58 protein-coding genes and 1 riboswitch (2 of these 59 cut by a window edge) are annotated in these 56,415 nt (G+C 56.1%); of the genes, 29 read left to right on the top strand and 29 right to left on the bottom strand.

Translation table 11 applies throughout. The annotated features are described in order from the left end of the window. From HV242_RS10070 to HV242_RS10055, 4 genes are all read right to left on the bottom strand, one after another. On the bottom strand, window positions 1-200 hold the beginning of the coding sequence (locus HV242_RS10070) for an MFS transporter (protein WP_014169890.1). Its footprint begins 1,180 nt before the window's first position; only the first 200 of its 1,380 coding nucleotides appear in the window; the start codon lies at window positions 198-200; its stop codon lies off the left edge, out of view. Window positions 201-273: 73 nt separating this feature from the next. Next, complete coding sequence (locus HV242_RS10065; protein ID WP_050736716.1) at window positions 274-1,293, bottom strand: Zn-dependent oxidoreductase; 1,020 nt, start codon at window positions 1,291-1,293, stop codon at window positions 274-276. Window positions 1,294-1,307: 14 nt separating this feature from the next. Then, window positions 1,308-2,522 (bottom strand): starvation-sensing protein RspA, encoded by a 1,215-nt coding sequence (gene rspA / locus HV242_RS10060; protein ID WP_020884262.1) that lies wholly within the window; start codon window positions 2,520-2,522, stop codon window positions 1,308-1,310. 114 nt (window positions 2,523-2,636) lie between these two features. Continuing rightward, a complete protein-coding gene (locus HV242_RS10055) occupies window positions 2,637-2,963 on the bottom strand; it encodes a YnfA family protein (protein ID WP_025204305.1) in 327 nt (108 codons plus the stop codon). 152 nt (window positions 2,964-3,115) lie between these two features. Here HV242_RS10055 and HV242_RS10050 point away from each other — a divergent pair, with 152 nt between their 5' ends. Further along, window positions 3,116-3,454, top strand: coding sequence for a DUF1283 family protein (locus HV242_RS10050; protein ID WP_020884264.1), 339 nt, complete (start codon window positions 3,116-3,118; stop codon window positions 3,452-3,454). Next, on the top strand, window positions 3,454-4,014 hold the full coding sequence (gene speG, locus HV242_RS10045; protein WP_020884265.1) for a spermidine N1-acetyltransferase: 561 nt from the start codon (window positions 3,454-3,456) through the stop codon (window positions 4,012-4,014). The genes HV242_RS10050 and speG overlap by 1 nt, the downstream gene beginning before the upstream one ends. A gap of 16 nt (window positions 4,015-4,030) precedes the next feature. Here speG and HV242_RS10040 read toward each other — a convergent pair whose 3' ends face one another. Further along, window positions 4,031-4,777, bottom strand: coding sequence for a YnfC family lipoprotein (locus HV242_RS10040; RefSeq protein ID WP_032670404.1), 747 nt, complete (start codon window positions 4,775-4,777; stop codon window positions 4,031-4,033). Between the two features lie 386 nt (window positions 4,778-5,163). Between HV242_RS10040 and catA the strand changes: the two genes are divergently transcribed. The 6 genes from catA to dmsD all read left to right on the top strand — a co-directional run bounded on the left by catA (window position 5,164) and on the right by dmsD (window position 11,048). Next, on the top strand, window positions 5,164-5,862 hold the full coding sequence (catA, locus tag HV242_RS10035; protein ID WP_032681119.1) for a type A chloramphenicol O-acetyltransferase: 699 nt from the start codon (window positions 5,164-5,166) through the stop codon (window positions 5,860-5,862). A 167-nt stretch (window positions 5,863-6,029) separates the two neighbouring features. Beyond that, the gene (locus tag HV242_RS10030; RefSeq protein ID WP_014169881.1) at window positions 6,030-6,323 is read left to right on the top strand and encodes a DUF1161 domain-containing protein; all 294 of its coding nucleotides are present in this window, start codon (window positions 6,030-6,032) and stop codon (window positions 6,321-6,323) included. A gap of 145 nt (window positions 6,324-6,468) precedes the next feature. Beyond that, entirely contained in the window at window positions 6,469-8,907 is a 2,439-nt protein-coding gene (gene ynfE, locus HV242_RS10025; protein WP_160890514.1) for a selenate/tellurate reductase subunit YnfE, read from the top strand. Between the two features lie 10 nt (window positions 8,908-8,917). Next, a complete protein-coding gene (locus HV242_RS10020) occupies window positions 8,918-9,535 on the top strand; it encodes a DMSO/selenate family reductase complex B subunit (RefSeq protein WP_014169373.1) in 618 nt (205 codons plus the stop codon). A 1-nt stretch (window position 9,536) separates the two neighbouring features. Continuing rightward, window positions 9,537-10,391, top strand: a complete 855-nt coding sequence (locus HV242_RS10015) for a dimethyl sulfoxide reductase anchor subunit family protein (RefSeq protein WP_014169878.1) — start codon at window positions 9,537-9,539, stop codon at window positions 10,389-10,391. Window positions 10,392-10,433: 42 nt separating this feature from the next. Beyond that, window positions 10,434-11,048 (top strand): Tat proofreading chaperone DmsD, encoded by a 615-nt coding sequence (gene dmsD / locus HV242_RS10010; protein ID WP_014169877.1) that lies wholly within the window; start codon window positions 10,434-10,436, stop codon window positions 11,046-11,048. An 18-nt stretch (window positions 11,049-11,066) separates the two neighbouring features. On the opposite strand, the gene atzF is transcribed toward dmsD, so the two are convergent. The 8 genes from atzF to HV242_RS09970 form a co-directional block, all read right to left on the bottom strand. Then, window positions 11,067-12,866 carry an allophanate hydrolase gene (atzF, locus tag HV242_RS10005; protein WP_050736714.1) on the bottom strand — a complete coding sequence of 600 codons (1,800 nt, stop codon included), beginning with the start codon at window positions 12,864-12,866 and terminating at the stop codon, window positions 11,067-11,069. Then, window positions 12,863-16,465, bottom strand: coding sequence for an urea carboxylase (uca, locus tag HV242_RS10000; protein WP_050736713.1), 3,603 nt, complete (start codon window positions 16,463-16,465; stop codon window positions 12,863-12,865). Before uca ends, atzF begins: the two co-directional genes overlap by 4 nt. Window positions 16,466-16,617: 152 nt before the next feature. Further along, entirely contained in the window at window positions 16,618-17,250 is a 633-nt protein-coding gene (locus HV242_RS09995) for an urea amidolyase associated protein UAAP2 (RefSeq protein ID WP_050736712.1), read from the bottom strand. A gap of 11 nt (window positions 17,251-17,261) precedes the next feature. Next, window positions 17,262-17,969, bottom strand: a complete 708-nt coding sequence (locus tag HV242_RS09990) for an urea amidolyase associated protein UAAP1 (RefSeq protein ID WP_032682007.1) — start codon at window positions 17,967-17,969, stop codon at window positions 17,262-17,264. Between the two features lie 13 nt (window positions 17,970-17,982). After that, on the bottom strand, window positions 17,983-18,759 hold the full coding sequence (locus HV242_RS09985; RefSeq protein ID WP_032681126.1) for an ABC transporter ATP-binding protein: 777 nt from the start codon (window positions 18,757-18,759) through the stop codon (window positions 17,983-17,985). Continuing rightward, window positions 18,756-19,571: an ABC transporter permease gene (locus HV242_RS09980; RefSeq protein WP_032681128.1), complete on the bottom strand. Its 816-nt coding sequence runs from the start codon at window positions 19,569-19,571 to the stop codon at window positions 18,756-18,758. The genes HV242_RS09985 and HV242_RS09980 overlap by 4 nt, the downstream gene beginning before the upstream one ends. Window positions 19,572-19,588: 17 nt before the next feature. Continuing rightward, a complete protein-coding gene (locus tag HV242_RS09975; protein ID WP_032681129.1) occupies window positions 19,589-20,647 on the bottom strand; it encodes a putative urea ABC transporter substrate-binding protein in 1,059 nt (352 codons plus the stop codon). A 57-nt stretch (window positions 20,648-20,704) separates the two neighbouring features. After that, window positions 20,705-20,803, bottom strand: a riboswitch (guanidine-I (ykkC/yxkD leader). A 216-nt stretch (window positions 20,804-21,019) separates the two neighbouring features. Beyond that, window positions 21,020-21,472, bottom strand: a complete 453-nt coding sequence (locus HV242_RS09970) for a MarR family winged helix-turn-helix transcriptional regulator (RefSeq protein WP_014169866.1) — start codon at window positions 21,470-21,472, stop codon at window positions 21,020-21,022. Between the two features lie 71 nt (window positions 21,473-21,543). Between HV242_RS09970 and HV242_RS09965 the strand changes: the two genes are divergently transcribed. From HV242_RS09965 to clcB, 8 genes are all read left to right on the top strand, one after another. Continuing rightward, on the top strand, window positions 21,544-21,834 hold the full coding sequence (locus HV242_RS09965; protein ID WP_020884278.1) for a DUF1330 domain-containing protein: 291 nt from the start codon (window positions 21,544-21,546) through the stop codon (window positions 21,832-21,834). Between the two features lie 106 nt (window positions 21,835-21,940). Next, window positions 21,941-22,564, top strand: a complete 624-nt coding sequence (locus HV242_RS09960; protein WP_014169864.1) for a glutathione S-transferase family protein — start codon at window positions 21,941-21,943, stop codon at window positions 22,562-22,564. A gap of 155 nt (window positions 22,565-22,719) precedes the next feature. Then, the gene (locus tag HV242_RS09955; protein WP_032681132.1) at window positions 22,720-23,463 is read left to right on the top strand and encodes a YoaK family protein; all 744 of its coding nucleotides are present in this window, start codon (window positions 22,720-22,722) and stop codon (window positions 23,461-23,463) included. Window positions 23,464-23,736: 273 nt separating this feature from the next. Next, entirely contained in the window at window positions 23,737-24,447 is a 711-nt protein-coding gene (osmY, locus tag HV242_RS09950) for an osmoprotectant ABC transporter permease OsmY (protein ID WP_050736711.1), read from the top strand. Between the two features lie 18 nt (window positions 24,448-24,465). Then, window positions 24,466-25,365, top strand: a complete 900-nt coding sequence (gene osmX, locus HV242_RS09945) for an osmoprotectant ABC transporter substrate-binding protein OsmX (protein ID WP_014169861.1) — start codon at window positions 24,466-24,468, stop codon at window positions 25,363-25,365. A gap of 8 nt (window positions 25,366-25,373) precedes the next feature. Continuing rightward, window positions 25,374-26,021, top strand: coding sequence for an osmoprotectant ABC transporter permease OsmW (gene osmW / locus HV242_RS09940; RefSeq protein ID WP_014169860.1), 648 nt, complete (start codon window positions 25,374-25,376; stop codon window positions 26,019-26,021). Further along, window positions 26,021-27,169 (top strand): osmoprotectant ABC transporter ATP-binding protein OsmV, encoded by a 1,149-nt coding sequence (gene osmV, locus HV242_RS09935; RefSeq protein ID WP_050736710.1) that lies wholly within the window; start codon window positions 26,021-26,023, stop codon window positions 27,167-27,169. Before osmW ends, osmV begins: the two co-directional genes overlap by 1 nt. 168 nt (window positions 27,170-27,337) lie before the next feature. Further along, a complete protein-coding gene (gene clcB / locus HV242_RS09930) occupies window positions 27,338-28,648 on the top strand; it encodes a voltage-gated ClC-type chloride channel ClcB (protein ID WP_050736709.1) in 1,311 nt (436 codons plus the stop codon). On the opposite strand, the gene bioD is transcribed toward clcB, so the two are convergent. The 3 genes from bioD to HV242_RS09915 all read right to left on the bottom strand — a co-directional run bounded on the left by bioD (window position 28,583) and on the right by HV242_RS09915 (window position 31,656). Beyond that, the gene (gene bioD, locus HV242_RS09925) at window positions 28,583-29,278 is read right to left on the bottom strand and encodes a dethiobiotin synthase (protein WP_014169857.1); all 696 of its coding nucleotides are present in this window, start codon (window positions 29,276-29,278) and stop codon (window positions 28,583-28,585) included. The two genes, clcB and bioD, sit on opposite strands and share 66 nt — an antisense overlap. 130 nt (window positions 29,279-29,408) lie before the next feature. After that, a complete protein-coding gene (gene mlc, locus HV242_RS09920; RefSeq protein ID WP_020884286.1) occupies window positions 29,409-30,629 on the bottom strand; it encodes a sugar metabolism global transcriptional regulator Mlc in 1,221 nt (406 codons plus the stop codon). Between the two features lie 94 nt (window positions 30,630-30,723). Beyond that, entirely contained in the window at window positions 30,724-31,656 is a 933-nt protein-coding gene (locus tag HV242_RS09915; protein ID WP_014169855.1) for a LysR family transcriptional regulator, read from the bottom strand. Window positions 31,657-31,777: 121 nt separating this feature from the next. On the opposite strand from HV242_RS09915, the gene HV242_RS09910 reads away from it, so the two are divergent. Further along, a complete protein-coding gene (locus HV242_RS09910) occupies window positions 31,778-33,031 on the top strand; it encodes an MFS transporter (RefSeq protein ID WP_050736708.1) in 1,254 nt (417 codons plus the stop codon). A gap of 1 nt (window position 33,032) precedes the next feature. Here HV242_RS09910 and HV242_RS09905 read toward each other — a convergent pair whose 3' ends face one another. Beyond that, entirely contained in the window at window positions 33,033-33,395 is a 363-nt protein-coding gene (locus HV242_RS09905) for a cell envelope integrity protein TolA (protein ID WP_050736707.1), read from the bottom strand. Window positions 33,396-33,550: 155 nt separating this feature from the next. Between HV242_RS09905 and HV242_RS09900 the strand changes: the two genes are divergently transcribed. The 4 genes from HV242_RS09900 to HV242_RS09890 all read left to right on the top strand — a co-directional run bounded on the left by HV242_RS09900 (window position 33,551) and on the right by HV242_RS09890 (window position 36,705). Beyond that, window positions 33,551-35,038 (top strand): carboxypeptidase M32, encoded by a 1,488-nt coding sequence (locus tag HV242_RS09900; RefSeq protein ID WP_181616924.1) that lies wholly within the window; start codon window positions 33,551-33,553, stop codon window positions 35,036-35,038. Between the two features lie 177 nt (window positions 35,039-35,215). After that, entirely contained in the window at window positions 35,216-35,605 is a 390-nt protein-coding gene (gene asr, locus HV242_RS09895) for an acid resistance repetitive basic protein Asr (protein ID WP_032670412.1), read from the top strand. A 92-nt stretch (window positions 35,606-35,697) separates the two neighbouring features. Next, complete coding sequence (gene ydgU, locus HV242_RS24465) at window positions 35,698-35,781, top strand: small membrane protein YdgU (RefSeq protein WP_021241182.1); 84 nt, start codon at window positions 35,698-35,700, stop codon at window positions 35,779-35,781. Between the two features lie 102 nt (window positions 35,782-35,883). Beyond that, window positions 35,884-36,705: a trypsin-like serine peptidase gene (locus tag HV242_RS09890; RefSeq protein ID WP_020884292.1), complete on the top strand. Its 822-nt coding sequence runs from the start codon at window positions 35,884-35,886 to the stop codon at window positions 36,703-36,705. A gap of 1 nt (window position 36,706) precedes the next feature. On the opposite strand, the gene HV242_RS09885 is transcribed toward HV242_RS09890, so the two are convergent. The 4 genes from HV242_RS09885 to HV242_RS24460 form a co-directional block, all read right to left on the bottom strand. Further along, the gene (locus HV242_RS09885; protein ID WP_050736705.1) at window positions 36,707-38,869 is read right to left on the bottom strand and encodes a bifunctional diguanylate cyclase/phosphodiesterase; all 2,163 of its coding nucleotides are present in this window, start codon (window positions 38,867-38,869) and stop codon (window positions 36,707-36,709) included. Window positions 38,870-38,954: 85 nt separating this feature from the next. After that, window positions 38,955-39,284, bottom strand: a complete 330-nt coding sequence (mdtI, locus tag HV242_RS09880; protein WP_014169849.1) for a multidrug/spermidine efflux SMR transporter subunit MdtI — start codon at window positions 39,282-39,284, stop codon at window positions 38,955-38,957. Next, complete coding sequence (gene mdtJ, locus HV242_RS09875) at window positions 39,271-39,633, bottom strand: multidrug/spermidine efflux SMR transporter subunit MdtJ (protein WP_025204323.1); 363 nt, start codon at window positions 39,631-39,633, stop codon at window positions 39,271-39,273. Before mdtJ ends, mdtI begins: the two co-directional genes overlap by 14 nt. Before the next feature lie 117 nt (window positions 39,634-39,750). Beyond that, on the bottom strand, window positions 39,751-39,921 hold the full coding sequence (locus tag HV242_RS24460) for a protein YdgV (RefSeq protein ID WP_086463355.1): 171 nt from the start codon (window positions 39,919-39,921) through the stop codon (window positions 39,751-39,753). Window positions 39,922-40,054: 133 nt separating this feature from the next. On the opposite strand from HV242_RS24460, the gene HV242_RS09870 reads away from it, so the two are divergent. Beyond that, window positions 40,055-41,098 carry an AI-2E family transporter gene (locus tag HV242_RS09870; RefSeq protein ID WP_014169847.1) on the top strand — a complete coding sequence of 348 codons (1,044 nt, stop codon included), beginning with the start codon at window positions 40,055-40,057 and terminating at the stop codon, window positions 41,096-41,098. A 96-nt stretch (window positions 41,099-41,194) separates the two neighbouring features. Here HV242_RS09870 and HV242_RS09865 read toward each other — a convergent pair whose 3' ends face one another. Then, complete coding sequence (locus HV242_RS09865) at window positions 41,195-42,220, bottom strand: LLM class flavin-dependent oxidoreductase (RefSeq protein WP_014169846.1); 1,026 nt, start codon at window positions 42,218-42,220, stop codon at window positions 41,195-41,197. Between the two features lie 178 nt (window positions 42,221-42,398). Between HV242_RS09865 and yajD the strand changes: the two genes are divergently transcribed. Together yajD and HV242_RS09855 are read left to right on the top strand one after the other, a co-directional pair. Next, window positions 42,399-42,746, top strand: coding sequence for an HNH nuclease YajD (gene yajD, locus HV242_RS09860; RefSeq protein WP_014169845.1), 348 nt, complete (start codon window positions 42,399-42,401; stop codon window positions 42,744-42,746). A 56-nt stretch (window positions 42,747-42,802) separates the two neighbouring features. Beyond that, a complete protein-coding gene (locus HV242_RS09855; RefSeq protein ID WP_050736704.1) occupies window positions 42,803-43,072 on the top strand; it encodes a hypothetical protein in 270 nt (89 codons plus the stop codon). A 120-nt stretch (window positions 43,073-43,192) separates the two neighbouring features. Here the strand turns inward: HV242_RS09855 and HV242_RS09850 are convergent, their stop codons facing one another. After that, complete coding sequence (locus tag HV242_RS09850; protein ID WP_050736703.1) at window positions 43,193-43,960, bottom strand: arylamine N-acetyltransferase family protein; 768 nt, start codon at window positions 43,958-43,960, stop codon at window positions 43,193-43,195. A gap of 36 nt (window positions 43,961-43,996) precedes the next feature. Here HV242_RS09850 and HV242_RS09845 point away from each other — a divergent pair, with 36 nt between their 5' ends. Continuing rightward, window positions 43,997-45,505, top strand: a complete 1,509-nt coding sequence (locus HV242_RS09845) for an aminotransferase-like domain-containing protein (protein ID WP_050736702.1) — start codon at window positions 43,997-43,999, stop codon at window positions 45,503-45,505. A gap of 66 nt (window positions 45,506-45,571) precedes the next feature. On the opposite strand, the gene HV242_RS09840 is transcribed toward HV242_RS09845, so the two are convergent. Beyond that, complete coding sequence (locus HV242_RS09840) at window positions 45,572-46,627, bottom strand: SDR family oxidoreductase (protein WP_047744566.1); 1,056 nt, start codon at window positions 46,625-46,627, stop codon at window positions 45,572-45,574. 97 nt (window positions 46,628-46,724) lie between these two features. Between HV242_RS09840 and HV242_RS09835 the strand changes: the two genes are divergently transcribed. Continuing rightward, window positions 46,725-47,606 (top strand): LysR family transcriptional regulator, encoded by an 882-nt coding sequence (locus tag HV242_RS09835; protein ID WP_044858837.1) that lies wholly within the window; start codon window positions 46,725-46,727, stop codon window positions 47,604-47,606. 7 nt (window positions 47,607-47,613) lie between these two features. On the opposite strand, the gene umuC is transcribed toward HV242_RS09835, so the two are convergent. The 3 genes from umuC to HV242_RS09820 form a co-directional block, all read right to left on the bottom strand. Further along, on the bottom strand, window positions 47,614-48,876 hold the full coding sequence (gene umuC, locus HV242_RS09830; protein ID WP_050736701.1) for a translesion error-prone DNA polymerase V subunit UmuC: 1,263 nt from the start codon (window positions 48,874-48,876) through the stop codon (window positions 47,614-47,616). Continuing rightward, window positions 48,860-49,294 carry a translesion error-prone DNA polymerase V autoproteolytic subunit gene (gene umuD / locus HV242_RS09825; protein WP_014169838.1) on the bottom strand — a complete coding sequence of 145 codons (435 nt, stop codon included), beginning with the start codon at window positions 49,292-49,294 and terminating at the stop codon, window positions 48,860-48,862. The genes umuC and umuD overlap by 17 nt, the downstream gene beginning before the upstream one ends. Window positions 49,295-49,527: 233 nt before the next feature. Further along, window positions 49,528-50,394 (bottom strand): aldo/keto reductase family oxidoreductase, encoded by an 867-nt coding sequence (locus tag HV242_RS09820; protein WP_063858580.1) that lies wholly within the window; start codon window positions 50,392-50,394, stop codon window positions 49,528-49,530. 144 nt (window positions 50,395-50,538) lie between these two features. Between HV242_RS09820 and tcp the strand changes: the two genes are divergently transcribed. After that, a complete protein-coding gene (gene tcp / locus HV242_RS09815; protein ID WP_014169836.1) occupies window positions 50,539-52,200 on the top strand; it encodes a methyl-accepting chemotaxis citrate transducer in 1,662 nt (553 codons plus the stop codon). A 37-nt stretch (window positions 52,201-52,237) separates the two neighbouring features. Here tcp and smrA read toward each other — a convergent pair whose 3' ends face one another. Further along, window positions 52,238-52,801, bottom strand: coding sequence for a DNA endonuclease SmrA (gene smrA, locus HV242_RS09810; protein ID WP_050736699.1), 564 nt, complete (start codon window positions 52,799-52,801; stop codon window positions 52,238-52,240). Window positions 52,802-53,155: 354 nt separating this feature from the next. Beyond that, on the bottom strand, window positions 53,156-54,067 hold the full coding sequence (locus HV242_RS09805) for a LysR family transcriptional regulator (RefSeq protein ID WP_014169834.1): 912 nt from the start codon (window positions 54,065-54,067) through the stop codon (window positions 53,156-53,158). A gap of 175 nt (window positions 54,068-54,242) precedes the next feature. On the opposite strand from HV242_RS09805, the gene HV242_RS09800 reads away from it, so the two are divergent. Next, window positions 54,243-55,553 carry a M20 family metallo-hydrolase gene (locus HV242_RS09800; protein ID WP_020884303.1) on the top strand — a complete coding sequence of 437 codons (1,311 nt, stop codon included), beginning with the start codon at window positions 54,243-54,245 and terminating at the stop codon, window positions 55,551-55,553. Beyond that, on the top strand, window positions 55,553-56,415 hold the 5' portion of the coding sequence (locus HV242_RS09795; RefSeq protein WP_041162568.1) for a M20 family metallopeptidase. The gene runs 583 nt beyond the window's last position; the window shows 863 of its 1,446 coding nt (coding positions 1-863); its start codon is at window positions 55,553-55,555; the stop codon falls past the right edge of the window. The genes HV242_RS09800 and HV242_RS09795 overlap by 1 nt, the downstream gene beginning before the upstream one ends.

Here is a 56,415-nt window from a genome sequence, read left to right as displayed (position 1 = left end):
TAGCCTGCGCCGTACGTCCCCATCGCCAGAATCAGCGCCATTGCGGCCGATTGTTCCGGGAAGAAGATCTCATGGAATACCAGTGCGGCCCCCAGCGAATAGAGCTGGAAATCCATAAACTCCAGTGCGGTACCCAGCCAGCCGGAAACGGCGGCTTTCACCAGATCTGAAGTCGTTCTTTGTGGTTGTGTTTGCGTCATAATGGCTATCTCTGCAAGGTAAGATGCGTACCACTCAGAGCCTGTCTGCGCAGGCTCTTAACCGCGTGAATTATTATTGCCCGAACGTGAGTAAGACTTTGCAGCACTGCCGCTGATCTTTTTCAAACCGTTCGATGGCGTCTGTTACGTGGTGATAGTCAAAAGTGTGGGTAATCAGTTTGTCCGGGTCGATCAGCCCCTTTTCCAGCCAGTCGATGACGACGGGGAATTTGTTGGCATTCAGCCGTGATGAGAATATCGCCAGCTCTTTTCCGGTGATCCCCTGCTGAACAATCTGGCTTGGGTCGCTGGAAAACCCCATCAGCACGATGCGTGCCGCCGGAGAGGCAATGGTGATGGCTTCCTGTAAAATTGTCGGATGACAGGCTGCGTCAATAATAAGCGTCGGTTTGATCCCTTTTTCTTCCAGCGCCGCCTGTAACGACAGCTCTGCGTTGTTGAACACCCAGTCCGCGCCGCTGCGTTGCGCCATCGCCAGCCGTTCATCGATCCGATCGACAACGATAACCTGCTTCACCTTATAGACACCTTTCAATGCCTGGAGGGTGACAAGCCCCATGGGGCCTGCGCCGTAGATCAGGGCGATATCCTGCCCGGTGGGTTGTGCGTGGCCCGTCACGTTAGCGGCAATCGTGAACGGCTCGATCATTACCGCGTGTTTATCTGGAATAGCATCCGGAACAACCCAGGCATTTTTTGCCGGTACGACGGCATACTCACTAAAGCCTCCGTCGCGATGAACACCCAGCACCACCAGAGAGGTACAGACATTGGGTTTGCCCACGGAGCACGGATAGCAGTGTCCGCAGCTGATCACCGGGTCAACCGAGACGCGCTCGCCCACGCGGGCCGGGTCAACTCCCTCACCAACGGCATCAATCTCACCAAAAAATTCATGGCCAATCACGCGCGGGTATCGCGCAAACGGATTATGCCCGCGGTAAATATGGCTGTCTGAACCGCAAATACCGGCCAGTTTGACGTTGACGCGCACTTCACCTGCCGCGGGTTCCGGGAGTGGACGATCTTCAATCACCAGTGCATTGGGTTGTTGAATCACTACGCTTTTCATCGTTCGCTCCTCGTTTACCAGTTCCACAACGTGCCATCTTCGAGACGGGCAACCGGAAGGTAGGCAGGATCGTACGGGTATTTCGCCGCCAGTTTTTCGTCAAATTCAATACCCAGCCCGGGTTTGTCGCCCGGATGCATATAGCCATTATCAAAGCGCCAGCTGTGCGGGAAGACCTCCAGCATTTGTTCGGAGTAACCCATATATTCCTGTACACCAAAGTTTGGCACCCACAGGTCAAAATGCAGCGCGGCGGCGTGGCAAACAGGCGACAGATCCGACGGTCCATGTGAGCCGGTACGCACCTGATAAAGCGAGGCGAAGTCCGCGATGCGCCGCATGCCGGTGATGCCGCCCGCGTGGGTAATGGTGGTGCGGATATAGTCGATAAGCTGCTCTTCAATAAGCTGCTTGCAGTCCCAGATGCTGTTAAACACTTCTCCAACCGCAATCGGCGTGACCGTGTGCTGACGGATCAGACGGAAGCAGGCCTGGTTTTCCGCAGGCGTAGGATCTTCCATCCAGAACATACGGAATGCTTCAATGCTCTTACCGAATCGCGCCGCCTCAATCGGGGTCAAACGGTGGTGCATGTCGTGCAAAAGATGCTCATTAAAGCCAAACTTACTGCGCACCGCATCGAACAGCTTCGGTGTGAAATCGAGGTATTTTTCAGTGGACCAGAGCTGCTCTTCCGGCCAGTCACCTTTAGTGGCGGGCTCGTAGGCCAGCCCTTTTCCTTTCGACATGCCATAGGTGGTTTTCATACCCGGCACGCCGCACTGAACGCGGATCGCCTTAAAGCCCATCTCTTTATGCCGGGCGTAATCTTCCAGCACGTCATCAATGGAGTGTCCGGTGGTATGACAATAGACCATCACCCCTTCCCGGGATGCGCCGCCCAGCAGCTGGTAGAGCGGCATATTGGCCGCTTTGGCTTTGATATCCCACAGTGCCATATCCACGGCGGAAATGGCCGACATGGTGACCGGACCACGACGCCAGTAGGCGCCTTTATAGAAGAACTGCCAGATATCCTCAATGCGGTGCGCATCACGGCCGATCAACTGCGGGCAAAGGTGATCTTTCAGATAAGAGGCCACCGAAAGTTCACGTCCGTTGAGGGTGGCATCACCCAGGCCGACGATGCCCTCGTCGGTGGTAATCTTAAGGGTGACAAAGTTACGCCCCGGGCAGGTAACAAAGACTTCAGCCCCGACAATCTTCATAATCCATTTCCTTACATCGCTCATTGTGATGCTGGAAACTTACTCTTCTGCACTACTACCATACAAGTATAATGATCATAAAATCAGCGAACGGTCACAAAAAAAATCGGGCGCTCAGGCGCGCCCCCATCCGGCAACAATAATCAACATGCCGCACAGTGCAACCAGCGCCCCGGCCCAGTCATACGCGCTGAGCTTCACACCATCCACCACGCGTAACCACAGCAGCGCGGTACAGACATAAACCCCGCCATAAGCGGCGTAGACGCGCCCGCTGGCCGCCGGGTGCAGCGTCAACAGCCAGACAAACAGGGCCAGCGCAATGCCCGCCGGGATCAGCAGGAAGACGGTTGCCCCCTTCTTCAGCCAGAGCCACGGAAGGAAGCAGCCGATGATTTCACACAGCGCGGTGGCAAAAAAAAGCAGAGTGGTTTTGAGCATATTTACAGTCATGTGATGATTTATTTAGACATCATACCTGATGATATCGTTTACTTTTCCATACCCGTGTCGCGGGTATGCCGTTATTTCTCTTTGGTGTAGAATCTGAACGGGATAACTTAATTATCTGCGCCCATTTAAAAGGAAACGCTATGACTACATTAAGCAAACGCCTTTGTCTGACAGCCCTGCTGGCGCTGTCATCGTTCGCCTTTGCCGCCTCTGCCACCGCCGAAACCAGCAAACTCATTATTGAGTCTGGCGACAGCGCGCAAAGCCGTCAGAACGCCGCCATGGACAAAGAACAATGGAATGACACCCGTAGCCTTCGTCAGAAGGTGAACAAACGTGTTGAAAAAGAGTGGGACAAAGAAGATGTCGCTTTCGACGCGCGCGATAAGTGTCAGCAAAGTGCCAACGTTAACGCCTACTGGGAGCCAAATACCCTGCGCTGCCTGGATCGTCGAACTGGCCGCACGGTAGCGCCATAATGTCAGTGCAGTGTGACGTTAAGCTCCGCCCGCTGGAGCGTGAAGACCTGCGCTTCGTCCACCAGCTCGACAATAACGCCAGCGTGATGCGCTACTGGTTCGAAGAGCCTTACGAGGCGTTTGTTGAGCTGTCGGATCTCTACGATAAGCACATTCACGATCAAAGCGAACGCCGTTTTGTCGTGGAGTGTGAAGGTGAAAAAGCCGGTCTGGTGGAACTGGTTGAGATCAACCACGTTCATCGTCGGGCAGAATTCCAGATTATCATTTCACCTGAGCATCAGGGGAAAGGTCTTGCCACGCGGGCGGCGAAGCTGGCGATGGATTACGGATTCAACGTCCTGAATCTCTACAAGCTTTATCTCATCGTGGATAAAGAGAACGAGAAAGCGATCCATATCTACCGCAAGCTGGGCTTTATGGTGGAAGGCGAACTGGTTCACGAGTTCTTTATCAACGGTGAATACCGCAACACCATTCGCATGTGCATCTTCCAGCATCAGCACCTGGCCGGACACAAACCGTCAGGCGCCAGCCTGCTGAAACCCACCGCGCAGTAACCTGCGCGGCTTTTTCTCAGTAGTATTCAATACTGTTCTTAATGGTGTACTTGCGCTCAACGGCGGGCTTCACGCTGTTGTCGGTGATCGTCAGATCGCAACTCACCGGATTATTGTGTCGATCGTAATCACAGCTTTGATTGACGTTGCCCAGCGGCTTGTCATTCAGCATGCTCACGGCGGAGTAATCCATTCTTTTGCGAAGGTCTTTAGACGGCGTCGACTGGACGGATAAATGCTGGTCCCCGGAGACGGTGGTTTTCCCCAGCGGATAGCCATCCGCATCATAGCGGTACTTCACTTCCATCTCTTTGCCGTGCGCCGCCACCACAAACCCGTTATCGTCGGTATCCCACGTTACGCCCGCCGACGGCAATTCGGCCAGCTGGCATTTCCCCTGCAGTTTCACTTTTCGCTGCTGGGTTTCCGCATCAAGGTAGTAATTAGCATCCAGTACCAGCGCCACGCCGGTATTGGCCTCGAGGTCGTGCAGTTCGAGGGTATCGAAACACCCTTCCGTCGACATCGTACCGGTTACCCGTTTGGAGACTTCACCTTTGTCGTTGAACAGTGTCTGGGTAAAGTCTTTTACCGGGCCGCGCAGAGGGTCAAAATCAAATTCATTGGAGAAGCTCGCCATCTCGGGCGTAAACGACAGCGGCGCGGAAGGGTTGTCGCACCCCACCAGTGTTGCTGCCAGTAGCGTTATCGCTGCGTAGTTCTTCACATCATTTACCGAATCAGGGAGAGTATTCCCGATCATATTAGCAAATACCGTTGTTCACACGATAGCAAAATGTCAGGCGAAAAGAGACGTACAATCAATGCATTAATCTCTCTTACCCTCTGCAAAACCTCGCCAGAACGAGAAGGCGCTGTGCCCGCCGTTGAACAGGAAACACACCTGCTTTGAGCGCATGACGGATATTCTGTGACATATTAACAACATGAAAACGCCGGCAGATTGCGCCATCTAACTTTATTCTTTGATATATTAAATGTTTAACATCCCCTTTCTTCCTCTATAAGGATGCGCTACCCTCACAAATGCGTTCGCGTCCAAAACCGCCTGGAATCTCTATGCTTTCTTTATTCATGAAAAAACGTAGGCAAAACGCTGATTTTTGATTGCTCATCAAAGGTTAAAAAATGAAAAAAACAATCCCTGAATATACGCCTGTTGACTTATCACGTTGGGCCAGAAAAGAACATTTCGAGGTATTTCAGTCCTTTGCTCAATCTACATTTAATCAAACTGTTCAAATAGACATCACCGCATTGCTCAAGGATATAAAAGAACTGGGCTGGAAATTTTATCCGACGATGATTTCCCTCCTTTCTAAAATCGTCAACAACCATTCGGAATTCCGTATGGCCATGAAGAACAATGAACTTGTCATATGGAATGAAATTCATCCAAGCTATACCATTTTCCATAATGAAACGGAGACCTTTTCTTCTTTATGGAGTCACTTCGATGGCAATATTGATCATTTCCAGAACGTTTATTCGGAAGATGTTGCTCGCTATGGTAATAGCCTTTCTTATTGGCCGAAGGAAGAGTCACGGGAAAATGTATTTTTCGTGTCGGCGATCCCCTGGTCAAGTTTTACCAGTTTTAATATCAACGTAGCCAATATGCAGAACTTTTTTGCCCCCATGTTCACTATGGGGAAATACGTCAATCAGGGTGGAAAAGTATTATTGCCCCTCGCCGTGCAGGTCCATCATTCCGTGTGCGATGGTTTCCATGTGGCAAGATTGTTCAATGAGTTACAGGCGATGTGTGATGACTTACGGCATCACTCCGGCGAACGACAGGTGCAGAGCAAAACGCACCGCGCTTAGCGTCGCGATGCCGGGCGGGTATAACCGCCCGCAGGACGTGTTGATGGAAATTGGGGAAAATGAGCGCAGGAAGCCTGTATAAGATTGTTCAGAAAGTTATCTCCAATAACAAAAGCTTACACGAACCCTGCTAAGCTTAACCGACACACAGAGAAAAGGAGCTACAGATGAAACGGTTACCCTGGATTACCGCCCTGCTGTTAATGAGCGCTTCTACAGCGGCTCTGGCTGCACCGGATTCCTGCGAGCGCGTAAAAAGCGACATTCAGCAGAAAATCATCAATAACGGCGTGCCCGAGTCCGGCTTTACGTTGAATATTGTGCCAAACGATCAGGCTGACCAGCCGGATGCACAGGTTGTCGGTCATTGTGCGAACGATACCTTTAAAATTCTCTATACCCGCACCGGTAGCGGTGCCGCATCAGGGATGCAGGATAATGGTCAGGGCGAACCTCAGTGATTTTAATCACTTTCTCGCGGCCAATTCCCTTTGACTTGATGAGGATTAATATTTAATACCTCCAAATAAGTAACATTCACCCCATCATTAGCCCGGTTGTAATCACGGGCGAAAATAATACGCAATTAAAATGATGGGGTGAGTTATGTCCGATGTCGATAATCACGGCGGGATCAGCCGTCGAACGTTGGTTAAATCCACTGCAATAGGCTCTCTGGCACTTGCCGCCGGGGGGATTTCACTGCCTTTTGGCCTCAAACGCGCCGCTGCCGCGGTACAAAACGCCGTAAAGCCCGCTGAAGACAAAGTGGTCTGGGGTGCCTGCTCGGTCAACTGCGGGAGCCGTTGTGCGCTGCGTCTTCACGTCCGTGATGAAGAAGTTTACTGGGTCGAAACGGATAACACCGGTGAGGATATTTATGGCAATCATCAGGTTCGCGCCTGCCTGCGCGGGCGTTCTATTCGCCGTCGGATCAATCACCCCGATCGTCTGAACTACCCCATGAAGCGCGTAGGGAAACGCGGTGAAGGCAAATTTGAGCGTATCTCATGGGATGAAGCCCTGGACACCCTTACCCGCAGCCTGAAAGATGTCGTCGAAAAATACGGCAACGAAGCGGTCTACATTAACTACTCCTCCGGCATTGTGGGCGGCAATATCACCCGCTCCTCCCCTTATGCTTCGCTGGTCGCGCGTCTGATGAACTGCTACGGCGGCTTTTTAAGCCACTATGGCACCTACAGCACCGCGCAAATAGCCTGTGCAATGCCCTACACCTACGGCAGCAACGACGGCAACAGCACCTCGGATATTGAAAACACGAAGCTGGTGGTGATGTTCGGCAATAACCCGGCAGAGACGCGAATGAGCGGCGGCGGGATAACCTATTATCTCGAGCAGGCCCGCGAGCGCTCTCACGCGCGCATGATCGTCATCGATCCGCGGTATACCGACACCGCCGCCGGGCGCGAAGACGAGTGGATCCCGATTCGCCCGGGGACGGACGCCGCGCTGGTCGCAGGTATCGCCTGGGTACTGATCGACGAAAACCTTGTCGATCAGCCGTTCCTCGACACGTACTGCGTCGGCTATGACGAAAAAACGCTGCCGGAAGGTGCGCCTGCTAACGGGCATTACAAAGCGTATATTCTCGGTCAGGGTGATGATGGCATCGCCAAAACGCCGGAATGGGCCTCGCGCATCACAGGCATACCGGCCGATCGCATCATCAAGCTTGCACGGGAAATTGGCAGTACCAAACCGGCCTACATCTGTCAGGGCTGGGGCCCACAGCGCCAGGCCAACGGCGAGCTGACCTCCCGCGCCATTGCCATGTTGCCGATTTTGACCGGAAACGTCGGTATCAACGGCGGTAACAGCGGCGCACGTGAATCGACCTACACGATCACCATTGAGCGTATGCCACTGCCGGATAACCCGGTGAAAACGCAAATCTCATGCTTTAGCTGGACCGACGCCATCGCGCGCGGACCCGAAATGACCGCCCTGCGCGACGGCGTGCGGGGAAAAGAGAAGCTGGATGTACCGATCAAATTCATCTGGAACTACGCCGGCAACACCATCATCAACCAGCATTCCGACATCAACAAAACCCACGATATTCTGCAGGACGAGAGTAAATGCGAAACCATCGTGGTGATCGACAACTTTATGACCTCGTCGGCGAAATATGCTGACATTCTGCTGCCCGATTTAATGACTGTTGAGCAGGAAGACATTATTCCTAACGATTATGCAGGCAACATAGGCTACCTGATTTTCCTTCAGCCCGTGACCGCACCGAAGTTTGAGCGCAAACCGATCTACTGGATCATGAGTGAAGTGGCGAAACGCCTCGGCCCGGATATTCATCAGCGATTTACCGAAGGACGTACCCAGGCGCAGTGGCTGCAGTATCTGTATGCCAAAATGCTCGACAAAGATCCGCAATTGCCGTCCTATGACGAACTGAAAGAGAGGGGTATTTATAAGCGTAAAGATCCGGCCGGGCACTTCGTGGCCTATAAAAAATTCCGCGATGATCCGCAGGCTCATCCGCTCAACACCCCCTCGGGCAAGATTGAAATTTACTCCAGCAAGCTGGCAGAGATTGCGGCTACCTGGGAGCTCGCCGACGACGAAACCATCAGCCCGCTGCCGGTCTACGCCTCGACCTTCGACGGCTGGGACGCCCCGGAACGTCATAAATTCCCGCTGCAGCTCTTCGGCTTCCACTTCAAAGCCCGCACCCACTCCAGCTACGGCAATGTCGACGTGCTGAAAGCCGCCTGCCGTCAGGAGGTCTGGCTTAACCCCGTGGACGCGGCGCAACGCGGCATCAAAAATGGCGATACGGTGCGCGTGTTTAACGATCGCGGCGAGGTGCGCATCGAAGCGAAAGTCACACCACGCATCATGCCCGGCGTGAGCGCGATGGGCCAGGGAGCCTGGCATGACGCCAATATGAACGGCGATCGTGTCGACCACGGTTCATGCATCAACACCCTGACCACGCACCGCCCGTCACCGCTGGCCAAAGGTAACCCGCAGCACACCAATCTGGTGCAGATCGAGAAGGCGTAAGGAGTAAGTGATGACCACTCAGTATGGATTTTTTATTGATTCCAGCCGCTGCACCGGGTGCAAAACCTGCGAGCTCGCCTGCAAGGATTACAAAGATTTAACCCCGGACGTCAGCTTCCGTCGTATTTACGAATACGCGGGCGGTGACTGGCAGGAAGACAACGGTGTCTGGCACCAGAACGTGTTTGCCTACTACCTGTCGATTGCCTGCAACCACTGCGAAGACCCGGCCTGCACCAAGGTCTGCCCGAGCGGGGCGATGCACAAGCGTGACGACGGGTTCGTGGTAGTGGATGAAGATGTCTGCATCGGCTGTCGCTACTGCCACATGGCCTGTCCGTACGGTGCCCCGCAGTACAACGCCGCCAAAGGGCATATGACCAAGTGCGACGGCTGCCACACCCGCGTGGCAGACGGCAAAAAGCCGATCTGCGTGGAGTCCTGCCCGCTGCGTGCGCTGGACTTCGGTCCTATCGACGAACTGCGTAAAAAACATGGTCAGCTGGCGGCCGTCGCGCCGCTGCCGTCCGCGCACTTCACGAAGCCAAGCATCGTGATTAAACCTAACGCCAACAGCCGCCCGACAGGGGATACCACCGGCTACCTGGCAAACCCGAAAGAGGTGTGAGATGGGAAGTGGATGGCATGAATGGCCGCTGGTGATCTTCACCGTCTTCGGACAGTGCGTCGCCGGGGCATTGATCGTTATGGGGCTCGTCTGGCTTACTGAAAAAGACGACGCGGTGAAAACACGCCTTGTCCGCAGTATGTTCTTTCTGTGGCTGGTGATGGGCATCGGATTTTTGGCGTCCGTGCTGCACCTTGGCTCCCCGCTCCGGGCCTTTAACTCGCTCAACCGCGTGGGTGCTTCGGCGCTCAGTAACGAAATTGCCGCGGGATCCGTTTTCTTTGCCGTGGGCGGTTTCTGGTGGCTGGTATCCGTTATCGGTAAAATGCCCCCGGCACTGGGTAAAATCTGGCTGGTCGTTAGCCAGATCCTGGGCGTTGTCTTTGTCTGGGCGATGACCCGGGTTTATCAAATTGATACCGTACCGACCTGGTACACGGGTTACACCACGCTGGCCTTTTTCCTGACGCTGGTATTGGGAGGGCCGCTGTTTGCAGCCCTGTTGCTGCGCGTGGCAAACACGACATATAAAAGCACATTCGCGGCCTCTGTCAGCGTGCTGGGACTCCTGGCCTGCGTGGCGGTCATCGTGCTGCAGAGCAATGACCTGGCGACAATCCACAGTTCCGTTCAACAGGCGAGTGCCCTGCTGCCTGACTATGGCGCACTGCAAATCTGGCGTATCGTACTGCTTGCCGCCGGACTCGGCTGCTGGTTGTGCCCGCTGATGCGTCGGCAGGAGCCTAAAACCCTCGCTCTTTTTGCAGGCGTGATACTGGTCGTCGTGGGTGAACTGATTGGCCGTGGTCTTTTCTATGGTCTGCACATGACCGCAGGTATGGCGATTGCGGGTTAACACAGTCGCGCGGGCTACTCCGCGCGAGCAAGGAAGGTACTCATGAAAGAAGTCTCACAGCGTGATTCGTTCGCGTTCAGCGCCCGGGTACTGGGCGCGCTGTTTTATTTTGCTCCGGATAGTGAGGAGACTGCGCCGCTGGTGCAGGCGCTCACCGCAGGCGACTGGATTCAGGACTGGCCGCTGGCGCCGGAAACGCTGCAGCCCGTTGCAGATGCGTTCAAAACGCCAGCAGATGAAGCATTGAAAGATGCCTGGCAACGTCTGTTTATTGGCCCTTACGCCCTGCCGTCACCGCCGTGGGGTTCCGTCTGGCTGGATCGGGAATCCGTGCTCTTCGGCGACTCCACCCTCGCGCTGCGCCAGTGGATGCGTGAAAACAACATTGCCTTCGAGATGAAGCAGAACGAACCGGAAGATCACATCGGTACCCTGCTGTTACTGGCCGCGTGGCTGGCAGAAAATGGCCGCGACGCTGAACGCGACCAGCTTCTGGCATGGCACCTGCTGCCGTGGAGTACCCGCTTTCTGTCCGTGTTTGTTGAAAACGCCGGGCACCCGTTCTACACCGCACTGGGCAAACTCGCACAGCTGACGCTCGCGGACTGGCAGGACACGTTAATTATTCCGGTCGCGGAAAAAACGCTGTACCGCTAACGCCAGCACCTGGCTTGCTCACCGTTTCCGGGCAAGCCAGGCTCTCCAGCCACCAAATTCGGTGATATCCCGTGCCCCCTCCAGGCCATACGCCTCGCAGATAAACCCGGTCAACCACCGTCCATCCTGCAGCTCGATTTTTCCCAGCCCCAGAGGTGCGGGGATCCCGGCGAGAAACGACCCCACTTCGCTGTGCGGTAGCTCCCAGACCTCGACCGCAATCCCGGCCCCCTGGTCTGCCACCCGAACCATTCCGGGACGTTTACCGTCCGCCAGCACATACAGACGGTAATGAGGTGCGCTGGTGGTCGCGTCTACAAGGCGTGCTCCGCGCTCACGTAACTGAACATTGAGCGCCAGACCGTCCATATGCGCACCGCAGACCACTATCCGCAGGCGGTCATGGGTTGCGGTGCAGGTCGGCGCGTCGTCCAGCATGGCACGATTGCCCGGTAATGTTAATTTTGTGTGACGTTGTAACGCATCGGCCAGACTGAGCAGATACTGATCGGTAAACGCGCGGCCAAACAGCGTGACGCCGGATGGCAGCCCATTGTTCATTTCACCGACCGGGACCGCTACGGCGGCATAGTCGAGCAGGTTCATAAAGTTGGTATAGATGCCCAGCGCCGAGTTGCTTTTAACCGGTTCATCGGCCAGCTCAGCCAGACTCACCGGGCGGGGATACGTCGGGATTAATACGCAATCCAGGTCGGCCATCATGGCATCGCACTCGGCTTTATACCGCTGGAGTTTGTACTGCGCGTCAAACGCCGCCACCGCAGTGGCTGCAGGCGCGTTTTGCAGGACATCACGGATAACCGGCAACACCGCGTCGGGCTGGCGTTCAATCAGCGCACCCGCGAGGTGATAACGCTCGGCAACCCACGGGCCGTCATAGAGCAGTTTCGCGGCCGCCAGAAACGGTGCAAAGTCGAGAGTCACGGGCACGCCACCCAGCGCGATAAGCCCCGTCTTCGCGCGGTGATACAGCGCCTCGCTTTCTGCACAGCCGAGAAACTCCAGCGTCTCCGGCACGCCAAAGCGAAAGCCCGCAGCAGGGACACCAAAAGCCTGCGGACCGTTCCACGCCGGGTTTGACCGGCTGTATTCGTCACGCGGATCCTGTCGCGCCGTGAGTGCCAGCAGCTGGCTGGCCTCTGCTGCCGTCGCGGTGAAAAACGTGACGCAGTCCAGCGTGCGGCAGGCAGGCACAACCCCTGCCGTGGAGATGAGACCTTTGGTTGCCTTGAGGCCGACCAGATTATTCAGCGAGGCCGGTACGCGCCCGCTGCCGGCCGTGTCCGTTCCCAGCGCGAAGCTCGCCAGACCCAGGGCGACCGCCAGCGACGACCCCGCGCTGGAGCCACCGGACGGGTAATCCGGATGAACGCTGTTACGACATGGGCCATACGGCGAGCGCGTACCGTTTAAGCCGGTTGCGAACTGATCGAGGTTAGTTTTCCCCAGAGGAATCGCCCCCAGCGCAATCAGCCGCGAAACTATCGTTGCATCCTGCTCTGCCCGATACGCAAATGCCGGACAGGCGGCGGTGGTGTCGATACCTGCCAGATCGATATTGTCTTTGATGGCAAAGGGCACGCCGAACAGCGGCAGTGTGTCCGGCGCTACGCCCTCCAGCGCGGCAAGGTACGGCTCCAGCTCTTCAGGGGTGAGCAGATAAATAAAAGCGTTAAATGACGGGTTCAGCGCCAGCGCGCGCTCGCGTAATGCCGTTATCACCTCACGCGGGGCGATCTGGCCTTCACGGTATGCCTCTGCCAGCACAGAGAGACGTAAATCATAAAGAGGCTTCATGCTGTTTTCTCCAGAACGACCACGCACTGGCCTGCCCGCACCGACGACCCCGGCTGGACACGGACCTGACTGACCACGCCGTCCTGAGTGGCAACTAACGGGATCTCCATTTTCATCGACTCCAGCACCACCAGCACATCACCTTCGCGCACGGTGTTGCCGACCTCAACGTTCACCTGCCACAGGTTGCCGGCAACCGGGCTTTCAACACCGGATTCTCCCGACCGTAACGGCGCGTCGTCACCGTCATCCGTCGTTTCGTCGCTGCTGTCAAAATGCGCCTGCCCGCCCGCTATCCAGCGCTCACGCTCGGCATTAAACGCCGCCTGCTGATGCGCACGGAATGCCTCAATCTCAGGTGCTTCGTCAGCCAGAAACTGCTGATACTCCGCCAGTTTCAGCGTGGTGTGTTCAATACGCAGCGGATAACGCCCCAGCGGGAAATCCCGGCGGATGGTTTGCAACTCCCCGGCTGAGACCGGATAAAAACGAATTTGATCGAAGAAACGCAGCAGCCAGGGCTTGCCGCCGAAATCCTCTACCGTGCGATAGCGATTCCACATCTGCAGGGTTCGCCCTACAAACTGATACCCGCCCGGCCCTTCCATACCGTAGATGCAGAGGTATGCCCCACCAATGCCCACCGAGTTCTCCGCCGTCCAGGTACGCGCCGGATTGTATTTGGTGGTCACCAGACGGTGTCGCGGGTCGAGCGGCGTGGCCACCGGCGCGCCGAGGTAGACATCCCCCAGCCCCATCACCAGATAACGGGCGTCGAACACCGTTTTATACACTTCATCAATGTTAGCCAGATCGTTTATGCGACGGATAAACTCCAGGTTGCTCGGGCACCACGGCGCATCGCGGCGCACGGTGGTCATGTATTTGTCGATGGCTTTCTGACACGCCGGATCGTCCCAGGAAAGCGGCAGCCAGACGATGCGCGACGGCACGTCCAGCGAGTCCTGGTCACAAACGCCCTGCCACAGCCCGGCGATCACCTCCAGCAGGCTATCCAGGCGCAGCGTTTCCGGCTGATAATGAATTTGCAGGGAGCGGATCCCCGGCGTGAGATCGATAACGCCTTTCAGCGCCCGGTCCTCCAGCGCCTGCATCAGCGCGTGGCCGCGAAAACGCAGCACCAGACCCAGCTCTGGCTCGCCAATCTCCAGCAGCAGATGGGTATCACCCGACACTCTCGCCACCAGACGTTTATCGTCAGTCCCCTGCGTCAGCACAATCGGTGAGTCCAGACCGGCAGGTTGCCACATGACAGGTTGCGGGGTCAGGCTGGCGATTTGGCGCTCCTGCGCCTGCGCCAGCCGTCGCGCGGTGGCAATATCCACCGGCACAAAGCGAACGTAATCTCCCGCCTTCAGTTGCCCTACCGCGTGCAGATCGGCCTCGATGATGGTGACCGGACAGACAAACCCGCCCAGGCTTGGACCATCCGGGCCGAGGATCACCGGCATATCGCCGGTAAAATCCACCGCGCCGATGGCATACGGATTGTCATGAATGTTCGACGGATGCAGGCCCGCCTCGCCGCCGCTGTCGCGAACCCACTCCGGTTTCGGGCCAATCAGGCGTACCCCCGTCCGGCTGGAGTTGAAATGCACTTCCCATTCGGTGGCGAAAAACGTCGCGATGTAATCCGGCGTGAAATACTCCGGCGCACCGTGCGGGCCGTAAATCACCCGCAGTTCGCGCACCGCGTCCAGCCTCGTGTGCAGCGCCTGCGGCAGCGGCGCATCCGCAACCGGCTCGGTTAACGGAGCCAGGTGCAAAATGTCACCTGTGCGGAGCGCCCGTCCGGCGTGCCCCCCGAACTGCCCCAGCGTGAAGGTACTTTTACTGCCCAGATATTCCGGCACGTTAAACCCGCCGCGCAGGCAAAGATAGCTGCGCACGCCCGCACCGCGGATCTCTCCCATACGCAGCGTCATGCCCGCACGTACGCGAAAAACGTGATTATTGGCCAGCGGTTCACCGTCCAGCGTGAGCGCAATTTCAGCGCCCGTCACCACCAGCTGCGCATCGCAGTTGAATTTCAGCGTCGGGCCGCTGAGGGTGATCTCAAGCGCGGCGGCATCGTCTTTATTGCCCAGCAGACGGTTACCCAGACGCAGCGCCAGGCTGTCCATTGGCCCGGATGGCGGAACGCCAACCGCCCAGTAGCCTGTGCGTCCCGGGTAATCCTGCACCGTGGTCTGCGTACCGGCGCTGAGCACCTCCAGCGTGGACGCCTGGTACATCAGATGCTCAAGACAGCGGGTCCAGGGCTCACCTGCGGCAAACGGCGCGAAGGTCAGGATCTGCTGCAGATAACTGCGGTTGGTTTCAACGCCATAAAGACGGGTCTCCCCCAGCGCGGAATGCAGCACGCGGATGGCGGCTTCGCGTGTCGGCTGCCAGGCGATCATTTTGGCTAACATGGGGTCAAAAAACGGCGGGACTTCGCATCCGGCCTCAACCCAGCTGTCGATGCGCAGCGTAACGCGGTCATCGGGCGGGAAAGCCACGTCGGTGAGCAGTCCCGGTGAAGGCTGGAACTGGCGGCCCGGGTTCTCGGCATAGATCCTGGCCTGAATGGCATGCCCCTTCGGTTTCAGGGTGTCACGCAGTGTCGCCAGTGGCGGCAACGTTCCGGCGGCAAGTTCGATCATCCAGCGCACCAGATCCACGCCCCACACCTGTTCGGTCACGCCGTGCTCCACCTGCAAACGGGTATTCACCTCAAGGAAGTAAAAGCGGGCGGCGTCGCTGTCATAAACGAATTCAACGGTGCCCGCGCTGCGGTAGTTGACCGCTTTACCCAGCGTTATCGCCGCCTCGCACAGTGCCTGCGCCATGCCCGCCGGCAGGTTTGGCGCGGGCGTCTCCTCCAGCACTTTCTGGTTACGCCGCTGCACAGAGCAGTCGCGCACGCCGAGGGCAATCACCTCGCCCTTGCCGTCGCCAAACAGCTGTACTTCCAGATGACGCGCCCGCTCGATGTACTTTTCGATAAATACACCCGCGTCGCTGAAGTTATTTTTCCCCAGACGCACTACCGCATCGAACGCGTCACGCAGCGCTTCTGCGTCATAGCAGACGCGCATACCGATGCCGCCGCCTCCCGCCGTGCTTTTCAGCATCACCGGATATCCCACTTCGGCGGCAGCGTTGACGGCCTGGTTAACATCGGCCAGCAGGTCGGTGCCCTCCAGCATCGGAACCCCGTGCGTTTTCGCCAGCGCGCGAGCGGTATGCTTTAGCCCAAACAGACGCAGCTGTTCCGGCGTGGGGCCCACAAAGGCAATCCCCGCGGCGTCACACGCTTCGGCGAACGCGGCGTTTTCCGAGAGAAAACCGTAGCCCGGATGAATGGCCTGTGCGCCGCTGGCTTTCGCGGCGGCGATGATCTTCGTGCTATCCAGATAGGTGTTCGCCGCCGGGCCATCGCCCAGACTCAGCGCTTCATCGGCCTCGCGAATATGCAGGCTGCTAATATCCGCCTCGGAATAGACTGCCACACCACGGATTTTCATGGTGCGCAGGGTGCGTAAAATGCGGCAGGCTATCGCCCCGCGGTTCGCAATCAGGAGTGTCGTCAACATAGGTCAGACTCAATCGTGGCGGGTCGTCCCGCCGAAAATCGGCTCACCCATGGTCGTCCATGGGGGAAAAAGCGGTTACGGCAGAATGCGTCCGGCACGGACTTCAAACAGGCGGTACAGCGCCTGGCGCAGTCGCTGCCAGCGGGTGGGCGTCAGTTCCATACCAGCACCTCAGCAGGCGTTGGGTTCCAGCCGTTGCAGGGGTTATTCAGCTGTGGACAGTTGGAGATCAAGACAATGACGTTACACTCGGCGCGCAGGTCGACGTATTTCCCCGGCGCGGAGATACCATCTTCAAACGTCAGCCCGCCCTCTGGCGTCACCGGCACGTTCATAAAGAAATTGATGTTGGCCGTGATGTCGCGTTTTTGCAGACGCCCATCGTGCAGACAGGCGCAGAGGAAGTTATCGCGACAGCTGTGCATATGGCGTTTATCGAGGGCGTATCGCACGGTGTTGCTCTCCTGGGCGCAGGCCCCGCCGAGGGTATCGTGACGCCCGCAGTTATCGTCGATAATGGTCAGCAGGGGGTTACCGAGGCTGGAGTACAGGACGCTGCCACGCGTGAGATAGGCGTTGTTCTGACGGCGCAATGTGCGCTGCGCATCGTAACGTTCACGCGGGTTATCGGCATTGTAGAACAGCGTGTCGACCGCCTGGTTACCTTCCAGGTCGAGCAGGCGCAACGTCTGCCCTTGTTTCACCTCGAACAGGTACGGTTCACCTGCCGGGATCACGTGGCGAAATACCGCGTCTTGCACATGCTTTTCAGAGATCATGGTCATTTTACTGCTCCTTACAGGGCGAAAAGCCGGGTATTGGTCATGGCGCGTTCGTTTTCCAGGCGCGTCAGAAGCGCGTTAACGGCCCCCTCTTCATCCTCAGCCTGTCGCCAGCTCAGCGCGACCGGTCGTGGGGCATATTCCCGGGACGGATCCATCGGATGCTGCAGCGCGGTCATCACCACAAGCGTGTCCATGGGCGCGTACAGCTCCACGTAACTGCCCGGCTGCGAATAGCCGCCGTGTAAGGTGAACTGACCGCGGTCATCGACGGTGACTTTGCTGAAGAAGTTGACCACCATCAGCAGATCTTCGAGATTGAGATCCCACTTACCCATCTCCACCAGCAGGTTGTCCGTTCCGTTTCGGTAAAACCCGTTACGCAGTTCCTGATAGCGTCCCTGGCCATACTTTTCAGTCACCTCGGCGGCGTTCAGTACGCCGCCAAACGGGTCATGCCAGCCGCAGGTATCTGCGGTGATGCCTGCCAGCACGCGTCCCATGTCGGAGTAAAAGCAGTGTCCGGCGGTCAGACGCGCGGTGTGCTGGCCTTTCAGGGTGTCGGGCAGGTTCAGACGTTCACTTTTCTCGTGCGGATTCAGCATCAGCAGGCTGACGTTTGCTCCACCTTCAATGTCGGTCATACGCAGGATCTGCCCGCGCTTAAGCACAAACGAGAGGTGACCGCCACCGGGCAGGATCTCTTCGCGTAACATGGTCATGGTATTCACGGTGTTAACCCCTTAATGCATAAACGTTATCGGGAGCCGTTCCACTCAGCGCGGAGAGCCGCGTCTCGTTGAGCGGAATGTCGTAGGTAATACGGGCGCCAAAGGCGTTGGGCGCCTGCGGGTCGAGGCGCACTTTGTCGAACACCAGTAAGCGGGTGCCGAGGTTAAAGCCTTCCGAAAGATCGTGGGTGACCATAAAGACGGTCATGCGGGTCTCCCCCCACAGCTGAAGCAACAAAGCGTGCATATCTTTACGAATACCCGGGTCCAGGGCGCCAAACGGCTCATCCAGCAGCAACACGCGCGGCTGCATAATGAAGGCCTGCGCAATGGCTAAACGTTGCTGCATACCGCCGGAAAGCTGGGCCGGGTATTTGTGCATCGCATGCCCGAGACCGACTTTTTCCAGCATCCCGGTGGCCCGCTCACGCGCCGCGCGTTTCTTTGCCCCAAACAGGCGCCCGAACAGCGGCGCTTGCGGCAGTTCGAGCCCTATGGTGACGTTATCCAGCACGCTGAGATGCGGGAAAACGGAGTAGCGCTGAAACACCACGCCCCGGCTGCTGTCCGGCTCGGCGCGCAACGGTTTACCGTCGAGCGTAATGGCCCCTCGGCTGGGCGCTTCCTGACCGAGCAGCAGGCGCAAAAACGTGGATTTTCCGCAGCCAGAGGCCCCCACCATTGAGCAGAACTCGCCCTCTTTCACCTGCAGATTGAGGCGCTCCAGCACCACGTGGTCGCCGTACTCCTGCCAGATATTGTTGATGGTGATAAAGCTCATGCTTTCCCTCCTTCCGCCCAGGGAAACCAGGTTTTATGTAACTGGCGCAGGGCCAGATCCATCAGCCAGGCCAGCAGCGTGATCCACAGGACGTACGGAATGATCACATCCATCGCCATATAGCGGCGCACGAGGAAAATGCGATAGCCCAGCCCGGCGGTTGAGGAGATGGCCTCTGCCGAAATGAGAAACAACCATGCCGACCCCAGCAGCAGACGCAGCGAGGTCAGCAGCCGCGATAACAGCTGCGGAAGTACCACGCGCAACACCAGCGTCCAGCTATTGGCACCCAGCGTCTGGGCTTTGATCAGAATCTCCGGTGGGATTTCGCACGCGCGATGCTCCAGATCGCGCGCCAGCATCGGCGTGATGCCGATGACAATCAGCATCACTTTCGACAGTTCATCCAGCCCGAAAACGATAAATAGCACCGGCAGGATCGCCAGCGGCGGGATCATCGACAGCACCGTCATCAGCGGCGAGAGCGACGCGCGCCACAGCGGGAAAACACCGGCGGTGACACCAACACAGAGGCCGATGATCGAGGCGATGACCAGCCCCGTCAGCAGACGGGCAAGGCTCACCAGCGTGTCCAACCAGAACAGATAGTCACCACTGCGTTTATCCGGGGTAAACGCCATGCGTGATAGCGCGTCCAGCATCTGCTGCAGGCCAGGCAGCAGCTTGTCCTGCGGGTTAGCCTCCAGCCTGACCGCAGAACCGAAAAAGTATGCGGCCAGCAGCAGGACGAAAGGCAGCATCACGAGCATCAGCCGCATGCCGGGCGTGGGATGGCGATTAATTTGTCGCATGGATGTTCCGTCCGTTATTACAGCGTGCCGGCAGCGGCCATTTTCACGAAGCTGTCGTCAAAGCGCAGCTTCACGTTGCTGGCATCGCCCTGGGTGACATTGCCCGGGAAGCGCATGCCGATGAAATCCGCGCTTTGCGCCCCATCGCCCAGCAGCCCTTTATCGAACGAAAACGTGGCTACGCGCTGCATGGTTTTCGCCAGCTCCGGCGACGTTAAAAAGGCAATATTGTCCTGCGGGGTATAGAACAGGTGGGTTGTTTTCAGCTGCGCCTGATAACCGGCCAGATCGGTACCGGAGGCGGCGGCCATTGCGTTGAGCACGGTGGCATCCTGCGCTTTCATCAGCCCCATCATCTCGTACCATGCGCCGGTTAATGCTTTGCCAAGCGCCGGGTTGTCTTTCAGGGTTTCGCTGTTGACCACCATCATGTCGATAAGCTCACCCGGTACCTGAGAGGAGCTGAACACTTCTGTTGTTTTTGGCGTGCCTTTGATGACCGACAGCTGCGGGTTCCAGGCTACCGCCGCCTGCACATTTGCCGTGCCAAAAGCGGAGACGATGTCCGCGTCAGACGTGTTTACCACGGTGACGTCTTTTTCGGCCAGGCCGGCTTTTTCCAGGCCGCGCACCAGCAGATAGTGGGAAACAGAGAGCTCAGGCAGGTAGACTTTCATCCCTTTCAGGTCGTTGAGCGTTTTGCCCTCGCCCTTCATCACCACGCCGTCGTTGCCTTCTGAATAGCTGCCAAGGATCAGCGCCGTGGTATCAACGCCGCCCGCGGCCGGTATGGTCAGCGCATCCATATTGGTCATGGTGCAGCCGTCAAACTGGCCCGCAGTGTACTGGTTGATGGATTCGATATAGTCGTTGAGCTGAACAACATTGATTTTGATGCCGTATTTATCGGCCCATTTATCGATGATTTTGCTACTGCTGAGGGTGCCCCAGGGCATCCAGCCGGCGTAGATGGTCCAGCAGACGTTGAACTCTTTCTTCACCGCAGCAAAGGTGGGGAGACTGACCAGCATCGCCAGGGAGAGTACCAGGGTGCGGAATAATGGCGTTTTCTTCATGCTTGACCTCTGAGTGGCACAAAATTAGGGGGCAGCGCGACACCTTCAGGTGCTGCTGTCTCCCGGGCTTTTGTCCCGCCGTGTAACCTCTCAGAGGTCGCCAGCTCTTGGACCAGCCATTCACCGCAGTGAACCGGAACCCTAGCCAGCTATTTTTCAAATTGTGGTGTGCTGCCCTTCAGTGTTAAGCGTTGCAAGGGATATGCCAGAATTTTTTATGTTAATTATTAAACTGTTAAGCCTGCCTGTGCAGGCTGTTTCACCGTTTTGGTGAGACACGGCGAGTTGAGTGCACCGTGCTGGTGCTCTTTGGGATGACGCGTGGTGCTGACGGCGTTGCCCACAGTACGTGTCTGCGACAGCAGGAAAGGCTCAAAATGATGTGCTGGTTTTTGCCAGGTCTTTCATCATCGTCGTCGTCAGGCTGAGCTGTTCACTTCCCATTTTACGTGACAATTCCTCTCTTGCGGACTGCCATACGGGGATCACGGATGTCAGAAGCGCCCACCCCTGCGCGGTCAGGCTAAGTTGTTTTCCACGGCGTCCGCGCCCCCCCGTTGATTCAATAACCCCACGGGACTCCATAATCCGTATGTTTCGGCTCAGTGTGGTTGCATCCACCCCGGCCTTTGATGCAAGCCCTGCCACCGTTTCATTTACGCCACCGCCGATCCCCACCAGCAGGCTGAACTGTTCTGCCGTCAATTCATAAGGTCTGAAGCAGGCGTTGTAATAACGCGTAATAGCCCGTGCGGTTGCACGTGCCTGATACGCCGGACAGGTCTCGGGGATGGTTTTTAGTAACGCCAGATCAACAGTGTTCATACTTTACGCTCGACAGATACGGTGAGATAAAATAGTGTATATACACTATTAACGCTATTCAAGGTATCATGATGCCCGCATTTATCCATATCAATTTACGTGTTATCGACCCTGCACGGCAGGCCAATCTTGCCCCTCGCTTCAGACTGGCACTTGAAGAGGCCGGCGGCAAAATTCTGCATTTTGGTCCTGTTGTTGAAGTCCTTGAAGGCGATGAAGAACCGCTACCCTTTGCTGGCATTTTTGAGTTCCCTTCACTGCAGCAGGCGCTGGCGTTTTACCATTCGGAAAAATATGCCCCGATCAAAGCTGAACGCCAGCTGGCACAGCAGGCAAAAATGTTCGTTGTCACCACTGACTAAGCGTTTCGTTTCCTTGCCTGCGATATCGTTTCCAGATTTCTCCACCCGTTCGCCAGAACCGGTGTAGAGTTTTTAAACACTGCATCTCTAAAAGGACACCGGCATCATGTTAAGCATCCTGGGCAAGACAACCTCGATCAACGTACGTAAAGTGCTCTGGACCTGCGAAGAAGCGGGTATCGAGTATCACCAGGAAGACTACGGCAGCGGTTTTGCCTCCACGCAAACCGCTGCCTTCCGCGCTCTGAATCCCAACGCCATGGTTCCCGTGCTGCTCGATGACGAGTTCGTCCTCTGGGAATCTAACGCAATCTGCCGTTATCTGGCACGTAAAGCCGGCCGTGAGGATCTCCTGCCAACGGAACCGCAGGCCTGCGCCAACGTCGAACGCTGGATGGACTGGCAGGCAAGCGAATTCAACAATGCCTGGCGGTATGTCTTTCCGGCACTGGGACGCAATAACCCGGACTATAACGACCCGGAGCGTATTGCCGCCGGAATTAAAGCGTGGAACCACTGCATCGCTATTCTGGAGGAGCAGTTGCAACGCACTGCAGCCTATACGGCGGGCGAGGTGTTTACCCTTGCAGACGTGGTACTTGGTCTTTCGGTGAACCGCTGGAAAATGACGCCATTTGATAAGCCTGATGTGCCGGCAATTAACGCCTGGTTCGAACGACTTAATCAGCGACCGGCATTTTTACGTCACGGGAATAACGGTATGGTGTAAGTTTTCAGCCCACACACATTCAGCAAGGATATTTTATTTAATTACAAAACCCTGAATGCCGTTATCAGGAATAATAATTAAGCAATATCCTGGACAGCCCCTTGCACCGCTTTGCTAGCCTGAATAGTCAGGCAAAGCTCAACCCGGAGGTATTCTTGCTGATTAAACTCAAAAAAGAACGAACGCATCAGGAGGATCGCCTGCTCGCACTCTGGCTGGCGACCTCTGCAGGCTTGCTCAACGCCATCGCCCTCGGGGCATTTGGCTTTTTTCCCTCCCATATGACCGGCAATACCTCCCAATTATCCAGCGAAGTTTCCTCTACCGATCTGAATGATATTTTGTTCTTTGGCACCCTTATTCTGTCTTTTGTTGCCGGCGCAATCATGGCCCGTATCATCGTGTTATGGGGGATTATCCATAATATCAGGCTGGTTTTTTGCCAGATACTGTTGGTCGAGGGATTATTACTGACCGGCGTTTCCTGTTACGAGATGTATTTCCATGCCCTCACGACTAACCGTGAAATTATTATCTTTCTTTGTGGTCTGATGGGGATTCATAATTCAACATCGACCCAGCTTTCCGGCGGCCGGGTAAGATCAACCCATATTACCGGCACGCTGACGGACGCGGGAATATCCCTGGCCTCGGTCCTGGTGGCGATGCTCCGCCGGGATTATTCCAAAGATACGGCAGCGCAAAAAAGTCAGCTCAAAACCCACTTAACCACCATTTTCTCGTTTATTACCGGCGGTATCGCCGGGCTGATCCTGTTCAGGTGGATTGGGTTTAACGCCATGCTGGCGCTTGGGGTGATGCTCGTCGTTGTCGCCGCCTTTTCCATCATCAGCACCTCAGTGCGCGTTCGCCGGGTTCGCGCCGCCTTCAGCCGATAATGAGGGTCGCAGGCGTGAGGATATGCTCACGCCATGTGACACTGTCACATTTTAAATTACGCTTTAGGACAATTCTGTCTGCCCCACAGCCAGCCCTTGCTCCATAAGGCTTAACCTAAGGTTGTCACTAATTTCATAGGGTTACTGATTTTCCCCCTTCGCTGGAACCCATCCCAAACGCTTGCTATAGGTCATCTACCCCTGCCGAAACATGGCATAACAACAGGCAACCCGTGGTTGCTATAACGCATGCGCACAGGGAGACACATCGCAATGCACCCATTACTCAAACGTTCGCTGCTTTTTGTCGGCGCCATTATTGTGGTCGTTGCCCTCCTCACCTGGGGAATTGGGCTGGATACAATTAAGGCGCGTCAGGTTGACCTGATTTACCTCGGGCAACAGCATTTAATCCTGGTATTCTCATCCATGTTCTTTGCCCTGCTGATGGGTATTCCCAGCGGCATTTTGTTGAGCCGCCCGTCAGCACGCGGTATCGCTGAATACGTGATGCAGATCTTTAACGTCGGTAATACCCTGCCGCCGCTGGCCGTTCTGGCGCTGGCAATGGTGGTGATTGGTATCGGTGATACGCCTGCGATTATCGCCCTGTTCCTCGCCTCGCTGCTGCCGATAGTGCGAAACACCTATGCCGGACTGTGCTCGGTTCCGGCGTCGTTACTGGAAGCGGCTAATGGCATTGGGATGGCGAAATGGCAGCGTCTGCGCCAGGTCGAACTTCCCAACGCCTGGCCGGTAATGCTCTCCGGGATCCGCATTGCCACCGCCATCAACGTGGGTACCGCCCCGCTGGCCTTCCTGATTGGTGCCAGCAGCTACGGCGAACTGATTTTTCCCGGTATCTACCTCAACGACTTCCCGACGCTGATCCTCGGCGCGGCGGCCACCGCCCTGTTTGCTCTGATCCTCGACACCCTGCTGGCTGCGCTGGGTCGCGTGATGAGTCCGCATCTCGCTCGATAACAATAACAAGGAGCTTTTATGAGACTGATATCCAGCCTGACGGCGCTGTGTGCCGCGGCACTGTTCACCAGCCAGGCGATAGCGGCCCCGCTGATCCTGGCGACCAAGAGCTTTACCGAGCAGCACATTCTCTCGGCCATGACCGTCCAGTATTTACAAAAGAAGGGGTTTCAGGTCCAGCCACAGACCAATATTGCCACGGTCATTTCCCGCAACGCGATGATCAACAAACAAATTGATATGACCTGGGAGTACACCGGCACGTCGTTAATCATTTTTAACCACATCAACAAGCGCATGTCGCCACAGGAGTCTTACGAGACGGTGAAACGCCTGGACGCGAAGCACGGTCTGGTATGGCTCAACCCCGCCGATATGAACAATACCTACGCCTTCGCCATGCAGCGTAAACGCGCCGAAGCGGAACACATCAACACCATGTCTGAAATGGTCGCAAAGATTGAGCAGATCCGTAAAACCGATCCGGATAAAAACTGGCTGCTCGGTCTGGACCTCGAATTTGCCGGACGCAGCGACGGGATGAAACCGCTGCAGGCGGCATACAACATGGAACTGGATCGCCCGCAGATCCGCCAGATGGACCCGGGCCTGGTCTATAACGCGGTGCGGGACGGTTTCGTCGATGCCGGGCTTATCTATACCACCGACGGGCGGGTAAAAGGCTTCGACCTGAAGGTGCTGGAAGATGATAAAGGCTTCTTCCCGAGCTATGCGGTCACTCCCGTGGTGCGTAAAGACACCCTTGACGCCAATCCGGGTCTGAAAGAGGCGCTGAATACTCTCTCCGCCCAGCTCAATAACGACGTTATCACCGAACTGAATAAGAAGGTGGATATCGACCATCAGTCACCGCAGCAGGTCGCCCGTGATTTCCTGCGTAGCAAACAGTTGCTGTAGGAGGCGCTATGGAGACGATTCACTACATTCTGGATAACTGGGACTATCTGCTAACCCTGACGCTGCAACACCTGTGGCTGGTGGCGCTGGCGGTTGGGCTAGCCATACTCATCGGCGTCCCTCTGGGGATTTTGATTGTCCGCCACAAATGGCTGGCGACGCCGGTGCTGGGGATTGCCACCATCGTGCTGACGATACCGTCCATTGCGCTGTTTGGCCTGATGATCCCGCTCTTTTCGCTGATCGGTCAGGGCATTGGTGCCCTGCCCGCTATCACGGCGGTGTTTCTCTACTCGTTGCTGCCAATTGTGCGTAACACCCATACCGCGCTGGACAGCCTGCCGCCGGGCCTGCGTGAAGCCGGACGCGGTATCGGAATGACCTTCTGGCAGCGTTTACGCTGGGTTGAAATCCCGATGGCATTGCCGGTGATTTTTGGCGGTATCCGCACCGCCGTCGTGATGAACATCGGCGTGATGGCCATTGCCGCAGTGATTGGCGCTGGCGGCCTTGGCCTGCTGCTGCTTAACGGTATCGGCGGTAGCGATATTCGTATGTTAATTGCGGGTGCGCTGATGATCTGTCTTTTAGCGATTGTGCTCGACTGGCTGCTGCATCGTCTGCAGGTCGTTCTGACTCCAAAGGGGATACGATAATGATAAAACTGGAAAACCTCACCAAACAATTTTCACAGAAACACGGCCAGAGCGTTAAGGCCGTCGACAACGTCAACCTCAACGTGCCTGAAGGGGAAATGTGCGTCCTGCTCGGCCCGTCAGGCTGTGGGAAAACCACCACCCTGAAGATGATTAACCGTCTGATCGCACCAAGCAGCGGCACGATCCTGATTAACGGTGAAGACACCAGCGGGATGGATACCGTGACCCTGCGCCGCAATATTGGCTACGTTATTCAGCAGATTGGTCTGTTCCCGAACATGACCATTGAGGAAAACATCACCGTGGTGCCGCGCATGCTGGGCTGGGATAAAGCCCGGTGTAAAACCCGCGCTGAAGAGCTGATGGATATGGTGGCCATGGACCCGCATAAATTTCTCAACCGCTATCCGCGTGAAATGTCCGGCGGTCAGCAGCAGCGTATCGGCGTGATCCGCGCCCTGGCGGCGGATCCTCCGGTACTGCTGATGGATGAACCGTTCGGTGCGGTGGACCCGATAAACCGCGAGGTGATCCAGAACCAGTTCCTGGAGATGCAGCGTAAACTGAAAAAGACCGTGATGCTGGTCAGCCATGACATCGACGAGGCCCTGAAGCTTGGGGATCGTATCGCCGTCTTCCGCCAGGGGCGTATTGTCCAGTGCGCCAGCCCGGACGAACTGCTGGCAAAACCGGCGAACGAGTTCGTCGGCTCGTTTGTCGGCCAGGACCGTACGCTCAAGCGTTTGCTGCTGGTATCGGCAGGTGATGTCACCGACCAGCAACCGACCCTCATCGTGCGGGGCTCTACCCTGCTTTCTGACGCCTTTGCGATCATGGATGACAACGATATTCGCGCCATTACCGTCGTGGACGATCGGGGTAAACCGCTGGGCTTTGTGAAGCGTCGGGAAGCGCGTAATGCCAGCGGCACCTGTGCCGATATCCTGCATCCGTTCCGTATGACCGGCAAAGCGGAGGATAACCTGCGCGTGGTGCTTTCACGGTTGTATGAGAGCAACACCAGCTGGATGCCGATTGTCGACGAAGAGGGCCGCTATAACGGCGAGATCTCACAGGATTATATTGCCGAGTATCTCAGCTCCGGCCGTACGCGCCGGGCGCTGAATATTCACAGCGAGAGTTAAGCGAAAACACTCCGCCGGGCGGGCCAGACGTATGGCGCTGACCTGCCCGGCGGCACGCTCCCCTACAGCGCGTTTGCTCAGGCCGACACGGTTCATCGCACGCATACCTTTTGCTAACCCCGCGATTTCCCCTCACAATATTGTATCTCCCACGTTTAATTGCGGCCCATGCAACGTCTTCACGCTTATCCCGACATCCGCGCGATGTTTCGCAAACTTCTGATTGCCACCCTTACCGGCATACTGGCCGCGCTGGCCGTCGCGGTGTTCCGCCACAGCATGTATCTGCTGGAGTGGCTGTTTCTCAGTAACAACAGCGGCAGTCTGGTGAATGCCGCGGCGGCGTTATCCCCGTGGCGTCGCGCGCTGACGCCCGCGCTGGGAGGGCTGGCGGCGGGGTTATTGTTGTGGGGATGGCAGCGGCTTACGGCGCAACGTCCTCATGCGCCGACCGATTACATGGAAGCGCTGGAGACGGGCGACGGCCAGTTTGATTATGGCTCGAGCCTCGTAAAATCCCTTGCGTCACTGCTGGTTGTCTCCAGCGGGAGCGCCATCGGCCGCGAAGGTGCCATGATCCTGCTTGCGGCGCTGGCCGCCTCCTTTTTCGCCCAACGCTTTACGCCGAAATCCGAATGGAAATTATGGATTGCCTGCGGAGCCGCGGCCGGGATGGCCAGCGCCTATCACGCGCCCCTGGCCGGTAGCCTGTTTATTGCCGAAATTCTGTTTGGCACGCTGATGCTGGCCTCGCTCGGGCCGGTGGTGATTGCGGCGGTGGTAGCCCTGCTTACCACGCGACTCTTAGCGCCCGGTGCCGGTACGCTCTATGACGTCCATCTGAGTGGCCTACTCAGTGCGACAGATTATGGCCTGCTTGTCGCGACAGGCCTGCTGGCGGGCCTGTGCGGACCGCTGCTGATGTGGCTAATGGCGTTCAGCCATTCGTTATTTCTGCGTCTCAGGCTTTCGCCGCCCTGGCAACTGGCGCTCGGCGGAGCGATCGTCGGGCTGCTGTCGCTCCTGACGCCTGACGTGTGGGGGAATGGCTACAGCGTGGTTCAGGCTTTTCTGCTCGCCCCACCGCTGCTGTCAGTGATAGCAGGTGTATTTATCTGTAAATTGCTGGCGGTACTGGCAAGCAGCGGTTCTGGTGCGCCGGGCGGGGTTTTCACACCGACGTTGTTTGTCGGCTTGGCCACAGGAATGCTGTTTGCACAACTCTTCGGGCTGTGGTTTCCGGGATCTGAAACGGTGATTTTGCTGGGGCTGGCAGGCATGGCGACGTTACTCGCCGCGACGACCCATGCGCCCATTATGTCTGCGTTGATGGTCTGTGAAATGACCGGGCAGTATTTTTTGCTGCCCGGTTTGCTGATTGCCTGCGTGATCGCGTCCGTCTTGTCGCGGACGTTACGCCACGACTCGATCTACGGACAACATGCGACCGAGGGAAGAGAGATCGATGTACTGCGCTAATTCACGCTGTTCGGCACGCGGCAGATAAGGCAGCTCGCCCACCAACGGTCCCGGCAGTTTTTTGCTGAGCACGTCGATGATTTCCGCGTAGTGCGCCAGGCCCGGGTTGATACGGTTTGCGACCCAGCCAATCAACGGCAATCCGTCATTGGCAATCGCCTGCGCCGTCAGAAGCGCATGGTTGATGCACCCTTCCTGAATACCGACCACCATGATCACCGGCAGTTGCTCCTGCACCACCCACTCAGAAAGCGGGCGCAGATCGTTCATCAGGCTGCGCCATCCGCCGGTACCTTCCACCACGACATGGTCGGCCATCTCGCTCAGGTTCGCCAGACCGTCGGACAACAGGGTGTAATTAATCAGACCGCTGTGCGCCACGCTGCTTTCATCTTCGCTTAAGGCAATGGGATTGATCGCGTGATATGGCAGTTCCAGTGACGAGACGCTTTGTAACACCAGGGCGTCTTTATTCCGCAATCCTTCGGGCGTCTCTTTACTGCCTTTTGCGACCGGTTTGTACCCTGCAACGCGTTTACCGCTTGCTGCCAGAGCCTGAAGCAACGCGCGGGATACAACGGTCTTGCCGACAGAGGTATCTGTACCCGTAACAAAGAAACGCTTAAGCATGACTCATTCCACCTCTTGGGTATGCTTCGAAAATATAAACCAGAGAAATAATTCAGTGGGGGAAGTCTACGGGATGCGTGCGCTACCCAGCTTGAGATAGCGCAATTTTTCGTACATCTGCGGAAAAGAGTTAACCCTGTAACAGGCGGATCAACAGCGAGCCGTTGTACATGGCGTCCTTGACCAGGGCTGCACCAGCCATGGTGCCCTGATTGGAAAACTGGGTGCTTTCCACGGCAATATTTTTGCTGTAGGCCGGGAGCGCCTGTTGATGAATACAGGCCGAGATAGCCGGGAAGAGAATTTCCGCCGCCTGACTCAGCGGTGAGCCAATCAGGATTTTTTGCGGGTTGAAGAGATTCACCATAATGGCCAGAATGCGGCCAACGTTATTCCCCACTCCGGTAATAATATCCTTTGCCAGCAGATCCCCCTGACGCGCTGCGGCGCACAGTGAATCGACGGTCAACGGTTGTCCGTGTAGCGAAGAGCTCATGGACTGGCTGAGCCTGACCTGCGCCAGCTCCAGCACGCTTTCCACGCTGGCGATGGTTTCCAGACAGCCATGGTTTCCGCAGTAACAGCGCTTGCCGTAGGGATCGACCTGCGTGTGGCCGATTTCGACCAGGCTACTGCTTCCGGCATGCAGAAGGCGTCCGTCGGTGATGACGCCCGCCCCGACGTTATGGTCAATCACCACCTGAATCACGTCCCTTGCGCCGCGGGATGCGCCAAACAGCGCCTCCGCCATCGTCCAGGCGCTGATATCATGCTGAATATAGACCGGCACGCCGGTGTGATTTTTCAGCACCTCGCCCAGCGGCATCTCTTTAACATCGTCGTAGAACGGCATGCGGTGCACGATTCCATTTTCGGTATCAATAATACCCGGCATGGTGATCGCAATGGCCGTTAAGCGTTCAAGGCGTTGCTGATGGCGAATAAAGAAGTGATCGATATGGGTGACAATGGCATCGAGGAGCGATTGTTCAGCCTTGAGCGGCAGCTCCAGCCGGTCTTCTACCACCAGCTTGCTGCTTAAATCGCGCAGGGCAAGGAAGATCTCTCCCCGGCTAATGCGCAGTGACAGGTAGTGCCACGCTTCGGTCTCCACCACCAGGCCGACCGCCGGACGGCCGCGGCTGCCCGGCTCCTGAATTTCCGTCTCCTGGACCAGGTGGGCTTCCAGCATTTCACGAACAATCTTGGTAATACTGGCAGGTGCCAGTTGTGCCAGGCGCGAAAGATCGATACGCGAAACCGGGCCAAGCTGATCAATCAGGCGATAAACCGCGCCAGCGTTGGTCTGCTTAATCTGATCAATGTGCCCTGGCTGACTATCAGCAACCACCTCGTACTCCCTTATTTTCGAGCATCGAAATAAACTGTGGGCTATGGTGAAGCACTTCAATGGCCGTCGTCAAATATTTACTTAGCCATGTGATTTACTGCACATTTTTACCCACTTTTCCCTCTAAATATCGTTCTGCAGAGGCGCTTAACAGCTGTGCTTTAAACCGCTGCGCTGCATGGCTCTGCTCATGATGTTTCGACCATACCAGCCACATTTCCGAAACAGCATCGTCTTCGGCGATAGCAACCCAGCGCATTTCACGCAATTGTACCCGTTTAAACGAGGCCGGAAGAATAGAGACGCCCAGCCCCGCCGCGACCAGCCCAATGATGGTCATCGCTTCCCCGACTTCCTGCGTAATGATCGGGGCAAGATCGTAGCGTCGTAACAGGCCCAGAATATCGTCGTACAGACCGGTACCTACCTGCGGGTCGAAAAAAACAAACGGCTCTTTTGCCAGCTCTGCCAGCGTGACCGCCGAACGCGAGGCGAGCGGATGATCGTGCGGGATCATTGCCATCAACGGTTCGCGCAGAATAACCTGCCACGCCAGCGTATCCGGGAGTTGGGTGTTACGCATCAGACCTAAATCAAGAGAACCTTCATTCAGCGGAGCGATTTGCTCGCGGGTATTAATTTCGCGCGTCTGAATATGCACATCCGGAAAATGCCGGCGAAACGACGACAGGGTCTGCGAAACAGCGCTGATAAACGGTGCAGACGAGGTAAACCCAATCCGCAACTCTCCGGTTTCCCCGAGATAAAGCCGCTCTGCCCGGGCTGCCGCCTCATCCACCATACTGAGAATTTGTCGGCTGTCGGCCAGAAATTGCTTCCCGGCCGCCGTCAGGCTCACGCTGCGGTTGGTCCGTGCCAGAAGGCGCGCCCCAACCTGTTGCTCAAGGATCTGGATCTGCTGGCTTAACGGGGGTTGTGAGATATTCAGTCTTGCCGCCGCGCGGCCAAAATGAAGCTCTTCAGCGACGGCGACAAAGTAGCGCAGATGACGCAGTTCGATATTCATATTTTTAAAGTATCATTTGAGATTATTAATATATTAGACAGAATATTTACATTTTCCTACTCTGATCGTGTGGTCATACCCGTCACCCGAAACCACGGGGATGTTTAAGCAAGGACATTGTGTGAGTCGTACATCTACCATTGATATCGATCCGGCCAGAGATATTGATGATTTACCCGCAGCATCGCAGCCGGTTCAGTTCATTAAACGTGGTACCCCCCAGTTTATGCGCGTCACGCTGGCGCTTTTCTCAGCGGGTCTGGCAACCTTCGCCCTGCTCTATTGCGTTCAGCCGATCCTGCCCGTTCTTTCCCATGAATTTGGCGTATCGCCTGCCAGCAGCAGTATTTCGCTCTCCATCTCTACCGGCATGCTGGCGATTGGTCTGCTTTTCACCGGGCCACTTTCCGACGCCATTGGCCGTAAACCGGTGATGGTTACCGCCCTGATGCTGGCTTCGATTTGTACGTTACTCTCGACGATGATGACCAGCTGGCACGGTATCCTGGTGATGCGGGCGTTAATTGGGTTATCCCTGAGCGGCGTGGCGGCGGTCGGGATGACCTATCTCAGCGAAGAGATCCACCCGAGCTTTGTCGCCTTCTCTATGGGGCTGTACATCAGCGGGAACTCGATTGGCGGAATGAGTGGACGTCTGCTGAGCGGGGTGTTTACGGACTTCTTTAACTGGCGTATTGCGCTGGCGGTGATCGGCTGCTTTGCCCTTGCGTCTGCGCTGATGTTCTGGAGAATCCTTCCGGAATCACGTCATTTTCGTTCCACCTCCCTGCGCCCGAAAACGCTGTTTATCAACTTCCGTCTGCACTGGCGTGACAAAGGGTTGCCGCTGCTGTTCCTGACCGGCTTTCTGCTGATGGGCTCATTCGTTACGTTGTTTAACTATATCGGCTATCGCCTGATGCTCTCCCCGTGGCACCTGAGCCAGGCGGTGGTAGGTCTGCTCTCTGTTGCGTATCTCACCGGTACGTGGAGTTCACCTAAAGCCGGAGCGATGACGGCCCGCTTTGGACGCGGTCCGGTTATGCTGGTCTCTACCGCCGTCATGCTGCTCGGCCTGTTGATGACCCTTTTCGCCTCCCTGTGGCTTATCTTCGCCGGGATGCTGCTTTTCTCTGCCGGTTTCTTCGCCGCTCACTCGGTGGCCAGCAGCTGGATTGGGCCACGCGCTCGCCGGGCCAAAGGCCAGGCGTCATCTTTGTATCTGTTCAGCTATTACCTCGGCTCCAGCTTTGCGGGGACGCTGGGTGGGGTGTTCTGGCATAACTATGGCTGGAACGGCGTGGGCGGTTTTATTGCGCTGATGCTCTGCGGGGCGCTGCTGGTAGGGACCCGTTTACACCAGCGTCTGCACTGATTCAGGGTTTGAAATCGAGCGTGTAGTTTTCCCCGATACGCTCATCAGGTACCACTGGGAGCACATGATCGTCACTGGCAGACTGTAAGGCCGCAATGGCGGCCTTACACAGTTCAGGATCGCTGCCTTTTACCACCTGAATGTGGGTCACATAGGTCGCGCCTTTGGGCTGGTGAATCTTTAACGAGCAGAGCTTCCCTTCATACTGCTCTGTGGTCGTCATCCTTTGTTTCACTGTTTCCACATACGCAAACGCCCATGCGTGCGCAGAGTCTTCTTCGGTGTTGAACGGAATCACCTCATGATGATGTGTCTGGCACCCCGTCAGCAACACTGCAATCCCTACACTCACAACCTTGTTCATTTTCCATCCGGCAGTCGTTTTTTTTAGGGTTATAACACAGCGTTACTGAACGAAATAGCACCAAACTCTAAGGGGTAATGGCTTGGATTCAGGCGGGAATTTTGATACTACTCACTCTTCATGCCTGAAACATCGCCTTGCAAAGAGAAAACGAAATGAGCGAAAACAGCCACTACCAACAACTCACCCGCACCTTCCAGCGCCTCTCCCGTTTCTCCCACCTCTCCGCCATCGCCAGCTGGGATATGTTTACCATGATGCCGCCGGGCGGCAGTGCCGCGCGCGGTGAAGCGCTGGCCGAAATGAGCGTTCTGCAACACCAGATCCTGACCGATAAAAAGGTGGGTGAATGGCTGTCCGCCGCGGCCGGTGAGGACCTGAATGATATTGAACAAGCCAACCTGCGTGAAATGACGCGTCATTACCAGCAGGCGTCGCTGTTGCCGGAAGCGCTGGTGGAAGCCAAATCGCTGGCAGGCAGCAAATGTGAGCACGCCTGGCGTACTCAGCGCCCGGCCAATGACTGGCAGGGGTTTGCCGCCAACCTGAAAGAGGTCGTCAAACTGAGCCGCGAGGAGGCTCGTCTGCGTGCTGAAGCCAAAGGCTGCAGCCCTTACGACGCGCTGCTGGATATTTTCGAGCCGGACATGACCAGCGCGCGTCTGGACGTACTGTTCGCGGATATGAAATCCTGGCTGCCGGATCTGCTGGCAAACGTTGTGGAAAAACAGGCTCAGCAGTCGTTCGTTCCGCCGCAGGGCCCCTTCCCGACGGCAACGCAGCGTGAACTCGGGCTTGAAGCCATGAAGATGCTCGGCTTTGACTTTAACGGCGGTCCCCTGGACGTCAGTGCACACCCGTTCTGCGGTGGCGTGCCGGAAGATGTGCGCATCACCACGCGTTATGATGAGGACGAGCTGCTCAGCGCGCTGTTTGGCGTGATCCACGAAACCGGACACGCGCGCTACGAGCAAAACCTGCCGCGAACGTGGGCCGGTCAACCTGTCGCGCTGGCCCGTTCAACGGCGATCCACGAATCCCAGAGCCTGTTCTTTGAGATGCAGCTGGGGCGCAGCGACGCTTTTCTTAAACATCTCCTCCCTGCGGTTCACGCCCGTTTTGGCAGTCAGGCGGCGTTCAGTGAAGAGAACTTTATTGCCTGGAACCAGCGCGTGAAACCGGGCTATATCCGCGTCGATGCCGACGAAGTCAGCTACCCGGCACATGTGGTGCTGCGCTATGAAATTGAACGTGCGCTGATCAATGGCGATATCGAGGTGGATGACATTCCGGCACTGTGGGATGAGAAAATGCAGGCCTGGCTCGGGTTATCAACCAAAGATAACTACCGCAACGGCTGTATGCAGGACATTCACTGGACCGACGGCGGTTTTGGCTACTTCCCGTCCTACACGCTCGGCGCGATGTACGCTGCGCAATTGTTCCATGCAGCCAAAACGGCGCTGCCGGGTCTGCAGTCCTCCATCGCTGAGGGCGATTTCTCCGCCCTGTTTGACTGGCTGCGTCAGAACATCTGGCAGCACGGTAGCCGCTTCACCACTTCGCAACTGATTACCCAGGCGACGGGTGAAGACCTGAATATCCGTTACTTCCGCGAGCATTTGACGTCCCGTTATCTGTAATCCAGCGGCCGGAGTACGCTCCGGCCGTTTTCCTTTTGCGCACCCTGTACCGCCCTTTGTACATTCCGTTACACGCCGATACCAATCACTCACGGAAACCCCGAATTTACAGGGATATAGTTCTTTCAACGGCCCCGCAGTGGGGTTAAATGAAAAACCAAATTCGAGGGTATGAACATGAAAAAAGTATTAGCTCTGGTTGTTGCCGCTGCTATGGGTCTGTCTTCTGCTGCGTTTGCTGCTGAAACCACTGCTGCACCGGCTGCTGCTGCGCCAGCTGCAACGACGACTGCTGCTCCGGCAAAAACCGTACACCACAAGAAACACCATAAAGCCGCTAAACCTGCTGCAGAGCAAAAAGCCCAGGCTGCTAAAAAACACCACAAAAAAGCCGTTAAACAAGATGCCGCTAAACCGGCTGTAGAGCAGAAAGCGCAGGCCGCTAAAAAGCACCACAAAAAAGCGACCAAACCTGCTGTAGAACAGAAAGCCCAGGCCGCTAAAAAGCATCACAAAAAAGCAGTAAAACACGAAGCTGCTAAACCAGCTGCACAGCCAGCTGCGTAAGAGTACAAGCTTAACCGTGCCTTTCGGGGCACGTTGGTAAACCGGCGCTGAACCGGAAAGGTCCAGCGCCGTTTTTTTTATCCGGAGGGCGTATGCTGCGGCGCTATCGGTTTGAGCTGATTCTTATCCTGCTTATTTTATGCGCGCTCATCGCAAGCCATTTTTATCTTTCCTGATCGTAGCACGCTGATTTTACTCCCACTTTAGCGCTGTCCCGTCTATAGTATTTTCATAGGGTTCACTTTTAATAATCATAATTGCCCCCACCAGAGTGTGATATGCGTAAATCTGTTGTGTTGTTACTGGGAACGTTTGGTCTTTTTTCTGGATTCTCACATGCGGATGATGGCGGTGATGAAACCATTAGCGCGAAAGAGCTTAAAACGCTGTTTTTCGGTCATGACGATCGTACGCGCGTCGCCGATCCTACCCAGGCACCCTGGGACGCTATCGGGCAACTGGAAACCGCCAGCGGTAATTTATGTACCGCTACGCTGATTACCCCGCAACTTGCCCTGACGGCAGGCCACTGCCTGCTGACACCGCCAGACGGCAAGCCAGACAAAGCCGTTGCCCTGCGATTTGTGTCGCAAAAAGGGATGTGGCGTTATGAAATTCACGGTATTGAGGGACGGGTTGATGCTTCCCTCGGCAAACGTCTGAAGCCTGACGGTGACGGCTGGATAGTGCCTCCGTCAGCGGCATCCTGGGATTTTGGCCTGATCATTTTGCGCTACCCGCCCTCTGGCATTACCCCGCTTCCGTTATTTGACGGAGACAAAGCCGCGCTCACTGCCGCACTGAAAGCCGCCGACCGTAAGGTGACGCAATCAGGCTACCCTGTCGATCATCTGGACGCGCTTTACACCCACACGGACTGTATTGTCACAGGATGGGCGCAAAACAGCGTGCTCTCACATCAGTGCGATACGTTACCCGGTGACAGCGGCTCGCCGCTGATGTTAAAAACGGATAACGGCTGGCAGCTGATTGGTGTTCAAAGCTCTGCGCCAGCGGCAAAAGACAGATGGCGTGCAGATAACCGGGCCTTAGCCGTGACAGGTTTTCGTGACAAGCTGGAAGCACTGGCGCAGCAGTAGCTCAGCACTGTCTGACCTGACGTAACGCCCTGATTGATTCAATCGGCATCGGCTGGCTGAACCAGAATCCCTGCAGCTGATCGCAGCCAGCCAGCCGTAACAATTTCATCTGCTTTTCGTTTTCCACCCCTTCAGCGACCACCGCCATGCCCAGGGCATTGGCGATCCTCACCGTGCCGCTCACCAGCGCCGCCGCCTGCTCATCGTTGTCCACCAGCCCGGCCAGTGATTTATCGATCTTAATGGTGTCGAAATTAAAACGCCGCAAATAGCCAATACTCGAATAGCCCGTGCCAAAATCATCCAGCGCCACCGCGGTGCCCAGTGCTTTAAGGTTGGCAATCGCCGTGCGGGCACGCTCGGGGTTTTCCAGCACATAGGTCTCCGTGACTTCGAGCTGGAGTCGCCTGGCCGGGAAACGGGTGCTTTCCAGAACCCAGGCCACTTTTTCTTCGAATTCAGGGTCGCGAAACTGCGCCGGGGAGATATTAACGGAGAGCTTTAATTCGCTGTACGGCTCCAGATCCTGGCAGGCACGCTGCAAAACAAACTGGCCCAGTTTGTAAATCAGCCCACTCGTTTCCGCAATGGAAATGAAGGTATCTGGACCGAGTTCGCCTTCCGGACGACGCGGCCAGCGAACCAGCGCTTCCACACTGCTCATTTTCTGACTGCGGGCGTCAATAATCGGCTGGTACCAGACCTCAAACTCGTCTCGCTCCAGTCCGTTACGGATCTGGTTTTCAATCGCAAGCTTGCGTTCCCGGGCGTTATTCAGCGCCGCGTCATAGTGGGTGACACGCCCTTTCCCGCTAATTTTGGAATGGTACATGGCGATATCGGCGCGGCGAAACAGCTCGGAACTGGTGCATTCAATCAGGGTTCCGCTGGCAATCCCGATGCTGGCGCCGATATGAATGGTGCGCCCCCCCAGACGAATAGGGGTATTGAGAAAATCCAGTACGGATTCAGCAAAGGTGGTCGCCAGCGCTTCTGCCCCTTCACCGCCGATGGTCATGGCAAACTCATCGCCTCCCATGCGCGCCAGCATCCCGCCCGGTGGAACGCATTCATTCAGCGTTTTGGCAATGGTCACAATGAGATCGTCACCGACGCTGTGGCCGTAGATATCGTTGACGTCCTTGAAGCCATCCAGATCGATAAACACCACGCTTTTGACGTCAATATCGCCACGCAAACTCACGCGGTCCAGCGCTTCGATGAGTGCGCGGCGGTTCGGCAGATGGCTTAGCCAGTCCGTTCTGGCGACCAGACGCGCCTGGCTTTCTCCGCGGGCCAGTTTGTACAGGCCCACGCAGCTCACCATAATGAACAGCAGGATCAGCACCGATGCCAGCACCACTATCTGCGTAATATCGGATGATGCGGCCCGGGCCGCCTGCGCGCCAGGAAGGCGTGCCTGCCAGTTGAGGTACCCCAGTAACTCCCCTGCAGAACTGCGCAGCGGCATACTCAGACTGTTGATTTTATCCGGGGTAAAGTTGAGGTTATCAATCTGAAAGGTCTGCCCCAGATCGGATAATATGCCGCCATTCAAATGGCGGGTAATCACCAGATAGCGGCGTGTACCGTCGTTAACCTGCAATCGCCCGATCATCGGTCGGATCAGCCCTATTCCGACAAACGCGACGCCGTGACGCGTTCGGGTGATCCCGGCATAAATATTCTTCTGGCTGGGTAATTCACGTCCGTGCTGCTGAATAAGCGCTTGCAGGCCTTTGCCAAAAAAGTTGAGATTCGACTCCGCAAAAGGCTGGCTTTGAAACGATCCCCAGATGACGTTGAAATGCTCATCCAGCACGAAAGTGCCGTCATAGAGGTTATTGACTTTAAAGCCCGCTCCCCAGGTGTTGTATAACCATTCGGTATCGAGCTTTGGGCGGTAGACCTCGCGTACCGCATCGTCCCAGACGGCATTATCAATCACCAGGGTCGAGACACGGTTAACCGACGTTTGTATCGCACCCTGCACGGAAAGCGTGGTGCGGTGCTCGTCAATTTCATTGGTTTTGGTGCTGATCAGGTGCAGAGATAAATAGAGCAGCGCGACAATGGAGATGATTAAGCCGATCCCCGCCATGAAGATCATGGCGAACAATGTTCTCGCGGTGGGAATATTGCGCCAGCTTAATGTGCGATACATTAGCCATCCTCTTCAATGTTTTGCTTTTTTTAAGAGTAATACAGGCAGCGAATTTCGCTGCCTGTAAATAATGGCTTAACGTGTATCAGGCGAGTTTTATCATGATCATGCCGGCAAGCAGCAATATCAGTCCAATCCAACCTTTGTTATTTAAACGCTGACCGAACAGCACCCAGCCGGCTGCCAGGGTGGCGGCAATACCAAACCCGCCCCACAGCGCATAGGCCACGGACAGATCGATACCCTTCACCGCCTGTGACAGGGCGCTGAACGCCCCCAGTACGGCGGCAATCGACAACAGTCCGTAAATTTTACGACGAAAACCGTCAGAGAATTTTAGCAGGACGTTCGCTAAAATCTCCAGCACGATGGCAAACCCCAACCAGGCCGCGTGGATCCATTCAAACTGCTGCATGGGTCTGCTCCTTCGGTTGCTTAGTCGGTTTGCGTGTACCCGATTTAATCAGCACGATACCTGCTACCAGCGTCGTTAACCCGGCAATCTTCATTGTTGATAATGTTTCGTCAAATAATAAGACGCTGAACAGGGTGATCAACAAAATACCGATCCCTTCCCACAGCGCATAGGCCACACCCAGCGCAATTTTCTTCACTGCAAACGACAGGAAAATATAGGAAAGTGAAATCATCACCAGCATTAAAATAAAGCCGGTATTGCCATCGCTGACGCTTGCCCATTTCATCGACAGCGTGCCGGTAATTTCAGCGATAATAGCAAGGGCTAATAAAATCCAGTAAAACATGTTTTTCTCCTGCTTGAGAATATAATCCATCGTGGCCTGCTGCGTGCAGCAAACCCAAAAATATGAAATTAAATCAGACAGCTAAGCGCGTAGCGCCAGCTCAGGCAGAAGATGTGACTATAGCGCGTTGCGCCAGTGTTGCTCACCAGAAAGAAGGCAGAAGGAAGTGAAAAATACAGCGGTGTTGTTTGAAGAATACGTCCTGAACAAATTGTCCATAAAATTACAATTATCCGCGTTGTTGCTTCTCGTCTTTGCGGATGAAAATTGTCCTCGGTAGTTGAACACGCCAAATTTGTACCATAAGTAAGGCTTTTACTCAAAGTCTTTTCAATTCTTTACCCATCCCGTTTGATTTTGGTTAGTTTATTGAAACGGCTTTCGCCTTTATTATAAATAAAAATATTATTCAGGAACCCCCATGGCTAAACCCATCATTACCCTGAACGGGCTAAAAATTGTCATCATGCTGGGCATGCTGGTGATCATACTGACGGGCGTTCGTTTTGCCGCCGACATCATCGTGCCGTTTATTCTGGCCCTGTTTATTGCGGTGATCCTTAACCCGCTCATACAGCGCATGACGCGGTTCCGCATCCCGCGCGTGCTGGCAATCACGATGCTTATCAGCATCATTATTATTGCCATGGTGCTGCTGGTCGCTTATCTCGGCACCTCCCTGAATGAACTGACGCGAACGTTACCGAAATACCGCTCGTCGCTGGCGATACCGCTGTTGCAGCTTGAACCCTGGCTGCAGCGTGCGGGAATCGAAGTGTCCGTTGAGGAGTTGCTGAAGTACATTGATCCAAATGCCGCCATGACCCTCGTCACCGGCCTGCTGGCGCAGCTCTCTAACGCCATGACCTCGATTTTCCTGCTGTTTTTAACGGTGGTGTTTATGCTGCTGGAAGTGCCGCAACTGCCCGCAAAACTGCAGCAAATAATGGTCCGTCCGGTTGAAGGCATGGGGGCGATTCAACGCGCGCTGGATAGCGTCTCCCGCTATCTGGTCCTGAAAACCGCCATTAGCCTGGTCACCGGGGCCGTGGTCTGGGGAATGCTGATGGCGCTGGATGTCCGGTTTGCATTCGTCTGGGGATTACTGGCCTTTGCGCTCAACTATATCCCCAACATCGGTTCGGTGCTGGCCGCCATTCCCCCTATTCTGCAGGTGCTGGTGTTCAGTGGGTTCTATGATGCGCTGATTCTGCTGGCCGGGTATCTGGTGATTAACCTGGTGTTCGGGAATATTCTTGAGCCACGCATGATGGGGCGCGGTCTGGGATTGTCCACGCTGGTGGTATTTCTGTCCCTTATATTTTGGGGATGGCTGCTCGGCCCGGTCGGCATGTTGCTCTCCGTTCCGCTGACCATCATTGTGAAGATTGGCCTCGAACAGACGGCGGGCGGGCAAAGTATCGCCGTGCTGCTGAGCGATATGAGCCATAAGCCAGTCGAATAACCTCCGCAGATGCCTGCCTCGTCCCCCTTACCGGGGGTGACGAGACAGGCAGGTGTTACGGCCTTCGCGCGCGGCGTTCGGCGCACAACAAAATGGCTACTCGCGCCATCCCATTGCCGGTGCAACATGCTTCAGAATGGATTCGATAACATGCGCGTTGTAATCCACTCCGAGCTGGTTCGGCACGGTGAGCAATAAGGTGTCCGCTTCGGCAATCGCTTCATCCTGTTTCAACTGCTCAATCAGCTTTTCAGGCTCAGCGGCATAGCTACGTCCGAAAATTGCGCGCGTTTTCTCATCAAGGTAACCCACGCTATCGCTGTCGTTCCGGCTTGCGCCGAAGTACATGCGGTCACGATCGTCCATCAGCGCAAAAATACTGCGGCTGACCGAGACGCGCGGCTGACGAGTATGCCCGGCTTCCGCCCATGCCTGTCGGTAGGCGCGGATCTGTTTTGCCTGCTGAATATGGAATGGCTCACCGGTTTCATCATCTTTCAGGGTTGAGCTTTGCAGGTTCATCCCCAGTTTTGCAGCCCATACCGCTGTCGCGTTCGACCCTGCGCCCCACCAGATGCGCTCACGTAAACCTTCGGAATGTGGCTCCAGGCGCAGCAGCCCCGGTGGATTTGGGAACATGGGTTGTGGGTTCGGTTTTGCAAACCCTTCTCCGCGCAGCACCTCAAGCAGTACCTCGGTGTGTCGGCGTGCCATATCTGATTCATTTTCCCCTTCCTGCGGGACATAACCAAAATGACGCCAGCCATCAATGACCTGCTCCGGAGAGCCCCGGCTGATCCCCAGCTGCAAACGTCCGCCGGAGATTAAATCCGCCGCGCCCGCATCTTCCGCCATGTACATCGGATTTTCATAGCGCATATCGATCACGCCAGTACCGATTTCGATGCTTTTCGTTTTCGCACCGATCGCCGCCAGTAAGGGGAACGGAGAGCTGAGTTGACGGGCAAAATGATGCACACGGAAATAGGCACCGTCTGCGCCCAGCTCTTCAGCGGCGACGGCCAGGTCGATGGATTGCAACAGGGTGTCCGCCGCGGAACGCGTGCCGGACTGAGGTGACGGTGTCCAGTGACCAAATGACAAAAAGCCGATCTTTTTCATAACGAGATATCCTGATGATGCTTTGCGTTATCTCTACTTTACGCATTACCCGGGGAGAATAAATGCCCTTTATTTAACGGAATAATTCAAATAAATTGACTGAATTGAGCGGATCGCAATGACGCCCCATAATGAGATATAGTGCGTCTTTCTTTTTCCCTGGCAGGTAAAACCGGCAATGGCTCTGATCCCTAAAAACTACGCGCGACTGGAAAGTGGCTACCGTGAAAAGGCATTAAAAATCTATCCCTGGGTCTGTGGACGCTGCTCACGCGAGTTCGTCTATTCAAACCTGCGCGAGCTCACGGTTCACCATATCGATCACGATCATACTAATAACCCGGAAGATGGCAGCAACTGGGAGCTGTTGTGCCTGTTTTGCCACGACCATGAACACTCGAAATACACCGAAGCAGATCAGTACGGTACTACCGTTGTGGCGGGTGAAGACGCGCAAAAAGACATGGGCGTGGCCACTTTCAACCCGTTTGCCGATCTAAAAGCGATGATGAATAAGAAAAAATAATTCCCTAATATTGCCCCTCTTCGTCATATGGGCCGCACAGTTACAGGTAAAAGGATATGGATACACTCCGTTGCTACTGGGACGTTTTTTTCAATGCTTATGGCTCACTGCTCACGAAAACCGTGCTGGTATTACTGCTGGTGTGGTGGTGTCATCAAACCCTGCAGCGCTTCAGAAAAGAAGCCCCTGACGCTACCGGCCCCATTGCCGAGGCCAATGCCAGAGAATGCTACCAGTGGCGCTACTTGCGGTGGGCTTTAAGTAGCATCCAGGGCATCCTTTCCCTGTATATTATAGGGTTGATTATTACGACGCTTTTTACGTAGCGGATACGGTTTCTGCCCTGAAGACGTCTCAGGTAGCCTCTGTATTTAACAGTCCGCATTGTCGATGATAAGCCGGGGACGCATGCGCAGACTCGATACAGTCCAGCGTCCCCCTGCGGATCACTCAACCGTCAGCGCAAAACAATTTTTCAGTACAGAGGCAATATCATCTTCTGCCAGCTGCTGCGTTTCCACGCCCTGCGCGGTGATCGTTTTCAGCACGTTACCCAGCAAAATCTGGCGTCCTTCAGGGCGATGCTGTACGACGAGCAGCTTCTGCACAAAAATGGCGTCCGGGTGCGTGGAGTTAAGGTAGTTGGCAGGCACGAAATCAATCCACTCCTGAGGAGAGAGGTCAAAGCCGTACTGACTGGCCCATTTACCCTCCACCCGCGCCTGAAGCAGATACTCACCCTCCGCGTTACGGGTCAGCCGGAACGTGTCGAAATCCTGCCGGATATCCGTATCAAGCATGTCTAACGCCATCGGCGCACGGATGCCGTAGCTACCGAACCCGAGGTCACAAAGCCACTGACGACCGTCAATCTCAGCAATGAGTGCCATATGGGTTTTAGGCCGACGCACCGGGTAGAACATCGGGCGCGCCGCGACAAAACGCCAGTGAATGCCCAATGCCTCCAGCGCCATCGCAAATAGCCCATTCACCTCATAGCAGTAACCGCCGCGCTTCTGCCTCAACAGCTTATCGGCAATGTCTTCGGGGACCAGCGAGACGACTTTACCCGCCTGTACATCCCCATTTTCAAAGGGTATCGAAAAGAGCTGATGGCGCATAAGCGCATGCAGGGTTGCAGTATCGGCAGCCGCCGGACCGGTATAGTTTATGCGCCTGAAATAGGCAGAAATATCGAAATTGTCGCTGTGCATAGTGCCTCCTTGTGTGGAACATGCCGGACACTATAGATGGGGCACTTCATTGGCTGTATAGTCAGTTTTATCGAAAATTTGACTGCACAGATCCCCATGGCCGCCCCGTCCCCCCATTACCGTCGGATTGCTGAGATGCTGCGTCTTACGCTGGCTTCAGGCGCGTTGCAAATCGGCGACCGGATGATCTCTGCACGTAAACTGGCCGAGCGCGAACAGGTCAGTCTCCCGACGGCACTGGAAGCACTCCGCTGCCTTGAGGCCGAAGGCCTGATCGTTGCGCGTCCGCGTTCGGGCTACTACGTCCGTCAGACCCGCCAGTCCCGATGCGTGCAGCCCACGCGTTCCCTGCCCGGCCCCGTGCCTGTGACAATGTCAGCCGTCGCGCGATCGTTATTCAGTAGTGCAGAAGCCCGGCTGGTACCGCTGGGGGCTGCCTTGCCCGACCCCGCGTGGCTACCAGGCGATACCCTGCAACGTGCGCTGCAGTCTGCAGGTCGACGTCTGGAAGCACGTGGGCAAAGCTATAGTCTGCCTCCGGGACGGGTTGATTTGCGCAGTAAGATTGCAGCCCGGGCAGCGCAATGGGGCGGCCGTTTTGGTGCAGAGGATCTCATCATTACCGCTGGCGCGACACAGGCGCTGCGTCTGGCGTTGCGGGCTGTGTGCCAGCCTGGCGACGTGGTAGCGATAGAACAACCCGCCTATTTCGGTACGCTGTTGCTGCTGGAAGATTTGGGCCTGAAGGCGCTGGAGATCCCAACCGATCCTCAAGAAGGGTTGTTGCTGGCGCCGCTCGCCGATGCTATTCGGTGCCATCATCCAGCGGCCGTTCTGGCCTCGCCCACCGTGCAAAATCCGCTGGGCGCCAGTATGTCCGTCCCCCGCAAGCAGGAACTTGTTGCCCTGCTGGAAGATGCAGGTATCCCGTTAATTGAGGACGATGTTTATGGCGATCTGGTCGGCGAAGGGCAACGTCCTCCGGCCTGTAAAGCGTTCGACCAGAGCGGGAATGTCATTTACTGCAGTTCATTGTCTAAAACGCTTGCGCCCGGATGGCGCATCGGCTGGATTGCGGCCGGACGTTACCACGCCCAGGTCCTGCAGGCGCGTATGGCCGGAGACTGGGCAGGCGCGCCGCTGTTTGAGGCCGCAACGAGCGAAATCCTGGCCAGTGGCGACTACGATCGTCATCTGCGGCGGCTAAAGCGGCGCATCGCAGAAGGGATTGGTGCCGTCATTGCGCGCGTCAAGGCAAGCTTCCCTCCCGGAACACGCGTTAACGTGCCGGCTGCCGGTTTCCTGTTGTGGGTTGAACTTCCACACCAGGTGAATGCACTGGAGGTGCACCGCCGCGCGCTGACACTGAACATTGGCGTTAGCCCCGGGCCGCTGTTTTCCCCCCGCGCACACTTAACGAATTTCCTGCGATTAAATTGTGCCAACGAGCCTACGCCCCTCCTGCTGAATGCGGTGGATCGGATTGGCGCACTTTGTCATGAACTGGCCGGCTCCTCTGGCCCTATTCCAGAAAGGGAACATTGAGCGCTCTTTACTCCCTGCATCCGGGTTCGCGTTTTTTACTGCCGTCAGAAACGCACTCCCCTTTTTTTACGGAATAATACGTGCCGCTCTTAGCTGCGAGAACAGGCTGAAAAACATCTCATCGGTTGCCTGCATTCGCGTGAACCCTGACCGGCGGAGCTTACTGCCGTCGCCAAACATGTCGTAATTCCAGCTAAAGACAAAATCGGCAAAATGCCCGTCGTTCAGCTGCAAAATATCCGCCTCCACCAACCGATCCCCGGCAATGTCGCGCCATAACGCACGATAGTCCTTAAACAGCTGATGGAATGACAATCTGACCGGCGGCGCAGAGTCCAGTTCAAACCAGCGAGCGATGCGCGGCCACAGCTCACTCCAGCGCCAGATGTCCCCATTATTCACGTTGAAAGCCTGGTTGTTAGCCCTACGTGATGTGGCTGCCCACAGCGTTGCCTCCGCCAGCAATCCGGCGTCAGTATGATCAACAATGCTGTGCCAGGTCTGTTCCGAACCGGGAAAACGCAGAGGTAAACCCAGAGCCTTACACAGGGACGCATACAGTGCGATGCTCAGCGCAAGGTTCATGGTATTGCCTGGCACCGAACTGCCCACCACGCCTGGCCTGATGGCATTCCAGTGCCAGCGTTTTTCCCGCTGAAAATCACGGAGCCACGCGAGCTGAGCGGCGTTAAATTCTGCCCCGGGTACGCCCGGATCGCTTTCGCGTGCCGGGGTTTTGAACGGTCCCAGGTGCGCGCCATACACTTTGTATCCCTGCATCAGGCTTACCGTCTGCAAAGGCGCCGTTTTTTCAATATTGCTGACCAGGTTGCGCAACATCGTGACGTTCGGTTCAACCATTTCCGTCCAGCTCCCGGCATTCATCCAGGCGCTGTAAAAAATATGGGTGATCTCGCCAGCGGCTTGCAAAGCCCTGGCGCTATCCTCCGCATCCAGTAAATCAACGTTGATCAGCGAAATAGCATCAGGATGGGATAAGGCATGGCGGCTCAGGCCAATCACCTGCCATTTATTGTCCAGGAGCGTTTTGACGAGCTGTCTGCCTACGATCCCGCTGGCGCCAGCGACCAGCGCGACGTTTTGTGGCTGCATCTTATTCACGGTGTTTCTCCAGTTAGGGTGACAGACACAGTGTGATATATTATTTTTTCCCTACATATCCCCTGAATTCGATGGCACTTATAAGAAAAAACATTAAATGAACAATAAGCTCAACGCCATTTCCACCTTTCTGCGCGTCGCAGAAGCGGGTTCCTTTTCGGCAGCCGCTCGCCAGAGCGGAATGAAGCAGTCTGCCGTCAGCCAGCAGATTGCCGCCCTGGAACAGGAGCTCGGGGTGGTATTACTGCATCGGACAACGCGAATGATGAAGCTCACCGAGCAGGGTGAACGTTATCGCCGTGATATGCAGCTTTTGCTGGATGCCATGCAGGAAGCGGAGAGACGGTTGAACCCTGCCGATCATCAGTTTCAGGGCAGCGTCCATGTTCAGTTGCCAAGCGGTCTGGGGCAGATCGTTTTGCCCCCTCTGCTGGCGCTTCAGCGCCTGCATCCGGCGTTGCACCTGACGCTGTCCCTCGATGACCGCATCGCCGACCTGGTGAGCGAAGGGGTGGATGTCGCGCTACGCCTTAGCGCTGAGCCTCCGCAATCGCATGCGGCACGTCTTCTGATGCGGATTGAAACCGCGCTGTTCGCTGCTCCCGGCTTTCAGGCGGTACACTCCGTCAGCGAACTGGCGGCACATCCCCATGTGCGATTTAGCGGCATCCCGCGGGATGCGCCTCTACGGTTGATCGCCGGTGAGGAAACAATTGACGTGAAAGTGCATACCGTTTTTCGTGCCAACACCAGTGACGCTCTGTTACAGGCGCTGGAGTCAGGCCTCGGGATTGGCGGCATGCAGCTGCCGCTTGCGGCAAAGGCGTTGCAAGCCGGCACGCTGGTGCCGGTATTACCGGCCTGGCGGTTACCTGACCGGTATCTCTATGCCGTCTACCCCGACGCCCGCTTTATCCCACAACGCGTCAGAAGCGTGATACAGGTGATCGAACAAATCCTGCCGACGCTTGCCAAATAACCGGCGTCTACTTCGCTACCGGCAAATCCGCGTACCGCGTCGTATAAGCCGGTGACAACATCTCGCGCTTCATCGCCCAGGATTTCTCAATCCCCTGCCCGGCAAACCATATCTTCCCTTTCCCGGAATGATTCACGCTGTCGATCAGCTCCATCAGCGCCGCGCTGTTGGCGCGCAAACGGTTATCGTCAAATAAATTCAGCTGGGCGACGCCGCTACTGAAAAAGTCCGCCAGCATCACCCCCGCTTTCATGTAGCGATAGCCGTCAAGCCATATGCGCCCCAGCGCATCGGTGGCGGCACGGATGATATCGCGCGAGTCATTGGTGGGCGTCATCAGGGTGACAGACGCCTGATTGCCGTAATAAACCTCGTTGTCCGCATGCGGGCTGGTACGCAAAAACACGCTGATAAAGCGACAATATTGATGCTCGCTGCGCAGCTTTTCCGCAGCCCGTTCAGCGTAGGCGCAAATGGCCTGGTGCATCTCCTCGTATTGCGTAATACGGTGTCCAAACGAGCGGCTACAGATAATCTGCTGCTTCGTGGGCGTAAACTCTTCCAGATCAAGACAGGGCTCGCCGCGCAGCTCGCGCGCCGTGCGCTCCAGGACAACATTAAAATGTTTGCGGATGACCCACGAGGAAGCTTGTGCCAGATCCAGCGCCGTGGTGACGCCCATCGCATTAAGTTTTTTGGTAATGCGCCGCCCGACGCCCCACACCTCCTCTACCGGTACGCGCGCCAGCAGTTTACGCTGCCGCTCGCGATCCGATAAATCCACTACGCCTCCCGTGCTGTTCCACCGCTTTGCCGCATAGTTGGCCAGCTTCGCCAGCGTTTTCGTGGGGGCAATGCCTACGCCAACGGTTAATCCCGTATTTTTAAACACCTGCGTGCGCATATGATGACCAAACGCCTCCAGCGCCATGCAGTTGCTGATGCCAGCAACGTTCACAAACGCCTCATCAATGGAGTAAATCTCTATGGCCGGGGCGAAATCGGTCAGCGTCTGCATCACCCGGCTGCTGAGATCGGCATAAAGCGCATAGTTCGAGCTAAAGACGTAAACCCGCGCGGGAAAGCGCTTCTCTTTGAATTTGAAATACGGCTCGCCCATTTTTATATCGAACTGCTTTGCCTCCCGCGACAGCGAAATAATGCAGCCGTCGTTATTGGAGACCACCACCACGGGTTTGCCCCGCAGATCGGGCCGAAACACCGTCTCGCAGGAGGCATAAAAGCTGTTCACATCAACCAGCGCGAACATGTTTATGCGTTTTGAGTGTGTGGGTGACAACACCGAAGATCTGCAGTTCCTCTTCGGACTGAAACGTGATCGGCTGATAGCGAACGTTATGCGGCACTAACCTCAGGATCGGACGGGTCTGCAACTCTTTGACCGTAAACTCACCCGCGACGGATGCCACCACAATATCCCCGTGCACGGCGTTTAACGAACGATCGACGACCAGCAGATCGCCATCGCCGATCCCAACGCCGATCATCGAGTCTCCGCTTACCTTCACAAAGTAGGTCGCGCTGGGATGCCTGACGGCCAGGCGGTTAAGATCGAGACGATCCTCCACATAATCCTGTGCCGGGCTTGGAAAACCACACGCTACGCGTTCTACAAATAACGGTAATTCAAGAGGTTGCTTTGGATAATAAGAAAAGAGAGTGTCCATAAATGCCTTTCTCGCCAGATACTGTATATAAATACAGTATTACGGATTATGGACAAGGATCAAGGTCCTTTACGGGGGTTCCCCCAAACGCATTGAAGTGTGAGCGGATTTAATTCAGCCGTATCCTGCGCATCGGCGAAAGAATAGCCAGATAACGCCTGCGGCAGCGACATTCAGGTTTCAAGAGGGACAAAAAAGCCCAAAGCACTGCTTTGGGCTTATGCCTGTCTGGCTTAATCCGCCAGCGAATTGAGCGTTTCCAGCGCGTCAGCCGGGAGTACCAGCTCCGCCGCCGCAAGATTTTGTCGCAGATGCGCCACGGAGGAGGTGCCGGGGATCAGCAGGATGTTCGGCGAACGTTGCAGCAACCACGCCAGCGCGACCTGCATTGCCGTTACGCCCAGCGAATCAGCGACCGCCTGCAGCCCGGATGATTGCAGGGGTGTAAAACCGCCCAGCGGGAAGAACGGCACATACGCAATCCCCTGCTGCGCCAGCGAATCCACCAGCGCATCATCGCCACGGTTCACGATGTTGTACATGTTCTGCACACACACCACCTGCACCATCTTCTGCGCTTCCGCAACCTGGGTGGCCGTGACGTTGCTCAGGCCAATATGGCGCACCAAACCTTGCTGTTGTAACTCGGCCAGCGTGGTGAGAGGTTCAGCAATTGAGCCTTCTGCTGGCCCGTGTGCGCTGAACATGATGCGCAGATTAACCACGTCCAGCACATCCAGCTGCAGATTACGCAGGTTGTCATGTACCGCCTGCGTCAGTTCCTGCGCGGAGAAGGCCGGCAGCCAGGAGGCATCACTGCCGCGACGGGCACCGATCTTGGTGACGAGCGTCAGATCGTCGCGGTACGGATGAAGCGCCTCGCGGATCAGCTGGTTGGTGATATGAGGCCCGTAAAAATCGCTGGTATCAATGTGATTCACCCCAGCAGCCACCGCTTCGCGGAGCACATCCAGCGCGGCATTTTTGTCCTTTGGAGGACCAAACACGCCTGGCCCGGCAAGCTGCATCGCGCCATAGCCAAGCCGTTTAACCGTCCGCGACCCCAGTGCGTACGTCCCGCTTTTATCAATGCTGCTCATGTCGACCTTCCTCATAAAAATGATCCGGATTTACAACGAGTTCCTTAACAGACCCCGTAGTTAAGCGCGAGTTAAATTAAAGTTTAATTTCTCTACGACGATAGTATTTGTGTAACCCTGCATCTTCTCTAACGGACGACCGCTATGCTGAAAAATCTGCACGTGATTACCGGTATTATCTTTGCTCTCACCATATTCTGTCTGTTGCAAGTTGTCACGGGAGGGTTGTTCTACTCTGCCGTCAGCAACGACCGCCATAACTTCCAGAACTCCGGGGTGCTCAATGCCCAGCAGGAGAGCCTGAGCGACAGCGTGAACACGCTGATCAAAACGCGCGTCACCGTCACCCGCGTGGCGATCCGCTACCTGAAAAACCAGCGCGACCCGGCGTCCCTTGCGGCGATCAACAAACTGCTTGGCACCGCGGCTGATTCTCTGGCTAAAGCTGAAGCCTATAACAAAGAGTGGCAGAAAATGCCGCAGGTTAACGGCCAGAACGCGGCATTAACCGACGAAATGCAGAAATCATGGAGCCAGATGCATGAAGTGATGCGTCTTTCCATTGCGTATCTGCGTGCCGACAACTACCAGGCCTATGGCGATCTGGATGCCCAACAGGCCCAGGACGATATGGAAGGGGTTTATAACCGCTGGCGCGCCGAAAACAACACCCTGCTGAAAGCCGCAACCGAAGAGAACCAGAGCAGCTTTACCCAGATGCAATGGACGCTGGCAGCGATCTTCCTGGCCGTTATCGCGGTGCTGGTGGTGATCTGGCAGGGTTTACAACACCTGCTGTTAAAACCGCTCCACATGATTATGAACCATATTCGCGCCATTGCGGGCGGCGATCTGACGCAGGATATCGCCCTGTCTGGCCGCAATGAGATGGGCCAGCTGGCGGCGGGTCTGCATGAGATGCAGCAGTCGCTGGTGACCACCGTCAGCGCCGTGCGTGGTAGCACCGATTCCATTTACACAGGCGCAGGTGAAATTGCCGCCGGAAGCAACGATCTGTCTGCCCGCACCGAGCAACAGGCGGCTTCGCTGGAGGAGACGGCTGCCAGCATGGAAGAGCTGACCGCAACGGTTAAACAGAACTCCGACAACGCCCGCCAGGCTACGCTACTGGCGAAGAACGCTTCAGAAACGGCGGCCCGTGGCGGTCACGTGGTGGATAACGTTGTCCGTACCATGACCGAAATCGCCGACAGCTCGCAGCAAATTGCGCACATTACCGGCGTGATTGACAGCATTGCCTTCCAGACAAACATTCTGGCGCTTAACGCGGCGGTGGAAGCCGCGCGTGCCGGGGAGCAAGGTCGTGGCTTTGCGGTCGTCGCAGGTGAAGTCCGCACGCTGGCCAGCCGCAGTGCGCAGGCGGCGAAAGAGATCAAAGGGCTGATTGAGAACTCCGTCAGCCGGGTGAATACCGGTTCAGAGCAGGTCAGCGAAGCGGGCGCAACCATGAAGGAGATTGTCGCTGCCGTGACCCGCGTGACCGATATCATGGGCGAGATTTCGTCGGCGTCCGATGAACAGAGCCGCGGCATCGAACAGGTGAGCCTGGCCGTTTCGCAGATGGACAGCGTCACACAGCAAAACGCCGCGCTGGTACAGCAATCCGCCACGGCGGCGGCGGCCCTGGAAGATCAGTCGGAACAACTGCGCCAGGCTGTGGCAGCGTTTCGCCTGAACGGAAAGGAAAAAGCCACCGCACCCCGCCCGGCCACGGTGAAAACCCCACAGCTGTTACGCCCGGCAACGGCCAACACCGCCACCGACAGCAACTGGGAAACCTTCTGAGTGACAGGCGGGCGAACGTCTCGCCCGCCAGAAGCGCTTAACGGCTGCGCTTAGCGTGCCGTTCCCAGTTCTCCTGTTTCGCTTCGTCAGACTTTCGTAGCGAAACATAGCATGCTCCGCTGCCGCCGTGATGCGGCAGCGCCACGCAAAAGGCCTGCACTTCCTCGAACTCGGTTAACCAGCGCGCCAGATAGCTGCGTACCACGTTGGGATGAGCGTTCTGCTCCCGCCCTTTTCCATGAATGATCACCAGGTTACGTAATCCATCGCGCCCAGCCTGGCGGATAAAGGAAAACAGCATCTGCCGGCAACGCTCGGCGGGCTGGCGTAACAGATTTAAGCTGGCCTGGCGGGAATATTTACCCGAGCGGAGCTTATCAATAACGCCCTGTTGCACCCCTTCCCGTCTGAACGCCAGCGGCTCCTCCAGGGGCAGAAGTTCCAGGAAGCTCAGGGTCAGGAAGTTATCCAGTTGCTCGGTATCAATCTCCTGACGCGTTCGCGTGTTGCGGCTCGGCTGCCAGTGAATATCCGTGCAGCGCTTCAGGGGCTGGATACCCTCCATGGCGTCAAGAAAAAGTGATTTGTCGTCAGGGTTCATGGACATCCTCCCGCTACATCTGAGCCTGTACTATACCTGCGCCAGGCATGAGCCTCAATAACCGCCCCCCAGGATAAGGACATAAATATTAACCTAATGAATATAAAAATTATTTCTTCGCAAAAGTTAAACGCGACTTAACTTAAATTTCAGCACACATAAAACAGAAAGTTTAGGTTAAAAAAATGTGGAATCAATGATGCTAAAACATATCTTTTTGAGGGTGGGCTGTTATAATTAAATAAACCTGCTTCACGGATATAACATTCAGGATCTGCGAAGGGAAGCACTGCTGTGTGTTGTAGGGTCTGTCTGATGTCGGACAGGCTCTGTTTTTTTATTTTACTCCCCACTTCACTCCGATACTATTTTCCGCGCCTCTCTTCTGAATTGCGTAATTAACGATTCGGTCAGGGGTGTCTGACGAGAATCACGGCGCTGAATTAAATAATAGGCCGCTTTAGGTAGCGATTCGACAACGGGCAGCATAACCAGGCGGTGCGCCAGCAGCGGGTCACAGCCCAGTTCCTTTGGCAGGATACTTAAAAAATCACTTTGTGCAACAAGACTAATGCAGGAAGAAAACGTTTCGCAAACAACGTCAATGCGCGGTATTTGCGAGCGATGAGTAAAAACATCTTCTAATTGCTTATAATAACTCCCGCGTGGCGTCGGCATTGTCCAGTTATAATTCAGCAATTCGGTAATGGATGTCGCGCCCGTCGCCGGATGCCCTTCCCGACAAAATACGGCGAAAGGCTTTTCAAACAATTTTTCAAACGTAAACTCATGATCGTACGGCCCCTGATAATAGGTGTTGATGGTGAAATCCAGCTCGCCCTGGCGTAATTCATTGATCATCGACACCAGTTGCCCTTCCATAATCCGGACTTTTACCTGCGGATGTTGTGCATGAAAGCGGGTGATCACCGCGGGCATAAGGCTTCGCGAAATACTGGCTCCCATTCCAATGTTAATCTGCCCGGCCAGTTCCCCCTGGCGCTGGCGGATATCATCCTGCGCCGCGCGTAACTCTTCCAGAATCAGCCTGGCGCGCGAGTAAAACCCTTCCCCACACTCGGTCAATGCGACGCCTTTACTCCTGCGCACAAAAAGCTGCGCCGCCATCCCCTCTTCCAGCTCTTTGATCGATTTGGTCAGCGCCGGTTGCGAAAGATTAAGCGTCCTGCTGGCACCGCGGATACTGCCCTGACGCGCGACTTCAACAAACGCCCGGATTTGATGAAATTTAATCTGAAATGACATAGCCCGACCGATAACCGTTGTTTATCAGAGTAAAGAAACTGTCATCTACTTTAATGGAAATGGATGTGCGAGGGTAATTCCTGAACGGTTAAAACTGTGAAAAAGCGGTTAGTGATAAGTAAAAACTATCACAGCGTGAAGCAGTTCACATATTTTAATGATGACAGGAACAGATATGGAATCACTGGCGCAGTACATCCAGACATTAGCCCCACAACTGAGCGCATGGCGTCGCGATTTTCACCATTTCGCGGAGTCCGGATGGCTCGAATTTCGCACGGCGGCGAAAGTCGCGGAAATCTTAGACCAGCTGGGTTATTCGCTGGCGATGGGCCGCGACGTGGTAGACGCCGAAAGCCGTATGGGATTACCCGATGACGCCACGCTGGCGCGAGAGTTTGCCCGCGCCCGGGCGCAAGGCGCACCAGAGAAATGGCTGGCCCCGTTTGAAGGGGGATTTACCGGCATTGTGGCGACCCTGAATACCGGCCGCCCAGGACCGACGCTGGCGTTTCGCGTGGATATGGACGCGCTGGATTTAAGCGAAGCACTCGATGACAGCCATCGCCCGTTCCGCGACGGATTTGCCTCCTGCAACCCGGGGATGATGCACGCCTGCGGCCACGATGGCCACACCACCATTGGTCTGGGGCTGGCGCACGTGCTTAAGCAGAATGAATCGCAACTCAATGGCACCATCAAACTGATCTTCCAGCCTGCCGAGGAAGGCACCCGAGGCGCTCGCGCCATGGTGGCCGCCGGGGCGCTCGACGATGTGGACTACTTCACCGCGATTCACATTGGCACCGGTGTGCCCGCCGGTGTGGTGATCTGCGGCAGCGATAATTTTATGGCCACCACCAAGTTCGATGTGCATTTTACCGGGGTTGCCGCACACGCCGGCGGTAAACCGGAGGACGGCCGGAATGCCCTGCTCGCCGCAGCTCAGGCCGCTATCGCGCTTCACAGCATTGCCCCACACAGCGAAGGTGCATCGCGGGTGAATGTCGGCGTGATGCAGGCCGGCAGCGGACGCAACGTCGTGCCGGCTAACGCCCTGCTCAAGGTTGAAACCCGCGGCGTAAGCGAAGCCATTAACCAGTACGTCTTTGAACGCGCGCAGGCCGTGATTACCGGTGCGGCGGCACTCTACGGCGTGAGCGTCGAGATGCGTCTGATGGGCGCCGCCACCGCCAGTGCCCCTACACCGGCCTGGGTAGATTATCTGCGCCAGCAGGCAAGCCAGGTTACCGGCGTGGTGCAGGCCATTGACAGAGTCAACGCCCCCGCAGGTTCCGAAGACGCGACGCTGATGATGGCCCGCGTGCAGCAGAACGGCGGAATGGCGTCGTATATGGTGTTCGGTACCGAGTTAAGCGCAGGTCATCACAATGAAAAATTTGATTTTGATGAGCAGGTCATGAACCTCGCTATCGAAACGCTGGCGCGCACTGCGCTTAATTTCCCGTGGACGCGAGGTGTGTAATGCAGGAGAACTACGCTTTTATTGCCGATGCCATCGACACGCGATGTCAGCTGTTAACCGGCATTGCCGACGACATCTGGGATCACCCTGAAACGCGTTTTGAAGAGTTCTGGTCCGCGGAACGGATTGCCGGCGCGCTGGAAGCGGAAGGTTTCACCCTGACCCGTGAAGCCGGCGGGATTCCGAATGCCTTTATCGCCAGCTTCGGCAGCGGTAAACCCGTTATCGCCCTGCTGGGGGAATATGATGCTCTGGCCGGATTGAGCCAGCAGGCACATTGCGCGACGGCACAGTCCGCCACGCCGGGTGCCAACGGCCACGGCTGTGGCCACAATTTGCTGGGAACGGCAGCGCTGGCGGGTGCCATTGCGGTGAAAAGCTGGCTGGAGCAGCACGGGGGGAGCGGCACCGTGCGTTTCTACGGCTGTCCTGGTGAAGAAGGCGGTTCAGGGAAAACCTTTATGGTGCGCGAAGGTTTGTTTGATGACGTTGATGCCGCCGTCACCTGGCACCCTGAAGCATTTGCCGGCATGTTTAACGTCAGCACGCTGGCCAATATTCAGGCCGCCTGGCGGTTTCACGGCGTGGCGGCGCATGCTGCTAACTCGCCACATCTGGGGCGTAGCGCGCTGGATGCCGTAACGCTGATGACCACCGGCACCAATTTCCTCAACGAACACATCATTGAGAAAGCGCGCGTTCATTACGCTATCACCGATACCGGTGGAATCTCACCCAACGTGGTGCAGGCGCAGGCTGAAGTGCTGTACCTGATCCGCGCGCCGGAAATGGCCGATGCGCAGCAGATCTACGAACGTATCGAGAAAATCGCTCAGGGCGCGGCAATGATGACCGAAACCAC

Origin of the sequence: Enterobacter sp. RHBSTW-00593, from assembly GCF_013784105.1 — a bacterium.
Classification (GTDB): domain Bacteria; phylum Pseudomonadota; class Gammaproteobacteria; order Enterobacterales; family Enterobacteriaceae; genus Enterobacter; species Enterobacter ludwigii.
The sequence above is the reverse complement of the archived record's forward strand: the minus strand, read 5'-3'. Positions and strand labels throughout refer to the sequence as shown.

Coding starts and splice junctions, on each gene's coding strand:
- HV242_RS09995 (WP_050736712.1), bottom strand. CDS start 17,250: ATGACCATGATCTCTGAAAAGCATGTGCAAGACGCGGTATTTCGCCAC.
- HV242_RS10065 (WP_050736716.1), bottom strand. CDS start 1,293: ATGAAAAGCGTAGTGATTCAACAACCCAATGCACTGGTGATTGAAGAT.
- HV242_RS09845 (WP_050736702.1), top strand. CDS start 43,997: ATGGGGCACTTCATTGGCTGTATAGTCAGTTTTATCGAAAATTTGACT.
- HV242_RS09990 (WP_032682007.1), bottom strand. CDS start 17,969: ATGACCATGTTACGCGAAGAGATCCTGCCCGGTGGCGGTCACCTCTCG.
- rspA (WP_020884262.1), bottom strand. CDS start 2,522: ATGAAGATTGTCGGGGCTGAAGTCTTTGTTACCTGCCCGGGGCGTAAC.
- uca (WP_050736713.1), bottom strand. CDS start 16,465: ATGTTGACGACACTCCTGATTGCGAACCGCGGGGCGATAGCCTGCCGC.
- ynfE (WP_160890514.1), top strand. CDS start 6,469: ATGTCCGATGTCGATAATCACGGCGGGATCAGCCGTCGAACGTTGGTT.
- HV242_RS09890 (WP_020884292.1), top strand. CDS start 35,884: ATGCGTAAATCTGTTGTGTTGTTACTGGGAACGTTTGGTCTTTTTTCT.
- HV242_RS10020 (WP_014169373.1), top strand. CDS start 8,918: ATGACCACTCAGTATGGATTTTTTATTGATTCCAGCCGCTGCACCGGG.
- bioD (WP_014169857.1), bottom strand. CDS start 29,278: ATGCTTAAGCGTTTCTTTGTTACGGGTACAGATACCTCTGTCGGCAAG.
- HV242_RS09905 (WP_050736707.1), bottom strand. CDS start 33,395: ATGAACAAGGTTGTGAGTGTAGGGATTGCAGTGTTGCTGACGGGGTGC.
- HV242_RS09865 (WP_014169846.1), bottom strand. CDS start 42,220: ATGAAAAAGATCGGCTTTTTGTCATTTGGTCACTGGACACCGTCACCT.
- HV242_RS09965 (WP_020884278.1), top strand. CDS start 21,544: ATGCCCGCATTTATCCATATCAATTTACGTGTTATCGACCCTGCACGG.
- HV242_RS10040 (WP_032670404.1), bottom strand. CDS start 4,777: ATGATCGGGAATACTCTCCCTGATTCGGTAAATGATGTGAAGAACTAC.
- smrA (WP_050736699.1), bottom strand. CDS start 52,801: ATGAACCCTGACGACAAATCACTTTTTCTTGACGCCATGGAGGGTATC.
- yajD (WP_014169845.1), top strand. CDS start 42,399: ATGGCTCTGATCCCTAAAAACTACGCGCGACTGGAAAGTGGCTACCGT.
- HV242_RS09850 (WP_050736703.1), bottom strand. CDS start 43,960: ATGCACAGCGACAATTTCGATATTTCTGCCTATTTCAGGCGCATAAAC.
- asr (WP_032670412.1), top strand. CDS start 35,216: ATGAAAAAAGTATTAGCTCTGGTTGTTGCCGCTGCTATGGGTCTGTCT.
- HV242_RS09835 (WP_044858837.1), top strand. CDS start 46,725: ATGAACAATAAGCTCAACGCCATTTCCACCTTTCTGCGCGTCGCAGAA.
- HV242_RS09870 (WP_014169847.1), top strand. CDS start 40,055: ATGGCTAAACCCATCATTACCCTGAACGGGCTAAAAATTGTCATCATG.
- mdtI (WP_014169849.1), bottom strand. CDS start 39,284: ATGCAGCAGTTTGAATGGATCCACGCGGCCTGGTTGGGGTTTGCCATC.
- osmY (WP_050736711.1), top strand. CDS start 23,737: ATGCACCCATTACTCAAACGTTCGCTGCTTTTTGTCGGCGCCATTATT.
- osmV (WP_050736710.1), top strand. CDS start 26,021: ATGATAAAACTGGAAAACCTCACCAAACAATTTTCACAGAAACACGGC.
- HV242_RS10055 (WP_025204305.1), bottom strand. CDS start 2,963: ATGCTCAAAACCACTCTGCTTTTTTTTGCCACCGCGCTGTGTGAAATC.
- mdtJ (WP_025204323.1), bottom strand. CDS start 39,633: ATGTTTTACTGGATTTTATTAGCCCTTGCTATTATCGCTGAAATTACC.
- HV242_RS10030 (WP_014169881.1), top strand. CDS start 6,030: ATGAAACGGTTACCCTGGATTACCGCCCTGCTGTTAATGAGCGCTTCT.
- HV242_RS09800 (WP_020884303.1), top strand. CDS start 54,243: ATGGAATCACTGGCGCAGTACATCCAGACATTAGCCCCACAACTGAGC.
- HV242_RS09970 (WP_014169866.1), bottom strand. CDS start 21,472: ATGAACACTGTTGATCTGGCGTTACTAAAAACCATCCCCGAGACCTGT.
- umuC (WP_050736701.1), bottom strand. CDS start 48,876: ATGTTCGCGCTGGTTGATGTGAACAGCTTTTATGCCTCCTGCGAGACG.
- osmX (WP_014169861.1), top strand. CDS start 24,466: ATGAGACTGATATCCAGCCTGACGGCGCTGTGTGCCGCGGCACTGTTC.
- HV242_RS10050 (WP_020884264.1), top strand. CDS start 3,116: ATGACTACATTAAGCAAACGCCTTTGTCTGACAGCCCTGCTGGCGCTG.
- HV242_RS09985 (WP_032681126.1), bottom strand. CDS start 18,759: ATGAGCTTTATCACCATCAACAATATCTGGCAGGAGTACGGCGACCAC.
- HV242_RS09885 (WP_050736705.1), bottom strand. CDS start 38,869: ATGTATCGCACATTAAGCTGGCGCAATATTCCCACCGCGAGAACATTG.
- osmW (WP_014169860.1), top strand. CDS start 25,374: ATGGAGACGATTCACTACATTCTGGATAACTGGGACTATCTGCTAACC.
- HV242_RS09820 (WP_063858580.1), bottom strand. CDS start 50,394: ATGAGCAGCATTGATAAAAGCGGGACGTACGCACTGGGGTCGCGGACG.
- HV242_RS09975 (WP_032681129.1), bottom strand. CDS start 20,647: ATGAAGAAAACGCCATTATTCCGCACCCTGGTACTCTCCCTGGCGATG.
- clcB (WP_050736709.1), top strand. CDS start 27,338: ATGCAACGTCTTCACGCTTATCCCGACATCCGCGCGATGTTTCGCAAA.
- HV242_RS09960 (WP_014169864.1), top strand. CDS start 21,941: ATGTTAAGCATCCTGGGCAAGACAACCTCGATCAACGTACGTAAAGTG.
- HV242_RS09900 (WP_181616924.1), top strand. CDS start 33,551: ATGAGCGAAAACAGCCACTACCAACAACTCACCCGCACCTTCCAGCGC.
- speG (WP_020884265.1), top strand. CDS start 3,454: ATGTCAGTGCAGTGTGACGTTAAGCTCCGCCCGCTGGAGCGTGAAGAC.
- tcp (WP_014169836.1), top strand. CDS start 50,539: ATGCTGAAAAATCTGCACGTGATTACCGGTATTATCTTTGCTCTCACC.
- atzF (WP_050736714.1), bottom strand. CDS start 12,866: ATGAAGCCTCTTTATGATTTACGTCTCTCTGTGCTGGCAGAGGCATAC.
- HV242_RS09855 (WP_050736704.1), top strand. CDS start 42,803: ATGGATACACTCCGTTGCTACTGGGACGTTTTTTTCAATGCTTATGGC.
- HV242_RS09915 (WP_014169855.1), bottom strand. CDS start 31,656: ATGAATATCGAACTGCGTCATCTGCGCTACTTTGTCGCCGTCGCTGAA.
- umuD (WP_014169838.1), bottom strand. CDS start 49,294: ATGGACACTCTCTTTTCTTATTATCCAAAGCAACCTCTTGAATTACCG.
- dmsD (WP_014169877.1), top strand. CDS start 10,434: ATGAAAGAAGTCTCACAGCGTGATTCGTTCGCGTTCAGCGCCCGGGTA.
- HV242_RS09805 (WP_014169834.1), bottom strand. CDS start 54,067: ATGTCATTTCAGATTAAATTTCATCAAATCCGGGCGTTTGTTGAAGTC.
- ydgU (WP_021241182.1), top strand. CDS start 35,698: ATGCTGCGGCGCTATCGGTTTGAGCTGATTCTTATCCTGCTTATTTTA.
- catA (WP_032681119.1), top strand. CDS start 5,164: ATGAAAAAAACAATCCCTGAATATACGCCTGTTGACTTATCACGTTGG.
- HV242_RS09980 (WP_032681128.1), bottom strand. CDS start 19,571: ATGCGACAAATTAATCGCCATCCCACGCCCGGCATGCGGCTGATGCTC.
- HV242_RS10015 (WP_014169878.1), top strand. CDS start 9,537: ATGGGAAGTGGATGGCATGAATGGCCGCTGGTGATCTTCACCGTCTTC.